This is a genomic window from Streptomyces sp. H39-C1 (assembly GCF_027158125.1).
GTDB lineage: Bacteria > Actinomycetota > Actinomycetes > Streptomycetales > Streptomycetaceae > Actinacidiphila > Actinacidiphila fildesensis.
Map to the genome: position 1 here is coordinate 1 of NZ_JAPVLS010000025.1, position 56,144 is coordinate 56,144.

The 56,144-nt window shown below is 71.1% G+C and carries 53 protein-coding genes, 1 tRNA gene and 2 pseudogenes (1 of these 56 running past the window's edge); 25 read left to right on the forward strand and 31 right to left on the reverse strand.

What is annotated here, in order from left to right:
- Positions 1-55: 55 nt before the first annotated feature.
- The 4 genes from O3W51_RS18245 to O3W51_RS18260 form a co-directional block, all read right to left on the reverse strand.
- Positions 56-817, reverse strand: a complete 762-nt coding sequence (locus O3W51_RS18245; RefSeq protein ID WP_138359651.1) for a bestrophin-like domain — start codon at positions 815-817, stop codon at positions 56-58.
- A gap of 62 nt (positions 818-879) precedes the next feature.
- Positions 880-1,587, reverse strand: coding sequence for a hypothetical protein (locus O3W51_RS18250; RefSeq protein WP_269286861.1), 708 nt, complete (start codon positions 1,585-1,587; stop codon positions 880-882).
- Positions 1,588-1,733: 146 nt separating this feature from the next.
- The gene (locus tag O3W51_RS18255; RefSeq protein ID WP_138356792.1) at positions 1,734-2,855 is read right to left on the reverse strand and encodes an aminopeptidase P family protein; all 1,122 of its coding nucleotides are present in this window, start codon (positions 2,853-2,855) and stop codon (positions 1,734-1,736) included.
- A 167-nt stretch (positions 2,856-3,022) separates the two neighbouring features.
- Positions 3,023-3,094: transfer RNA gene (locus tag O3W51_RS18260), tRNA-Val, on the reverse strand.
- 189 nt (positions 3,095-3,283) lie between these two features.
- Here O3W51_RS18260 and O3W51_RS18265 point away from each other — a divergent pair.
- The 3 genes from O3W51_RS18265 to tmpA all read left to right on the forward strand — a co-directional run bounded on the left by O3W51_RS18265 (position 3,284) and on the right by tmpA (position 6,527).
- Positions 3,284-4,525: a hypothetical protein gene (locus O3W51_RS18265; RefSeq protein ID WP_138356791.1), complete on the forward strand. Its 1,242-nt coding sequence runs from the start codon at positions 3,284-3,286 to the stop codon at positions 4,523-4,525.
- Positions 4,526-4,567: 42 nt separating this feature from the next.
- On the forward strand, positions 4,568-4,786 hold the full coding sequence (locus O3W51_RS18270; protein ID WP_164294057.1) for an FmdB family zinc ribbon protein: 219 nt from the start codon (positions 4,568-4,570) through the stop codon (positions 4,784-4,786).
- A gap of 112 nt (positions 4,787-4,898) precedes the next feature.
- A complete protein-coding gene (gene tmpA, locus O3W51_RS18275) occupies positions 4,899-6,527 on the forward strand; it encodes a 2-trimethylaminoethylphosphonate dioxygenase (protein ID WP_443048300.1) in 1,629 nt (542 codons plus the stop codon).
- 63 nt (positions 6,528-6,590) lie between these two features.
- Here the strand turns inward: tmpA and O3W51_RS18280 are convergent, their stop codons facing one another.
- Together O3W51_RS18280 and O3W51_RS18285 are read right to left on the reverse strand one after the other, a co-directional pair.
- Positions 6,591-8,534 carry a phosphocholine-specific phospholipase C gene (locus O3W51_RS18280; protein ID WP_269286868.1) on the reverse strand — a complete coding sequence of 648 codons (1,944 nt, stop codon included), beginning with the start codon at positions 8,532-8,534 and terminating at the stop codon, positions 6,591-6,593.
- A gap of 103 nt (positions 8,535-8,637) precedes the next feature.
- The gene (locus O3W51_RS18285) at positions 8,638-9,366 is read right to left on the reverse strand and encodes a GntR family transcriptional regulator (protein ID WP_138356798.1); all 729 of its coding nucleotides are present in this window, start codon (positions 9,364-9,366) and stop codon (positions 8,638-8,640) included.
- A gap of 277 nt (positions 9,367-9,643) precedes the next feature.
- On the opposite strand from O3W51_RS18285, the gene O3W51_RS18290 reads away from it, so the two are divergent.
- From O3W51_RS18290 to O3W51_RS18315, 6 genes are read left to right on the forward strand one after another with little or no spacing between them, the layout of a single operon-like run.
- Positions 9,644-10,807 (forward strand): ABC transporter substrate-binding protein, encoded by a 1,164-nt coding sequence (locus O3W51_RS18290; RefSeq protein ID WP_138356788.1) that lies wholly within the window; start codon positions 9,644-9,646, stop codon positions 10,805-10,807.
- The gene (locus O3W51_RS18295; RefSeq protein WP_138356787.1) at positions 10,807-11,661 is read left to right on the forward strand and encodes an ABC transporter permease; all 855 of its coding nucleotides are present in this window, start codon (positions 10,807-10,809) and stop codon (positions 11,659-11,661) included. Before O3W51_RS18290 ends, O3W51_RS18295 begins: the two co-directional genes overlap by 1 nt.
- Positions 11,649-12,533, forward strand: a complete 885-nt coding sequence (locus tag O3W51_RS18300) for an ABC transporter permease (RefSeq protein WP_138356786.1) — start codon at positions 11,649-11,651, stop codon at positions 12,531-12,533. Before O3W51_RS18295 ends, O3W51_RS18300 begins: the two co-directional genes overlap by 13 nt.
- Entirely contained in the window at positions 12,530-13,633 is a 1,104-nt protein-coding gene (locus tag O3W51_RS18305; protein WP_138356785.1) for an ABC transporter ATP-binding protein, read from the forward strand. The genes O3W51_RS18300 and O3W51_RS18305 overlap by 4 nt, the downstream gene beginning before the upstream one ends.
- Complete coding sequence (locus O3W51_RS18310; RefSeq protein WP_307811581.1) at positions 13,630-14,331, forward strand: HAD family hydrolase; 702 nt, start codon at positions 13,630-13,632, stop codon at positions 14,329-14,331. Before O3W51_RS18305 ends, O3W51_RS18310 begins: the two co-directional genes overlap by 4 nt.
- A 54-nt stretch (positions 14,332-14,385) precedes the next feature.
- A complete protein-coding gene (locus O3W51_RS18315; protein WP_138356784.1) occupies positions 14,386-14,928 on the forward strand; it encodes a DUF4383 domain-containing protein in 543 nt (180 codons plus the stop codon).
- Positions 14,929-15,121: 193 nt separating this feature from the next.
- Here the strand turns inward: O3W51_RS18315 and O3W51_RS18320 are convergent, their stop codons facing one another.
- A complete protein-coding gene (locus tag O3W51_RS18320) occupies positions 15,122-15,781 on the reverse strand; it encodes an O-methyltransferase (RefSeq protein WP_138356783.1) in 660 nt (219 codons plus the stop codon).
- Positions 15,782-15,816: 35 nt separating this feature from the next.
- Here O3W51_RS18320 and O3W51_RS18325 point away from each other — a divergent pair, with 35 nt between their 5' ends.
- On the forward strand, positions 15,817-16,443 hold the full coding sequence (locus O3W51_RS18325; RefSeq protein WP_198359016.1) for a nucleoside/nucleotide kinase family protein: 627 nt from the start codon (positions 15,817-15,819) through the stop codon (positions 16,441-16,443).
- Between the two features lie 25 nt (positions 16,444-16,468).
- On the opposite strand, the gene O3W51_RS18330 is transcribed toward O3W51_RS18325, so the two are convergent.
- From O3W51_RS18330 to O3W51_RS18340, 3 genes are read right to left on the reverse strand one after another with little or no spacing between them, the layout of a single operon-like run.
- Complete coding sequence (locus O3W51_RS18330; protein WP_138356781.1) at positions 16,469-17,314, reverse strand: HAD family hydrolase; 846 nt, start codon at positions 17,312-17,314, stop codon at positions 16,469-16,471.
- Positions 17,311-19,731, reverse strand: a complete 2,421-nt coding sequence (locus O3W51_RS18335) for a phosphoribosyltransferase (protein WP_269286876.1) — start codon at positions 19,729-19,731, stop codon at positions 17,311-17,313. Before O3W51_RS18335 ends, O3W51_RS18330 begins: the two co-directional genes overlap by 4 nt.
- A 44-nt stretch (positions 19,732-19,775) precedes the next feature.
- Positions 19,776-20,942: an HpcH/HpaI aldolase/citrate lyase family protein gene (locus tag O3W51_RS18340; protein WP_138356779.1), complete on the reverse strand. Its 1,167-nt coding sequence runs from the start codon at positions 20,940-20,942 to the stop codon at positions 19,776-19,778.
- 177 nt (positions 20,943-21,119) lie between these two features.
- Here O3W51_RS18340 and O3W51_RS18345 point away from each other — a divergent pair, with 177 nt between their 5' ends.
- Positions 21,120-21,962 carry a TerD family protein gene (locus O3W51_RS18345; protein ID WP_138356778.1) on the forward strand — a complete coding sequence of 281 codons (843 nt, stop codon included), beginning with the start codon at positions 21,120-21,122 and terminating at the stop codon, positions 21,960-21,962.
- Between the two features lie 67 nt (positions 21,963-22,029).
- Here the strand turns inward: O3W51_RS18345 and O3W51_RS18350 are convergent, their stop codons facing one another.
- From O3W51_RS18350 to O3W51_RS18370, 5 genes are all read right to left on the reverse strand, one after another.
- The gene (locus O3W51_RS18350) at positions 22,030-22,764 is read right to left on the reverse strand and encodes a TerD family protein (RefSeq protein ID WP_138356777.1); all 735 of its coding nucleotides are present in this window, start codon (positions 22,762-22,764) and stop codon (positions 22,030-22,032) included.
- 88 nt (positions 22,765-22,852) lie between these two features.
- A complete protein-coding gene (locus tag O3W51_RS18355; protein WP_138356776.1) occupies positions 22,853-23,995 on the reverse strand; it encodes a DUF475 domain-containing protein in 1,143 nt (380 codons plus the stop codon).
- A 49-nt stretch (positions 23,996-24,044) separates the two neighbouring features.
- Positions 24,045-24,623, reverse strand: coding sequence for a TerD family protein (locus O3W51_RS18360; RefSeq protein ID WP_269286880.1), 579 nt, complete (start codon positions 24,621-24,623; stop codon positions 24,045-24,047).
- A gap of 98 nt (positions 24,624-24,721) precedes the next feature.
- Entirely contained in the window at positions 24,722-25,180 is a 459-nt protein-coding gene (locus O3W51_RS18365) for a peroxiredoxin (protein ID WP_138356773.1), read from the reverse strand.
- A 124-nt stretch (positions 25,181-25,304) separates the two neighbouring features.
- Entirely contained in the window at positions 25,305-25,745 is a 441-nt protein-coding gene (locus tag O3W51_RS18370) for a DUF3052 domain-containing protein (protein WP_138356772.1), read from the reverse strand.
- Positions 25,746-26,126: 381 nt separating this feature from the next.
- Between O3W51_RS18370 and aceE the strand changes: the two genes are divergently transcribed.
- Complete coding sequence (aceE, locus tag O3W51_RS18375) at positions 26,127-28,859, forward strand: pyruvate dehydrogenase (acetyl-transferring), homodimeric type (protein WP_138356771.1); 2,733 nt, start codon at positions 26,127-26,129, stop codon at positions 28,857-28,859.
- Between the two features lie 96 nt (positions 28,860-28,955).
- Here the strand turns inward: aceE and O3W51_RS18380 are convergent, their stop codons facing one another.
- Complete coding sequence (locus O3W51_RS18380; RefSeq protein ID WP_138356770.1) at positions 28,956-29,213, reverse strand: small hydrophobic protein; 258 nt, start codon at positions 29,211-29,213, stop codon at positions 28,956-28,958.
- A 64-nt stretch (positions 29,214-29,277) separates the two neighbouring features.
- Positions 29,278-29,637 carry a peptidase inhibitor family I36 protein gene (locus O3W51_RS18385; RefSeq protein ID WP_138356769.1) on the reverse strand — a complete coding sequence of 120 codons (360 nt, stop codon included), beginning with the start codon at positions 29,635-29,637 and terminating at the stop codon, positions 29,278-29,280.
- Between the two features lie 295 nt (positions 29,638-29,932).
- On the opposite strand from O3W51_RS18385, the gene O3W51_RS18390 reads away from it, so the two are divergent.
- Together O3W51_RS18390 and O3W51_RS18395 are read left to right on the forward strand one after the other, a co-directional pair.
- The gene (locus O3W51_RS18390; RefSeq protein ID WP_244809164.1) at positions 29,933-31,138 is read left to right on the forward strand and encodes an alpha/beta hydrolase; all 1,206 of its coding nucleotides are present in this window, start codon (positions 29,933-29,935) and stop codon (positions 31,136-31,138) included.
- 107 nt (positions 31,139-31,245) lie between these two features.
- Positions 31,246-31,971, forward strand: a complete 726-nt coding sequence (locus O3W51_RS18395; protein WP_138356768.1) for a DUF4429 domain-containing protein — start codon at positions 31,246-31,248, stop codon at positions 31,969-31,971.
- On the opposite strand, the gene O3W51_RS18400 is transcribed toward O3W51_RS18395, so the two are convergent.
- Entirely contained in the window at positions 31,949-33,001 is a 1,053-nt protein-coding gene (locus O3W51_RS18400) for an aldo/keto reductase (protein WP_443048298.1), read from the reverse strand. The genes O3W51_RS18395 and O3W51_RS18400 overlap by 23 nt on opposite strands.
- 5 nt (positions 33,002-33,006) lie before the next feature.
- A complete protein-coding gene (locus O3W51_RS18405) occupies positions 33,007-33,483 on the reverse strand; it encodes a MerR family transcriptional regulator (RefSeq protein WP_138356766.1) in 477 nt (158 codons plus the stop codon).
- A gap of 78 nt (positions 33,484-33,561) precedes the next feature.
- Here O3W51_RS18405 and O3W51_RS18410 point away from each other — a divergent pair, with 78 nt between their 5' ends.
- Complete coding sequence (locus O3W51_RS18410) at positions 33,562-34,377, forward strand: serine hydrolase domain-containing protein (RefSeq protein ID WP_138356765.1); 816 nt, start codon at positions 33,562-33,564, stop codon at positions 34,375-34,377.
- Between the two features lie 47 nt (positions 34,378-34,424).
- Here O3W51_RS18410 and O3W51_RS18415 read toward each other — a convergent pair whose 3' ends face one another.
- Entirely contained in the window at positions 34,425-35,084 is a 660-nt protein-coding gene (locus O3W51_RS18415; protein WP_138356764.1) for a pirin family protein, read from the reverse strand.
- A gap of 53 nt (positions 35,085-35,137) precedes the next feature.
- On the opposite strand from O3W51_RS18415, the gene O3W51_RS18420 reads away from it, so the two are divergent.
- The 5 genes from O3W51_RS18420 to O3W51_RS18440 all read left to right on the forward strand — a co-directional run bounded on the left by O3W51_RS18420 (position 35,138) and on the right by O3W51_RS18440 (position 40,086).
- Positions 35,138-36,352 carry a PucR family transcriptional regulator gene (locus tag O3W51_RS18420; protein WP_381588799.1) on the forward strand — a complete coding sequence of 405 codons (1,215 nt, stop codon included), beginning with the start codon at positions 35,138-35,140 and terminating at the stop codon, positions 36,350-36,352.
- Between the two features lie 89 nt (positions 36,353-36,441).
- A complete protein-coding gene (locus O3W51_RS18425; protein WP_138356762.1) occupies positions 36,442-37,437 on the forward strand; it encodes an ACP S-malonyltransferase in 996 nt (331 codons plus the stop codon).
- Entirely contained in the window at positions 37,434-38,447 is a 1,014-nt protein-coding gene (locus O3W51_RS18430) for a ketoacyl-ACP synthase III (protein ID WP_164294046.1), read from the forward strand. The genes O3W51_RS18425 and O3W51_RS18430 overlap by 4 nt, the downstream gene beginning before the upstream one ends.
- 68 nt (positions 38,448-38,515) lie before the next feature.
- Positions 38,516-38,764, forward strand: coding sequence for an acyl carrier protein (locus tag O3W51_RS18435; RefSeq protein ID WP_138356760.1), 249 nt, complete (start codon positions 38,516-38,518; stop codon positions 38,762-38,764).
- Positions 38,765-38,823: 59 nt separating this feature from the next.
- A complete protein-coding gene (locus O3W51_RS18440; RefSeq protein ID WP_138356759.1) occupies positions 38,824-40,086 on the forward strand; it encodes a beta-ketoacyl-[acyl-carrier-protein] synthase family protein in 1,263 nt (420 codons plus the stop codon).
- Positions 40,087-40,180: 94 nt separating this feature from the next.
- Here O3W51_RS18440 and O3W51_RS18445 read toward each other — a convergent pair.
- From O3W51_RS18445 to O3W51_RS18455, 3 genes and pseudogenes are all read right to left on the reverse strand, one after another.
- Positions 40,181-40,582, reverse strand: a pseudogene (locus tag O3W51_RS18445) (3-oxoacyl-[acyl-carrier-protein] synthase III C-terminal domain-containing protein); the annotation flags it as partial.
- Between the two features lie 68 nt (positions 40,583-40,650).
- Positions 40,651-41,526, reverse strand: a complete 876-nt coding sequence (locus O3W51_RS18450) for an NAD(P)-dependent oxidoreductase (protein WP_269286891.1) — start codon at positions 41,524-41,526, stop codon at positions 40,651-40,653.
- 63 nt (positions 41,527-41,589) lie between these two features.
- Complete coding sequence (locus O3W51_RS18455; RefSeq protein ID WP_164294043.1) at positions 41,590-42,084, reverse strand: DUF3145 domain-containing protein; 495 nt, start codon at positions 42,082-42,084, stop codon at positions 41,590-41,592.
- 259 nt (positions 42,085-42,343) lie between these two features.
- Between O3W51_RS18455 and O3W51_RS18460 the strand changes: the two genes are divergently transcribed.
- Both O3W51_RS18460 and O3W51_RS18465 read left to right on the forward strand, forming a co-directional pair.
- Complete coding sequence (locus tag O3W51_RS18460; protein ID WP_164294042.1) at positions 42,344-43,225, forward strand: SGNH/GDSL hydrolase family protein; 882 nt, start codon at positions 42,344-42,346, stop codon at positions 43,223-43,225.
- Positions 43,226-43,304: 79 nt separating this feature from the next.
- Entirely contained in the window at positions 43,305-44,789 is a 1,485-nt protein-coding gene (locus tag O3W51_RS18465; protein WP_269286893.1) for an MFS transporter, read from the forward strand.
- A 34-nt stretch (positions 44,790-44,823) separates the two neighbouring features.
- Here the strand turns inward: O3W51_RS18465 and O3W51_RS18470 are convergent, their stop codons facing one another.
- From O3W51_RS18470 to O3W51_RS18480, 3 genes are all read right to left on the reverse strand, one after another.
- Positions 44,824-45,579, reverse strand: a complete 756-nt coding sequence (locus tag O3W51_RS18470; protein WP_269286895.1) for a class I SAM-dependent methyltransferase — start codon at positions 45,577-45,579, stop codon at positions 44,824-44,826.
- A gap of 84 nt (positions 45,580-45,663) precedes the next feature.
- Positions 45,664-46,494: an EI24 domain-containing protein gene (locus O3W51_RS18475; RefSeq protein ID WP_269286896.1), complete on the reverse strand. Its 831-nt coding sequence runs from the start codon at positions 46,492-46,494 to the stop codon at positions 45,664-45,666.
- 299 nt (positions 46,495-46,793) lie between these two features.
- Complete coding sequence (locus tag O3W51_RS18480; protein ID WP_269286899.1) at positions 46,794-49,280, reverse strand: glycoside hydrolase family 3 protein; 2,487 nt, start codon at positions 49,278-49,280, stop codon at positions 46,794-46,796.
- A gap of 146 nt (positions 49,281-49,426) precedes the next feature.
- Here O3W51_RS18480 and O3W51_RS18485 point away from each other — a divergent pair, with 146 nt between their 5' ends.
- Positions 49,427-49,999 (forward strand): TetR/AcrR family transcriptional regulator, encoded by a 573-nt coding sequence (locus tag O3W51_RS18485; protein ID WP_138356751.1) that lies wholly within the window; start codon positions 49,427-49,429, stop codon positions 49,997-49,999.
- Between the two features lie 52 nt (positions 50,000-50,051).
- Here the strand turns inward: O3W51_RS18485 and O3W51_RS18490 are convergent, their stop codons facing one another.
- Positions 50,052-50,480 carry an organic hydroperoxide resistance protein gene (locus O3W51_RS18490; protein ID WP_138356750.1) on the reverse strand — a complete coding sequence of 143 codons (429 nt, stop codon included), beginning with the start codon at positions 50,478-50,480 and terminating at the stop codon, positions 50,052-50,054.
- Between the two features lie 80 nt (positions 50,481-50,560).
- Positions 50,561-51,568 carry an NADP-dependent oxidoreductase gene (locus O3W51_RS18495; RefSeq protein WP_269286902.1) on the reverse strand — a complete coding sequence of 336 codons (1,008 nt, stop codon included), beginning with the start codon at positions 51,566-51,568 and terminating at the stop codon, positions 50,561-50,563.
- Positions 51,569-51,681: 113 nt separating this feature from the next.
- Between O3W51_RS18495 and O3W51_RS18500 the strand changes: the two genes are divergently transcribed.
- On the forward strand, positions 51,682-52,110 hold the full coding sequence (locus O3W51_RS18500) for a MarR family winged helix-turn-helix transcriptional regulator (RefSeq protein WP_138356749.1): 429 nt from the start codon (positions 51,682-51,684) through the stop codon (positions 52,108-52,110).
- Between the two features lie 54 nt (positions 52,111-52,164).
- Positions 52,165-52,668, forward strand: coding sequence for a hypothetical protein (locus O3W51_RS18505; RefSeq protein ID WP_164294036.1), 504 nt, complete (start codon positions 52,165-52,167; stop codon positions 52,666-52,668).
- Positions 52,669-52,688: 20 nt separating this feature from the next.
- Here O3W51_RS18505 and O3W51_RS48870 read toward each other — a convergent pair.
- From O3W51_RS48870 to O3W51_RS18515, 3 genes and pseudogenes are all read right to left on the reverse strand, one after another.
- Positions 52,689-52,742, reverse strand: a pseudogene (locus O3W51_RS48870) (hypothetical protein); the annotation flags it as partial.
- Positions 52,743-52,887: 145 nt separating this feature from the next.
- Positions 52,888-54,807 (reverse strand): ABC transporter ATP-binding protein, encoded by a 1,920-nt coding sequence (locus O3W51_RS18510; RefSeq protein WP_138356794.1) that lies wholly within the window; start codon positions 54,805-54,807, stop codon positions 52,888-52,890.
- Positions 54,808-54,848: 41 nt separating this feature from the next.
- Positions 54,849-56,144, reverse strand: partial view of an ABC transporter ATP-binding protein gene (locus O3W51_RS18515; protein WP_138356747.1) — the 3' portion only. It continues 438 nt past the right edge of the window; 1,296 of the gene's 1,734 nt are visible here — the last part of the coding sequence; its start codon lies off the right edge, out of view; its stop codon occupies positions 54,849-54,851.

The following is a 56,144-nucleotide window of genomic DNA, read 5'->3' on the forward strand; positions in this document are numbered from 1 at the left end:
GGGGTAGCCCCCCCGGGCCCACCGCCCTTCCGTCGTGCGCCCCGCTCCGGCTCCGCTACTTCAGTGCCGGGAACAGGTCCAGGAACACATCGGGGGCGACCGCGATGCCCCGGCCGAAGGGCGCGTCGAGGTCCCAGATCAGGAACAGCAGGAACGCGATGAGCGCGCTGAACAGGCCCGCCAGCAGCAGCTCCCGGCCCGAGCGGCGGATCTGCAGCGTGAAGATCAGCCCCACCGTCACCAGGGCGCCCGCGATGAGGCCGAACCACACCATCCCGGGCATCGTCGCGCCCGCGTTCTGGCCCCGCGCGGTACGCGCCTCGTCGGCCACCGCGACCTGGTCCACCACCGGCTGGTAGGCCTGGGCGTCCAGGTCCCCCTTGGGCGCGTAGTCCGTCACGTCGCGGCGCACCGCCGACAGCAGTTCCGTCCCCTTCGGGGAGAGGGTGCCGTGGTCGGCCATGTACGGCCACTCCTTGTGGACCACGTACGAGACGTACGCGTCGACGTCCGCCCGGATCCGGTCCCGCACCTCGGGCGGATACACCTGCACGCGCGTGCTGATCTCGTGCAGGGCCTGCGCCTCACGCATCACGTCGTCCTGCGCCGCACCCTGGCCCTCCCACACTCCGGCGATCGCCAGGCCCAGGACGATCGCGTAGATCACCCCGATCATCATCGTCATGTACTCGATGACGTCGGGCGTCTCGGTGGGGTCGTCGTCCACCGGGACGCGCCGCTGTCTGAGCACCACGACGGTGATGACGACCACGCAGGCCGCGGCCATCGCGATCACCAGAGCAATCCACTGCGACATGACGAACTCCTAGCTGACGTAACTGACAGCGGGTCTACGGGTCACCGGTCGTCGGAACGACGTCAACGGGCCCTGCGGTACACGTGCGAGCCCGGCCGGAGCACGGCCGCCGCGAGCAGTCCCGGCACCGTCGTGAGCAGCATCGTCATCATCAGCGGCCGCCGTTGGTGCTTGGGGGGCGCCGGGGCCGCGGCAGGGGCCGGCCAGTGGACGGCCGGGCGCGGAGGCGGGGCGTGCCGCGGCGACGGGGTCGGCGCGGGGGTGACGACGGGCTCCGGACTGCTGCTCGGCTCCGGGGCCGGCGAGGGCTCGACGCGCGGCGGCGGGGTAACCCGCGGGGGCGGGACGACCACGCGGTGCGTCGGCCTGGGCGCCGGGGTCGGCCTGGGCGCCGGGGTCGGCCTGGGCACGGGCGTCGGAACGGGCGTGGGGGTGGGACTGGGGGTCGGTGTGGGGGTGGGAGTCGGCGTCGGAGTCGGAGTCGGTTCAGGACACGACGGATGGCCCCCGTGCCAGTGCCAGTAGCAGTGGCAGTGGTGCCAACCCCAGTGCCAGTATCCGTGGCCGTGGCCGTGGCCGTGGCCGTGGCCGTGCCCGTCCTCGACGCCGTCCTCGACGCCGGGCCCGTGTCCATGGCTGTCGGGAGCCTGGACGCAGACGTGCACCGAGCCGTGCTCCACCTGGACCGTGACCGGCCCCGGACAGTCCTCGCCGGCGACCGCGACCGGTACCAGCAACCCCGAACCGCACAGGGTGGTCCCCGCCGCCACCACTGCTCCTCGCAGGGCGGCCCTTCCCCACCGATTACTCACAGGACAGATCTTGAGGCCGCGCGAACCGCGACCAGGCCCCAGTTCGAACCTGTACCCCCGAACGAATCAACGCAAGGTCGTTAAACCTCGCACCAGTTCGAATATCAGCCGACAAGGCGCATCTCGTGGGGGGTGCCGTTGAGCCGCCGACCGCCCTCCTCGGTGCATGTCACGATGTCCTCGATCCGGACCCCGAAGCGCCCCGGCAGATAGATGCCGGGCTCGATCGAGAAGCACATTCCCGGCACGATCGGCCGCTCCTCGCCCTCCACCATGTAGGGCGGCTCGTGCGTCGTCACACCGATGCCGTGGCCGACCCGGTGGATGAAGTATTCGCCGTACCCCGCGTCCGTGATGACCTTGCGGGCCACCCGGTCGATCTCCTGGCAGGCGATACCGGGCCGGACCGCCTCGAAGGCCGTCTGCTGGGCCTCGCGCACGATGTCGTGCACCTTCCGCTCCTCGTCCGAGGGCTCGCCGACGTGCACCGTGCGCGTGGTGTCGGAGCCGTAGCCGTCCTTCAGGCCGCCGAAGTCCAGCACCACCATGTCGCCCTCGGCGATGGTCCGCTCCCCCGCCTCGTGATGCGGGTTGGCGCCGTTCGGCCCGGAGCCCACGACGGTGAAGTCGACCTGGCTGTGCCCGTACGAGATCAGCAGATCCGCGAGGTCGCCCGCCACCTCGGTCTCCCGGCGGCCCGCGAACCGCACCTTCAGGATGTCCCCGTACGCGGCGTCCGCCGCCGCTCCGGCCGCCGCCAGCCGCGCCAGCTCGTGCTCGTCCTTGACCGCCCGCAGCATCGGCAGCACATCGGTCAGCGACGCGTACGCCGTACCGGGCAGCGTCCGCTGGAAGCCCAGCAGGTGCATCGCCCACGCCGAATCGGAGATCCCGTAACGCCCCTCGGGCCGCAGCAGACTGATCGCCGCGTTGTAGGGGTCCTGCCCGTCGATCCAGTCCGTCAGCAGGACCGCCCCCGCGCCCTCCGCCGTCTCGGCGTCCGGCCGCTCCAGGACCGGCACCAGCATCTGCGGCTCCTCGCCGGCGGACAGCACGAGCATCGTCAGCCGCTCGGTGATCGCCGTCGGCTGGTACCCGCACAGATAGACCAGGTCCGGGCCGGGGGTCACGACCACACCGGCCAGCCCCGCCGCGGCCGCCGCCTCCGCGGCCCGTGCCATCCGGGCCGCGTAGTCCTCCCGCGTGAACGGCTGGATACCCGCCATGACTCCTCCTGAAGCCGCCGGCCACCGGCGGACGCCGGACCGTACGGCTTCCAGCCTCAGGGCTCCCGACCTGGTGCGCGACCGGGGGCGGGCCCGCGGCACCGGCCCCGGGAACGCCGGGAGCCCCCGGCCATGGCTGGCCGGGGGCTCCCGGATGGATCGAGCGGTGGGCGTGGACGGGTTCGAACCGCCGACCAGCGCCGTGTAAAGGCGCTGCTCTACCACTGAGCTACACGCCCTCGGAACGTGAAGTGACAGATTACATCGCCGAACCCCGTGCTCCCCAACCGGATACCAAGGGCGGGTAAAGCATGGCCCGGCGTTCGGTCACGTGTCCGTGCAACCGCCCCGGGCCGTGTATTCGTCTTGGTCAGGTGGGAGACTGGAGCCGACAGACACCAGCGGCGGACCTGCGGGAGAGAGTCACTGTGACGACGGCACGCTCGTGGTGGCGGCGCGGCGACAATCTGCGCGCTGATGCCCAGGCCGCGAAGGACGCCGCCTCCCAGGCCTTCTACGAGCTGGACACCGCCCAACGGGACCTGGACCTGTCGATAGAGACCATCAGCGCCGTCGACAACTCGCCGGCCGCGCAGCGCGCGCTGGCCGGGTTCCGGGCGCTCGGCGAGCAGATCGACCAGGTCAGCGGGGCGTACATCGCCACCGTCGACGCCCATGACCTGGACCGTGACGAGCTGGACACGGCGACCGCCACCCGGGCCCGCAACGAGCTGACGAAGGCGAAGGACGACCTCGACCGGGCCAAGGCGGACCTGGAGCGGTTCGCCGCGAGCCTCGCGCCGCTGCTGGGGAAGGCCGAGACGCAGCTGGCCCGGCTGGCGCCGGCGGTGGAGCGGGCGCGGCAGGGGTTGTTGGCGGCGAGCAACGCGCTGGACGCGGTGCGGGCCGCCGGGCTGAAGGGCGACGAGCTGGCCTCGCGGCTGGCGGCGCTCTCGCCGGAGCTCACGAAGCTGAACCAGGGGGCCGGGACGCACGGCGTGCCGGAGACGCTGGCGCGCGCGGAGGACGTGCAGCGCCGTGCGGAGGCGATCCGGGCGGAGGCGTCGCGGCTTCCTGAGCAGGCGAAGGAGATCGACAAGCGGCTGGTCAGCCTGCGCACCCGCGTCGAGGCGCTGGCCACCCGGGCCGGCGGCGTCGAGCCGGTCCTCAGTGAGCTGCGGCGGCGTTTCTCGCTGGCGTGCTGGCAGGACCTGCAGCAGGTGCCGGCGCAGGCGGAGACCGCCGTGGCGCAGGCGAGCGCCAAGCTCGCGGAGGCCGCCAAGGCGCGCGACGAGCAGCGCTGGGCCGACGCGACGTCCCGGCTGAGCACGGTCCGGGCGCTGCTGGACGACGTGGACGGGTCGGTGTCCGCGGCCGGTGACCGGCTGCGCCGGCTGAACGAGGTCAGCAAGGATCCGAAGGCCGAGGTCGAGAGGACCCGGTTCGCCATCCGGGACGCGCAGCGGCTGGCGATGCAGGGCCGGACGACGCCCGAGCCCCGGCATGCCCGGCCGCTGGACGACGCGGTGGCGCGGCTGGACCGGGCGCTCGCCGCGCTGGAAGGGCGGCATCCGGACTACTGGGCCTTCCTGACGGAGACGGCGGCGGTGCGGGAGACCGTGAACCGGGTCGTCGCGAACATCCGTGAGGACCGGGCGCAGGGGCGCTGACGCTCCGCGGGGCGGTCGGCCGGCGGGGCTATTCTTCGTCGCATGCCCCGATACGAGTTTCGCTGCCGGTCCTGCGGTACCACTTTCGAGCTGAACCGGCCGATGGCCGAGTCCTCCGACCCCGCGAGCTGCCCCGAGGGGCATGACGACACGGTGAAGTTGCTGTCCGCCGTCGCCGTGGGCGGCAGCGCCGCCGCTCCCGCGTCGGGTGGCGGCGGTGGCGGTGGCGGTGGGTGCTGCGGAGGCGGCTGCTGCAGCTGACGCTCCGCGCCGTCCCGCGTCGGGACCCGGTGTTCATCCTCGCGACATGTGGCCGTCCGTCGGTCCTCATGACCGCGTGCGAGGTTCCCTTCTAAAGTTGGCTAGACAACTTATGGAGGACCGTATGGACCTGACCCGTCTCCCGGCGGCCTGGCTGCGGGACAACTGCCGCTGCGCCCAGTGCCGCGATCCGCGCAACGGCCAGAAGCTCTTCCAGATCACCGATCTGCCAACGGACTTGGCGGTCGGCGAGGTGCGGGTCGGTGAGCTCGCGTTCGAGGTGGAGTGGCTCCCCGACGGCCACCGGTCCGTCTACGGGACGGAGTGGCTCGCCTCGGCCGACCCCGACCCCGGCGACGGCAGCGGGGACAGCGGCGACGGCCGTACCGAGGCCGGCAAGCAGCTGTGGTGCGCCGCCGATCTGGACGGGCGGCTGCCCGAGGCCGGCTGGGAGGCGTATCTCGCCGACCCGGCCGAGCGGATACGGGTGCTGGAGTCCGTCCAGCGGCTCGGCTTCGCCCTGCTGCGGGACGTGCCCCGCACCGAGCGGCAGGTGCTGGCCGTCGCCGGGACGTTCGGCCATGTCCGCGAGACGAACTACGGCACGCTGTTCGACGTGCGCGTCGAGGCGGACCCGAACAACCTCGCCTTCACCGGCGCGGCGATCACCCCGCACACCGACAACCCGTACCGCGACCCCGTACCGACCCTGCAGCTGCTGCACTGTCTGACGAACGCCGCCGTCGGCGGCGACTCGGGGCTGGTCGACGGCTTCGCCGCCGCCGCGCTGCTGCGCACCGAGGACCCGGCCGCGTTCGAGGTGCTGACCCGCACCCTGGTGCCCTTCCGCTTCGACGACGCCCGCACCGCGCTGCGCGCCGACCGGCCGCTGATCGACGTGGACCCGCTCGGGCGGATCCGTGAGGTCCGCTTCAACAACCGCTCCATCGGGACGCTGCGGCTGTCGCGGGAGGCGCTGGACTCCTTCTACCGCGCCTACCGGGCCTTCGGCGAGCTGCTGGTGCGCGCGGAGCTGCGGCTGGACTTCCGGCTGGCTCCCGGCGACTGTCTCGTCTTCGACAACACCCGTCTGCTGCACGCCCGTACCGCGTTCGCCGAGAGCGGTGAGCGTCATCTGCAGGGCTGCTACGCCGACCTCGACGGGCTCGCGAGCACGCTCGCCGTGCTGCGCCGGGAGCGGCCGCTCGACGAGCTGGCCGCCCTCTTCGACGGCGCGGGCGCCGAGCAGTACCTGGGCGAGGACGTCACCCAGGCCCAGCACATGCTGCAGGCCGCTTCCCTCGCGGAGGCCGCGGGCGCCGCGCCCGCTCTCGTCGCCGCGGCGCTGCTGCACGACGTGGGTCACTTCCACGGGGCGGTGACCGGCGCGGACCTGATGGCCGGGACCGACAACCGTCACAGCCACACGGGCGCGGAGTGGCTGGCGCGGTGGTTCGGACCTGAGGTGACGGAGCCGGTGCGGCTGCACGTCGCCGCCAAGCGGTATCTGTGCGCGGTGGAGCCGGAGTACTTCGGGCGGCTGTCCGAGGCCTCGGTCCACACGCTGCGGGTCCAGGGCGGGCCGATGTCGCAGAGCGAGGTACGTGACTTCGAGGCGGAGGCCTTCGGCGCCGAGGCGGTGCGGCTGCGCCGGTGGGACGAGGGCGCCAAGGACGTACGGGTGGCGGCGGCCGCGGACTTCGCCCACTACCGGCCGCTGCTGGCAAGCCTGTTGCGGTAGGACCGCACGACCGGAGGGGGTCCGCCGAAGACTCGGGCGGACCCCCTCGGCATCAGCCGTGACCTACGGCTGCAGCCGTCCCGCGAAGCGGCGCTCGAAGCCGTCGCCGGTGTCCGCCGTCACCGTGAAGTCGTAGCGGCGTGCGGTGGCGGACGGGACGACCGCGGTCGCCGAGGCACCGGGCGCGACCGTCACCTGGTGGCCCGGGAAGGTGAACACCGCGGGCTTTCCACCCGCGTTGGTGAGCTTGAGGTGGACGCCGTCCGGCGCCTCGACCGCCGAGACCTCCGGGTGCGCCTTCGCCGGGTTGGTCCAGGTGCGGACGTCGCCCTTGTAGCCGCGCAGGAATCCGTCCGGGCCATGGGTGTCGATGTCGTACGGGCCGCCGCTGACGGCCTGGGCGCTGAAGTAGTCCGTGATGCTGCCGCCCACGGGCAGCGTGTAGCGCCAGGCGCCGAACTTGCGGTGGTTGACGGTGTACATCGACAGGCCGGCGCCGAGGGAGCCGAGGTTGTCCACGGTGATCCAGATCAGGCCCTTGGCGGTGTCGGTCCGCGAGGACGAGCCGAAGCGGTAGCCGGTGGGCAGCGCCGGGCGGTCGCCCGGCTCCACCTCGGGGAAGTGCTGGACCACCGGCGGGAAGAGCGGCGGGAGCACCTTCTTGTGCTGCTCGGCCAGGTCCGCCAGGAGCTTCTTGGTGTCGGGCAGGGCGGGGAACGTCGTGGTGGACGTCCGGAAGTCGAACGCCGACATCAGGTCGCCGCAGACGGTGCGGCGCCAGGCGGAGATGTTGGGCTCGCGCACCCCCGTCCAGTTCTCCAGGAACCGCAGGACCGACGTGTGGTCGAAGACCTCGGAGTTGATGCGGCCGCCGCGGCTCCAGGGCGATATGACGATCATCGGGACGCGCGGGCCGAGCCCGATGGGCGCGCCGTTGATGAACTCGTCCGGGGTGCCGGCGGGGGCGGCCGGCGGGATGACGTGGTCGAAGAAGCCGTCGTTCTCGTCGTAGTTGAGCAGGACGACGGTCTTGGCCCAGACCTCGGGGTGGGCGGCGAGCGCCTCCAGCACGTAGGAGGAGGTGAAGTCGGCGCCCTGGGCCGGCGGGTGGTTGGGGTGCTCCGACTGGTCGGTGGGGGCCACCACCCAGCTGACGGCGGGCAGTTTTCCGTTGGCCACGTCCTGGGCGAAGTCGTCCGCACCGCGCTTGACCATGCCGTTCACGTAGAGCGGGGAGTCCTTGGAGGCGTTCTGGTACTGCCTGAACCAGGCCAGGGCGTTGTCGTCGTAGTTGTCCTCCTGCTGGTAGACCTTCCAGGAGATGCCCGCTGCCTGCAGCCGCTCCGGATAGGTCGTCCAGGTGTAGCCCTTCTCGCTGTTGTCGACGACCGGGCCGCCGGCGGTGCCGCGCGGGTCGACCGTCCCGGACCACAGGTAGAGGCGGTTGGGGTTGGTGGACGCCATGGTGGAACAGAAGTACTGGTCACAGAGGGTGAAGGCATCGGCGAGCGCGTACTGGAAGGGGATGTCCTGGCGCCGGTAGTAGCCCATCGTGTACCAGGACTTGGCGGGGATCCAGTTGTTGTACTGGCCGTTGGCCCAGGCGCTGTGGGTGCCGTCCCAGGAGTGGTCCAGGTCGAAGATCCGCTGGGCGTCGGAGGTGGTGGTGTCCAGGTGCCAGGGCAGCAGGCTGGTGCCGCCGACGGAGCCGAGCAGCCGCTGGTGCAGCACGTCGGAGCCGTTCGGGAAGCGGAGCAGCGAGCTGTCGCCGTAGCCGCGGGCGCCGCTCAGGGTGCCGAAGTAGTGGTCGAAGGAGCGGTTCTCCTGCATCAGGACCACGACGTGTTCGACATCGTCCAGCGTGCCCTGTCGTGCGGGCTCGGCCAGCGCCTGCTGCAGGCCGGCGGGCAGGACGCCGGTGCCGATGGCCGCGCCGGTGGCGACGGCCGAACCGAGCAGCGTGCGGCGGGACATGCCGGTTCCGGGCAGGCGGGAGAGGGCGGACACGGTGCCTCCTGGTCAGAGAGGTGCGGGGGTTACTCGCGGTTACTGGCGAGTAGGATGATGACAGTCGCACATGAACAGGGGAAGACCGGAGACAGACGTTTCGTCAGATTCCCGTGCGACGGGACAGTGAGGTGACCGCCGTCGAGTTGTGGACGGTGAAGGCCACCGTTCCCGGCAAGTAGCGGTCCTGCGACCACTCCACCGGGGAACCCGCCGGATCGGTGGTGCGGCGCCGCTCACGCAGCAGCGGATCGCCCACCAGGCAGCCGAGCAGCCGGGCGTCGTCGGCGTCGGCGAGGGCCAGGTCGATGGTGTGGTGGGCGTCGGTGAACAGCACGCCCTGCTCCTGGAGCGGCACGGTGTGCGAGACCGCGTGCGGGTCCAGCGCCTCGACGAGGGCGCCTATGTGCTCGGGGTAGACGGTGCGCTCCACCATCACCGGGACGCCGGACAGGGTGCGGACCCGCAGCACGCGGTAGACCTCGGCGTCCGGTTCCAGCCGGAGTTGTTCACGTTCGACCTCGTCGGCGGGACTGCGGATGATCTCCACCACCCGGCCGCCGGGCTCCTCGCCGATGGAGCGGGCCCAGCGGGTGAAGCTGAGCAGCTCGCCGAAGCTCTGCACCCGGGCGGTGCCCAGCACGACGCGGCGGGTGCCGCGCCTGGAGGTGACCAGCCCGTCGGCCCGCAGTACGGCCAGGGCCTGGCGCACGGTGCCGCGCGAGACGCCGTAGCGGGTGGCGAGTTCGCCCTCGGCCGGCAGTCGGCCGCCGGACCCGTAGGCGCCGTCGGCGATGGCCTGCCGGAGGTCGGCGGCCACCTTCCGGTACATCGTCTGCCGGCCGTCCGCCACGCTGCTCCCCCACGTCGATCACTGCTCCGGCGACCGAGCCTAGATCCTGTCCGCCGGATCACCCACGGACGGCCCACCGACGGACCGCACTCCGACCCTAACCGCCGAATCAACCGCCGATTCCGGGGCAACCGCGTCATTCCCGCGGCCGACACCGGAACGCAGTGGCGCGTTCATCCGCCGGACACTGGACTGCGGCGTACTGAGGTCGTCATTGTTCGAGTTGTACAGCCAACCCTGGCTATCTCCCGTCCCCATGGAGAGTCTCGTGATTCTGCCCCGCCCCCGGGCCGCCGGCCTCGCAGGTGTCCTCGCCATAGCTGCGCTCGGCCTCAGTGCCTGCGGCGCCGCACCCACCGAGAGCACGGCGGCCGACGGCAAGAAGAGTGCCGCCACCGCCACCTCCGCCGCCGAGTTCGGCGGGATGGACGCCCTGGTCGCCGCCGCGAAGAAGGAGGGCAAGCTCAACGCGATCGCCCTGCCGCGCGACTGGGCCAACTACGGCGCGCTCATCGACGGCTTCAGCAAGAAGTACGGCATCAAGGTCGAGGTCGAGAACCCCGACGCCTCCAGCCAGATCGAGATCTCCGCGATCAGCACCCGCAAGGGCCAGGACCGCGCCCCCGACGTCGTCGACCTCGGCAGCGCCTTCGCGCTGAGCGGCGCCTCGCAGGGCCTGTTCGCCTCGTACAAGGTCGCGGACTACGAGAAGATCCCGGCGGCGCAGAAGGACGCACAGGCGCGCTGGTACTACGACTACGGCGGCTACGTCTCGATCGGCTGCGACGCCAAGCGCGTCAAGGAGTGCCCCTCGACCTTCGCGGACCTCCTCAAGCCGCAGTACAAGGGCCAGGTGGCGCTGAACGGCAACCCGACGAAGTCCGGTTCGGCCTTCGGCGGCGTCTACGCGGCGGCCATCGCCAACAAGGGCTCGTTCGACAACATCCAGCCCGGTCTGGACTTCTTCGGGCAGCTGAAGAAGTCGGGCAACTACAACCCGGTGGAGTCCACCCCGGCGACCGTCCAGAAGGGCGAGACGCCGATCAGCATCGACTGGGACTACCTCAACGCGGGTTACACCGACGAGTTCAAGACGAAGAACGTGGACTGGAAGGTCTCCATCCCCAGCGACGGCGTCTACGCCCAGTACTACGCGCAGGCCGTGAACAAGGACGCGCCGCACCCGGCCGCCGCCCGCCTGTGGGAGGAGTACCTGTACAGCGCCGAGGGCCAGAACCTGTGGCTCAAGGGCTACGCCCGTCCCGTGCTGATGGACGCCCTCAAGCAGGCCGGCACGCTCGACGCCGCTGCCGCCGCCAAGCTGCCGGCCGTCGCCGGCACCCCGGCCTTCCCGACGCCCGCGCAGGTGGACGCGGCCAAGAAGACCGTCACCCAGGGCTGGGCCAAGGCCGTCGCCTGATGACCCTGAGGACCAAGGCGCCGGCCGGCATGCTGGCGGCGCTGCCACTCGTGCTGTTCATGCTGGTGGCGTTCGGCCTGCCCGCCGTCGCCATGCTGACCGGTGCCTTCAGTACCTCGAGTGACGCGCCCGGCGGCGCGCAGTGGACGACGGCGAACCTCACGGACTCCGTGCAGGGCGCCTACCTCACCGGGCTGGTCAGCAGCGTCAAGCTGTCGGCGCTGTCCGCACTGCTCGCCGCCGTGCTCGGACTCCCCCTCGCGCAGGCCGTGGTGACCTCGCGTCACCGCGCCCTGCGCGAGGGTGTCCTCGCGGCGTCCGGCGTGCTCGCCAACTTCGGCGGGGTACCGCTCGCCTTCGCCTTCATCGCCACCCTCGGCAACGCGGGCGTCCTCACCGAGCACCTGGGCCTGACCGGTGCCGGCTGGAGCCTGTACACGTTCTGGGGCCTGGTCATCGTCTACCTCTACTTCCTGCTGCCGCTGATGGTCCTGGCCATCACCCCGGCGCTGGAGGGCCTGCGCACGCAGTGGCGCGAGGCCGCGCAGAACAACGGCGCCACCGGCTTCCAGTACTGGCGGTACGTCGCGCTGCCGGTGCTGGCCCCGTCCCTGCTCGGCGGCTACGTGCTGCTCTTCGGCAGCGCCTTCGCCGCCTACGCCACGGCCGCCGCGCTGGGCAGCGGCTCGGTGCCGCTGATCACCGTGCAGATCGCCGACGCGCTGTCCGGCAACGTCCTGGTCGGCCAGGGCAACATCGCGCTCGCGCTCAGCCTGGACATGGTCGTGGTCGCCGGGCTCGTCATGGCGGTCTACGTCCCCCTCCAGCGAAGGAGCGCACGATGGCTCGACTGACCCGCAAGCCGCTGTGGCGCGGCGCCGTCGGCCTGCTGGCCGGCCTGTACTTCCTGGTCCCGGTGGCCGCCTCGGTGATCTTCACCGTGGACGTCCCGGGCCAGGGCTTCACCCTGGACGCGTACAGCGGCATCGTCAGCGCGGACGGCTTCACCGACAGCCTGCTGCTCACCCTGGAGCTGGCCGCCGCGACCATCGTCCTGGTGATGGTGCTGCTGGTCCCGGCGCTCGTCGCGGTGCGCCTCGGCGCTCCCCGGCTGCGGCCGGTCCTGGAGATCATCTGCTCGCTGCCGCTGGTGGTCCCGTCGGTGGCGCTGGTCTCCGGCTACAGCAGCGTGCTGCGCTGGGGCCCGGAACACCTGTCGCGCACCCCGCTGTTCCAGACGTTCACCGCCGTGCAGGACAAGCGGTTCCCGTTCGTCCTGGTCCTCGCCTACACGGTGATGGCGCTGCCGCTCGCCTACCGGGCGCTGGACTCCGGGCTGCGCGCGGTCGACGTCCGCGTCCTGGTGGAGGCCGCGCGCAGCTGCGGCGCGAGCGCTCCGCGGGCCGTCCTGCAGGTGGTGCTGCCCAACCTGCGCGGCGCGCTGCTGAACGCGTCCTTCCTCACCCTCGCGCTGGTTCTCGGCGAGTACACCGTCGGCGCCCTGCTCGGGTACCAGCCGTTCGCGGTGTGGATCGTCAACACCGGAGGCAACCAGGCGCAGTTGTCGGTGGCCGTCTCGGTGCTGAGCCTGGTGGTCACCTGGATGCTGCTGCTGGTGTTCGCCGCCCTGGGCCGGCCCCGCGACCGGTCCCGTTCCCTGTCCCGCTCCCGCCGGGCCGGCCGCGACGCGGCCGCTCCCGCACCCATCGCACAGGAGGTGGCATGACCGCCGCCACGGCTTCCACCAAGGCCACCACGTCCGCCCCGGACCCCGCGGACTCCTCGACGGCCACCACCGTCGAGTTCCGCGCGCTCAGCAAGTCGTTCGGCGCCACCGTGGCGCTCGACGGCCTGGACCTGACCGCCCGTCCCGGTGAGCTGCTCGCGCTGCTCGGCCCGTCCGGCTGCGGCAAGACCACCGCGCTGCGGATGCTGGCCGGCTTCGAACGTCCCGACTCCGGCCAGGTCCTGGTCGACGGCCAGGACATCAGCGGGGTGCCCGCGCACCGCCGCGACGCCGGGATGGTCTTCCAGTCGTACAGCCTCTTCCCGCACCTGACGGCCGCCGACAACGTCGCGTTCGGCCTGAAGATGCGGCGGACCGGCGCCGCCGAGCGCCGGAAGCGCGCCCATGAACTGCTGGAGCTGGTCGGGCTGCCGCAGCACGCCGACCGCTTCCCGCACCAGCTCTCCGGCGGCCAGCAGCAGCGCGTGGCGCTCGCCCGCGCGCTGGCGCTGCGGCCCAAGGTGCTGCTGCTGGACGAACCGCTGTCCGCGCTGGACGCCAAGGTCCGGGTGACGCTGCGCGAGGAGATCAGGCGGCTGCAGCAGGAGCTGCGGATCACCACCGTCTTCGTCACGCACGACCAGGAGGAGGCGCTGTCGACGGCCGACCGGGTCGCGGTGATGCGCGACGGCCGGCTGGAGCAGGTCGCGGCCCCCGCCGAGCTGTACGACACGCCCGCGACGGCGTTCGTCGCCGAGTTCGTCGGCACCATGAACCGGCTGCCGGGCGTCATGGCGGACGGTGACGTGGAGGTGCTCGGACAGCGGCTGCCGGTGCGCGGCGCCGCCCCGGCGCAGGGCCCGGTGGACGTCCTGGTCCGGCCGGAGGCCCTGGAGGCCACCGCCGACGGCGAGGGCCGCTCCCGGGTGCTCACCGCCGCCTTCCACGGCTCGGTCACCCGTCTCACCCTGTCGCTGCCGGACGGCGCGACGGTCAAAGCGGACGTGCCCAGCCACCGCGCGGCCACCCTGCCGGCCGGCGCGACCGTCACCGTGACCCTCCCGCAGCGCCCCGTGCTCGTCGACGGACCCACCGCGTGACGCTTCAGGCGGTGCTCTTCGACATGGACGGCACGCTGGTCGACACCGAGGGGGTGTGGTGGGACACGGTCGCCGAGACCGCGTCGGCGCTCGGCTACACGCTGACCGACGCGGACGTCCCCGACGTGCTGGGCCGGTCCGTCGACCACACCACCGGCCATCTGCTCACGGCCACCGGGACCGCCCGCACCCGTGAGCACCTGGCGGCGGAGCTGGACGCCCGCTTCGCCGAGCTGGTGGCCCGCGAGGTACGGCCGCGCCCCGGTGCGACCGTGCTGCTGGCCCGGCTGCGCGCGGAGGGGGTGACGACGGCGCTGGTGTCCGCCTCGCCGCGGCGCGTCGTGGAGCTGGTGCTCGACGTGCTCGGCCGGGAGAACTTCGCGGTCTCCGTCACCGCCGACGACACCCCCCGCACCAAGCCCGCTCCGGACCCGTATCTGGCCGCCGCCCGGCTGCTCGGCGCCGATCCGGCCCGCTGCGTCGCCGTGGAGGACACCCCCACCGGGGTGGCCTCCGCCGAGGCCGCGGGGTGCCAGGTGCTGGCCGTGCCGTCCGTCGTGCCGATCCTGCCCGCACCGGGCCGGACGGTGCTGCGCAGCCTGGAGCAGGCGGGGCCCGCGCTGCTGCGCTCCCTCGTCGCGGACCGGGCGGCAGCCGGCGGAACAGTTGATGAAGAGGCCCGCCGGGAGGATGCTTGAGTTAAGTGGGGCATGTGGTTCCGCTTGCCCCCGCTTCCGCCAAGGAGGCCGCTCATGGTCATACGACTCGACGAGCATCTGCCCGCTGATCACCGGCTGAGCCAGGTCTACCGCGTCGGCGCGGGCCTCACGGGGCTGGTGCTGCTGGTCTTCGGCATCCTGGGGCTACTGAACCAGGTCCCGTTCCTGGACACCCACGGTGACACGGTGGCTGGACTCAACACCAACGGCACGCTGAGTGTCCTGTCGATCGCCGTCGGACTGCTGCTCTTCGCGGGCATGGTCATCGGCGGGAACATCGCCTCGAACCTGAACATGGTCCTCGGGACCCTGTTCATCCTCAGCGGCTTCGTGAATCTCGCCCTGCTGGACAGCAGCCACAACTTCCTGGCGTTCGAGATGCCCAACGTGATCTTCAGCTTCGTCGTCGGCATCATGCTCCTCATGTTCGGCATGTACGGCCGCGTCACCGGCGGCCTCCCGCACGACAACCCGTACTGGCGACAGCGCCACCCCGAAGCGGCGGCGCGCGAGGCGGCGGCACGAGCGGCTGCGGCCGCCCGCCGGACCCCGCCTCGCGGGCTGCCTCAGCATTAGGGCCTGTCCGGCGGATCAGGGGCGGTCCAGGCGTCGTCTGGTGCGGTAGATCGCAAGGCGCCGGAATGCCCGCATACGCTTTTGTATGTGGGTGTTTCGGCAACGCCGCGAGCTGCCGTGCCAGGCGGCGAAGGGGCCGCCCCTGATCCGCCGGACAGGCCCTGGCACCGGTCGCCGGAACGCCCGGGAGGAGCTACCGCCTGCGGGCGATGGTGAGGCCGTCCGCGACGGTGAGCAGTACGTCGTCCATCCGGTCGTCCGAGCGCACCCGGTCGTTGAAGGCGCGGATGGCCGCCGCGGGGCCCTCGACGGCCGGATCGGCGACCGCACCGTGGAAGAGCGTGTTGTCGGCGACGATCAGGCCGCCGGGGTTCATCCGCGGCACCAGCTCCTCCCAGTACGCGACGTAACTGACCTTGTCCGCGTCGAGGAAGACGAAGTCGATCCACGGCCCCTCGGGCAGCGCGCGCAGCGTGTCCAGTGCCGGAGCGATCCGCAGGTCGATCCGGTCCGCCACGCCCGCCTTCGCCCAGGCCTCGCGGCCGACGGCCGTCCACTCCTCGGAGACGTCACAGGCGATGAGCTGTCCGTCCGCCGGCATCGCCTGGGCCATCGACAGAGTGGAGAACCCGGTGAACGTGCCGACCTCGACGATGCGGCGGGCCCCGACCAGCCGCACCAGGAAGGCGAGCAGCGGGCCCTGCTCCTCCGCGGTCTGCAGTCCTGAGACATCCGCGAGCCGGGTGTGGGTGAGCTCGACGAGTTCCCGCTGCACCGGGTCCAGCGGCGGGTTGTGCGCGAGTACATATGCGTACAGCTCGGGGGTGAGCTGCGGATTCTTCGTCTCGTACAAGGCTTCTCCTCGGATGGACGCTTAAGGTGACGGGCATGCTCGTCGATGACGCCATCGCCCTTGTGCCCAGCATTCCAGGCCGCAGGGCCCTGCTGGGGATGGCGGGCGCGCCCGCCGCGGGCAAGTCCACCCTCGCCCGCCGGCTGGTCGGCGGGGTCAACGCGCGGCTCGGCGCGGACATGGCGGCGTACGTCCCGATGGACGGTTTCCATCTGTCCAACGCCCAGTTGGCACGGCTGGGCCGGGCCGGCCGCAAGGGCGCGCCCGACACCTTCGACGTCGACGGCTACGTCCAGCTGCTGCGCCGGCTGCGCTCCAGCCATGAACGCCCCGTCTACGTCCCCGAGTTCGACCGCCGGCTGGAGGAGCCGATCGCCGCGGGCCTGGTCGTCCTCCCGCAGGTGCGGCTGATCGTCACGGAGGGGAACTACCTGGCCGACGACGGGCCGGGCTGGGAGGCGGTACGCGATCTGCTCGACGAACTGTGGTTCGTCGACGCCCCGCAGGCGGTACGCGAGCGCCGGCTGCTGCGCCGCCACATCCGCGGCGGGCGCAGCGAACCCGAGGCGCACGCCTTCATAGCGTCCAGCGAGCGCCCCAACGCGGACCGGGTCGAGGCCGCCCGCGCCAACTGCAACCGGGTGGTCACCACCAGGGAGTGACCAACGGCCTACGCCGAGAGCGGTGTCAGGCGGCCGCGGCACCGTCCTCCGCGCCGGCCGCGACCTGCGCGAGCATCCGCCGCAGGATCTCCTCGCCCGCAGCGACACCCACCGTGGCGAGCGGCGTCACATGCGGCGCCCGCCAGCCGCTGTCCGCCAGTTCGCCGTGCCCCGGCTGCCAGCCGGCGTCGGCGGCCATCAGCAGATCGGCGTCCAGAAGGGAGTCGCCCGCGGCCAGCACCTGGTCGGCACCGGTCCGCCGGACGACCTCCTCGAGCGCCGCGCTCTTGCGCAGCGGCTTGGGGACCGTGTAGATCTTCCGGCCCTGCAGCGACACCGTCCAGCCGCGGCTGTCGGCCCACTCGGTGAGGTCCTTCACGAAGTTCTCGGGCAGCAGCGACCGCTCCACCACGAGATACGCGAACAGGTCCTCGGCCACCCGCTCCTTGCGCAGCCACGCCGGGTCCGTCACCCGCGCCAGATGCGCGCGCACCTCGGCCAGCGGCACCGAACCGTCCGCGAGGCGGCGGCGCATCTCGGCGTTCCAGTCCTGGTCGGTGCGGCCGTCGACCAGCAGATGGCCGCCGTTCGCGCAGATCGCGAATCGCGGTACCGGGCCCGGCAGACTGATCCGCCGGTACTGCTTGCGCGTCCGGGTGGTGGCCGGCACGAACTCCGCCTCGGCGGCCAGCCGCTGCACCAGCGCGGCGGCCGTCTCCGTCAGGAACGACAGCGGCTTCGCCTCGTGCACCTCGACGCAGAGCAGCCGCGGCGCCTGCTCGTCGGGCATGCCGAGCGCGAGCGCGGCCGAGGAGTAGATCAGCGTCCGGTCCAGGTCGCTGGCGGCGAGGGTACGGAATCCGGCGCTCATCGGGCGACCGCCTTGCCGTCGGTACCGGTGGCGCCTCTGGTGAACCGCGGGTGGATCAGGCCGACACACGAGTACGGCAGCCCGTCCACCTCCTCCACCGGCACCCCGCGCTGCTCGGCGAGCAGCCGGACGTGGTCCAGGTCCGCGCCGGCGCCGCGCTGCGCCAGGATCTTCCACGGGACGCGGCGCAGCAGCACCCGCGTCGTCTCGCCGACACCGGGCTTGACGAGGTTCACGTCCCCGATGCCGTACTCCTCGCTGATCCGCTCGACGGCGGCCCAGCCCTCCCAGGTGGGGCTGCGGTCCTGCGACCGCAGTGCCTTCACGTCCTCGGCGACCGCGTCGGCGACGTCGTCGAAGCGGGCCGTCACCGTGTCCAGGAAGAGCCCGGAGACATCCGCGCCGGCCAGCTCCTGGTAGAACTTCCCGCCGTGGAACTCGTCGGGCCCGATCAGGTCCGCGCGCAGCACGGTGCGCGAGATGAGCCCGGAGACGGTGGAGTTGAGGCAGGCGGAGGGGATGAGGAAGTCGTCACGGGTGCCGTAGGTGCCCACGCAGCCGCCCGGGTCCGCGAGCACCGCGATGTCCGGGTCGAAGTTCCCGAACGGCTTGACGGCCTCGGCCAGTTCCCGGGTGATCGCGCCCTTGCCGGTCCAGCCGTCGACGAAGACGACCTGCTCCGGGTCGTGGTGCTCGGCCAGCCAGCGCAGCGCGGTGGTGTCGATGCCCCGGCCGCGCACGATCGACACGGCGTAGTGCGGCAGGTCCAGGCCGTGCGCGTGCCGCGCCCAGCGGCGCATCAGCACCCCGACCGGGGTGCCGGCGCGCGCCAGCGAGACGAGTACGGCGTCCGGGCCGCGCTCGGCGAGCACCAGCTCGGTGACGGCGCCCACCGCCCGCGCGATCCGGTCGGCCGAGGTGTCCAGCGCGGCGCGGAACAGCGCCTGGTACGCCTCGCTCGGCTGGTACTCCACCGGCAGCGACTCCGCGTAGTGCGCCCCACCGCTCTGGATCGCCTCCTCGCGCTCCTCGGTCGGCGCCTCCAGCTCGACGTCCGACAGGTCCTTCAGCAACCACCCGACCTCGTCCGCCGCGTACGACGAGAACGCCGGACCGCGCAGGGGGGAGGGAAGCGTGGGGGTCTGGGCCATCTGCTGAACCTGTCCGTTCGGTTGGTACGCGGGCACGACCGCGAGCAGTACCTGCCCGGTGTGAGCCGCGAGATGCGCGAGCAGCCCGTCGGGCGCGTGCAGCGCCGGGGTGTCCCCCGCCGAGTCCACGACGGCGACGATCACGTCGAAGCCGCCGCCCGCGACGTTGTAGGCGTAGCGCGGGCCGGGCCCGTCGGAGGGGTCGTCGTGCGCGGGGAAGACGATCCGGCTGCGGATCGCATAGCCGGGGTCGTCCACGGCCAGCACGGGCGAGCGGGTAGTGGTGGAGAACCGGACCTCGGCACCGGTCCCGTCCTGGATCTCCTGGGCGAGCCGCAGCGGCGCGTACATCAGCTCCTCGTTGCCGAGGACGAGGATGCGGCGCGGGTCCTGCGCCGGGAGCGCCAGGCGGACCGCCTCGGCCATCGACGGCAGCGCCGCCTCCAGCCGCTCCCGGTCCGCGGGCGTGAAGCCGTGCCGTCCACCGTCCGGCAGCCCTTGGGGCCAGCCGAGGTCCACCCGGACCGCCTCGTACGCCGTCGCGGGCGCGGGCGGCGGGGTGACGCTCGCCCTGACGAGCGCCTGGCCGCGTTCCCGCACGCCCTCCGGCAGCCGGACCGTGCCGGACGCCAGCGACAGCAGGTCGATGCGCGCGCCGAGCCCGGCCGCGAACTCCGTCAGCCGCTCCCGGTCCGCGTCCGACCGCATGTCGACGAGCGCGACGACCACGTAGTGGGCGCGCGGGTGGCGGGCGTGCAGGTCCCTGATCGTGTTGAGGACGGTCTGACCGGTCGAGAACTCGTCGTCGACCAGCACCAGCGGCCCGTCCCCGGTCAGCAGCCCTGGATCCGCCGGCAGCAGCAGATGACCGGTCGCGTGGCTGTGCTCCTCCTCGAAGCCGCCGGCCGCCGCGACCCCGGCGACCACGCGCCGCGTCGAGTGCAGATACGGCGCGAGGGCGACCCCGTCGGCCACCGCGTGCCCCAGGCCCGTCGCGGTCTCCGCGTAGCCGAGCACGACGGACCGCGCGGCCTCCTCGTCACCGAGCAGCTCCCGCACCCGGCGGCCGAGGCCGTACCCGGCGGTGTGGACGTCGAAGGGGTGCTGGGGAACGTGCTTGCCCAGCACGTTCGACACCAGCAGGTGCGCGCGCTTCGGGTTGTCCCGCAGCGCGAGCCCGAGCAGCTCGCTCAGCCCCTCCCCTTCGAGGGCGATGTCCAGCCGGTCGGCGACCCACTGGCCGGACCATGTCGGTGTTGCTGCCATGCGGTGGTTCTCACTTCTGTGCGGCAAAACAAACGCGGCGTTGATCAGGACGGCAGACAGGCCGCGAGCAGTTCCACGAAGCCGATGTCGGCGCGGGCCACCCCGAAGATCTCGGCGCGGCGCATGGTGCGCTCGGCCCAGGCCCGGTGCGGCTTCACCTCGTTCATCTTGTTCGTGTACGAGGAGCGCAGGACCCCGCCGCCGGTGCGGTCCTCGTGGAGGATGTCGGCGGCGTCGCTGTACTCCTCGTGCGTGACCACGTTCAGCGCGTGCACGGGGAACACATGGGTGGGGTGGATGCAGGTCTTGCCCTGCAGGCCGTTGGCCCGGTCCAGCTCGATCTCGCGGAGCAGCCCGTCCATGTCGTGCTCGATGAGCGCGGTGCGCAGGTCCTCCGCCTCCGGGGTGAAGGGGCTGCGGCGCAGCTGCGGCTTGAACATCCGCTCGTGGTGCCGGAAGTACTCCCACACCGGCCCGGTCACGGTGAACCCGGTCCCGTCGGCCCGGCCGAAGACATTGACGACGTCGGCGATCACCGAGGCGACGATCTGGACGTCGTACGCCGTCATCGCGGGCGCCCTGCGCAGCGCGTACGAGGAGCAGAAGTCCGTCACGCCCAGCCGCAGCGCCAGCACGCGGTCCCGGTACTTGTCGACCGTGCGGTAGATCCCGGAGAGCGTCTCGACGCGGCTCTCCAGGTGCATCAGCTGCGGGGACTCCAGGACCGGCATGGCGAAGAGCCGGTGGCCGCAGGCGGACTCCGCGACGGCCAGCGCCTCCATGAAGGGGACGCCGCTCTCCTCGGTGAACTTCGGCAGTACGAATCCGGACAGCAGTCGCACGGTGTCACCGAGCCGTTGCACCAGGTCGACGATCTGCGCCGGGGTCCGGACCCGGATGAACAGCAGCGGAGGGTCGCCGGCGCCCTGCCGCCGGTCGAGCTCGGCGAACTGCCGGACCAGATTGGCCTCGGCGTCGACGACCTCGCGGTCGTCTATCGAGTCCTCCAGGCACAGCACCATGGACACGACACCGTGCGCGGCCTGCTTCAGTACGTCGTCGGCCAGGTGCGGCCGGGTCGCCGGGCTGTAGAGGGTCGCGCCCAGGGCGACGGAGAGCGTGTTGGCGGAAGAGTCCGCGGTGAATTCCTGCGGCTCGCGGTGGAACAGGTCGTTCCGTACGTCCGTCGCAAGGTGTCCGAAGTGGCGCATATGCCCCCTTTTATGCATGGCTGACCGAATAGCATCTGGCGGATTATCGTACGTGCGGTCACACGACTGACGTTCCCCCCGTGCGTGAAAATCAGGTAACCCCCGCACGTCCGTCGTATGACCGCTCACGGCGCGTCCAGTCCCCTGCGTTGTGGCCCGCGCACCCGGGAAGGCAGGATGACCGCCATGACGCACGCGATGGTGAAGGGCTCGAACATCCCCCTGGACGTCCTGGGGATCAGGGCGGTGCTGCGCTGGAGCCCCGGCGCCGGTGTCCCCGACGTCGACGCCTCGGCCCTGCTGCTGGGCGCGGACGGCCGGGTCCGCTCCGATGCGGACTTCGTGTTCTACAACGAGCCGAGGCATCCGTCGGGGCTCGCCCGGCACCTGCCCAAGAAGCGGGTCGCCGAGGGTCTCACCGACACCGTCGAGGTGGATCTGACGTCGCTGGACGCCTCCGTGGCCCGCGTCGTCATCGCCGCGTCCGCCGACGGCGGCTCCTTCGGGCAGGTCCCCGACCTGCACGTTCTGCTCTTCGACACCGGTGCGGCCGCCGGCTCCGCCCCGCTGGCCACCTTCGACGTCACCCCCGACACCGGCGACGAGACCGCGCTGATCTGCGGCGAGCTGTACCGCCGCGACACCACGTGGAAGTTCCGCGCGCTCGGCCAGGGCTACGCGACCGGCCTCGTCGGCCTCGCCACCGAATTCGGCATCGCCGTCGATGACGAGGCGGAATCCGGCGCGGACCCCGGCTCCGGCCCCGCCGCGGGCTCCCGCGGGCCCGTGCACGCGCCGCCCGCCGTCCCGGAGCCCGAGGCCACCTCCGCGTACGGCTACCCGCTCCCGGAGCCCGCTCCCGGCCACGTACCGGCCCAGCCCGCCTACGGGTACCCCCAGCCGCCGCAGCAGCGCCCCCAGCCCGCCGCACCGGCCTACGGTTACCCGCAGCCGGTGGCGGCCTCCCCCGGCTTCGTGCTGCCTCCCCAGGGCCCCCAGTTCCAGACCGGCCGCCGCTAGACGCCGCCCGGGGGCCGGGGCCGGCCCTGGCACCGGCCCGGGACGGCGTCCTGCCATCGGCGGGCCGTCACACCTTGGTCTTGTAGCCCCGGCCCCACTGCAGGCCCCAGCCGTACAGCCGGTCTATCTCGGCCTGGAACCCGTAGACGTACTTCACCTCGCGCCGCACCATCAGCTCACCCTTGCGGTTCTCGATCAGCACCACCGCACAGGACCGCGCCTGCGGCTCGCGCTCGCTCAGCGGGATCTCGATCCGCGGACCCGAGCTGGGGAAGAGCGTGACCATGGCGTGGGTGCGGTCGAAGGCGGGTGTGCCGTCGTAGATGTAGACGAACACCAGCAGCCGGACGAACTCGTCCCGCTTGTCGAAGTTGATGTAGATCGTCTCGCCCGAGGTGCCGCCGAACCGGTCGTCGCCGCTGAGCTTGACGTACGGCGGCTCGTTCAGGTCGCCCAGGAAGTTGCCGAGCGGCTGGACGACGCCCTTCGTCCCGTCGGCGAGCTCGTACATGCACGCCAGGTCCAGGTCGACATTGACCATCGCCGGCCCCGCCGCCTGCACGATCTCCGGCTTGAACAGGTTCATCCGGCGGCTGAACAGCCCGCCGCCGCCCTGTTTGTTCCACCCGCCGGTGTCCGAAGTGCGCATTTCCCAGGAAAGGTTGATCCGCAGGTTGCCGACGGCCGCGCCCTGTTTGCTCAGCGACACCATGGGGTGCCGCTTCGTGAGCTCCACGGTGTGCGCGTTGGCGACGTCGAACTGCGTCGCGCCACTGGGCCGCAGGAACTTCCACCAGGCCATGACTACCCCTCCCCTGAACGGACACCGCCCCCCGCCGGATCGGCGGGGGGCGGGACTTCTCGCTCCGGGGTTCAGACTGTCAGAGCTGTCAGACCCCGGATGAGACTTCCGCCGTATCGTTCGACCCCTCTGAGTTTTCCCCGATCCGCCGGTTTCGCACCACCGAGGACCAGTAGGAAGCAGCGATCAACACGACGCCGACGAGGCCGGTGATGACCTCGTTGATCTCGTACTTGATCGTGACGAGGAGGATGACCGCCAGCGCGCCGATCGCGTAGTGCGCGCCGTGCTCCAGGTACACGTAGTCGTCCAGGGTGCCCTTGCGGACCAGGTACACGGTCAGCGACCGGATGTACATGGCGCCGATACCGAGGCCGAGCGCCATCTCGAAGATGTCGTTGGTGATGGCGAACGCGCCGATGACACCGTCGAACGAGAACGACGCGTCGATGACTTCGAGGTACAGGAACATGAAGAACGCGGCCTTGCCGGCCAGCCCGACGACGGCCGCGGTGCTGCCCTTCTTGGCACCCGCCTCGGCCTCCTCGTCCGCGTCGTCCTCGGCCTCCTCCAGCTGGTCCTCGAAGTAGCCGGAGATCCCGCCGACGACCAGATACGTGATGAGCCCGGCGATCCCGGACAGCAGCACCGTCGCGGCCTTGTCGATCGTCCCGTCCCCGCCGTGCACCGGAACACTGGTGGCGACCGTGGTCGCGGCGACGAGCAGCACGACCATGGCGATCACGACGGAGAGCATGTCCAGCTTGCCGAGCTTGCCCAGCGGCTTCTCCAGCCAGCCGAGCCACCGGATGTCCCGCTCCTCGAAAATGAAGTCGAGGAAGATCATGAGCAGGAACATCCCGCCGAACGCCGCGATCGACGGGTGCGCGCCGGTGACCAGCGCCTCGTAGCGGTCGGGGTCGTTGATCGCGACGTCGACCGCCTCGACCGGGCTGAGCTTGGCGGTGATGGAGACGATGACGACCGGGAACACCAGCCGCATACCGAAGACGGCGATCAGGATGCCGACGGTGAGGAACATCTTCTGCCAGAAGGCGTTCATCTTCCGGAGGATCCCGGCGTTGATCACCGCGTTGTCGAATGACAGGGAGATCTCCAGGACCGAGAGGATCGCGACCACCGCGAGCCCCTCCCACCCCCAGAGGTACCCAGCCAAGGCCAGGCCGGCGGCAGTGATGCCGAACGACCAGCCAAATGTCTTGAGGAGCACGGGCTACCCAGTCCTTCTCTACGAGAGATCCCCCGCGCAGGGCGCGGCTTTACGAAACGTTGACCCCGAAGTCTAGGGCGATGCCTCGCAGTCCTGACGCGTACCCCTGGCCTACTGCACGGAATTTCCACTCGCCGTTGTAGCGGTACAGCTCGCCGAAGATCATTGCGGTCTCGCTGGACGCGTCCTCGGAGAGGTCGTAGCGGGCCAACTCGGCCTGGTCGAACTGGTTGACGACGCGGATGTAGGCGTTGCTGACCTGGCCGAAGCTCTGCTGACGGCTCTCGGCCTCGTAGATCGAGACCGGGAAGACGATCTTGGCGACATCGGCCGGGACTCCGGCCAGGTTCACCTTGATGACCTCGTCGTCGCCGTCGCCCGAGCCGGTGAGGTTGTCACCGAGGTGCTCGACCGAGCCGTCCGGGCTCTTGAGGTTGTTGAAGAAGACAAAGTGCGCGTCGGAGATGACCTTGCCCTCGGGGCTGGCCAGCAGTGCGCTGGCGTCCAGGTCGAAATCGGCGCCGGTGGTGGTCCTGGCGTCCCATCCCAGAGCGACGATGACCGCCGTGAGATTCGGGGCCTCCTTCGTCAGTGAGACGTTGCCACCCTTGCTGAGGCTGACTCCCACGAGTCCTCCATACGGTCATGGGGTATCAGGCAGTACCCTCGCCCCCGTCGTGCGGTACACAGATCAACGCGTTGAGCTTAGTGAGCGGTTCCCGTCGGCTACAGGTCTTCGAGAGCCTTTGCGTAGTCATTGAGGTCCCGGGCGTCCGGAAGGCCGTTGACGACGGTCCAGCGGACGAGGCCGTCCTTGTCGATGACGAAGGTGCCGCGGACCGCGCAGCCCTTTTCCTCGTCGAAGACGCCGTAGGCGCGCGAGGCGTCCCCGTGCGGCCAGAAGTCGGAGAGCAGCGGGTATCCCAGGCCCTCCTGCTCGGCGAAGACGCGCAGCGAGAACGGGGCGTCGCAGGAGACGGCGAGGAGCTGGACGTCGTCGTTCTGGAACGTCGGCAGTTCGTCGCGCAGGGCGCAGAGCTCACCGGTGCAGACGCCGGTGAAGGCGTACGGGTAGAAGAGCAGCACGACGTTCTTCTCGCCGCGGAAGTCGGAGAGCCGCACGGTCTGGCCGTGCTGGTTCTTCAGCTCGAAGTCCGGGGCCTTGCTGCCGACCTCGATCGCCATGCGGGCACATCCTCGTCTCGGTACCGGAAAGGTCACGGACAGTCTGTCACTGCCGTCCGGAGCCGAACGCACCGCGCCCCCGGCGACCGAGGTCGACGGGGGCGCGGAGCAGGGTCCGGTAGAGCTACCGCTTTGCGGCCCGGGCCGTCTTTGGAGTGACCAGGCGGCTGCCCGACCAGTCCTTGGCGGCGTTGACTGTGCTGGTTTGGGCCAGACCTGCGGTCTGGGCTGCTTCGCCGATCTCGCTTGGCTCGACGTGGCCCTCACGGCCGGTCTTCGGGGTCATCAGCCAGATCGGGGCGCCGTCGTCGATCGTCGACGTGGCGTCGACCAAGGTGTCGGTGAGGTCGCCGTCGTCCTCCCTGAACCACAGCAGGACGGCGTCGGGCACGTCGTCGTAGTCCTCATCGGCGAGCTCTTCGCCCGTGAGCTCCTCGATACCTTCTCGGAGCTCCTGGTCGCAGTCGTCGTCGTACCCGAGTTCCTGGACCACCTGTCCGGGTTCGAATCCAAGCCGGCTAGCCGGGTTGGTCCGGTCCTCCGCGTGGTCCGCGGTCGCGCTCACGCTTTGCCTCCTGTCATGGGGGGAAACTCCCCGCGCCTGTGCGGGGTTATTGGCGGTAGTCCACACGGACGCGGCGGATCGCGCAAGTACCCGGCCGCCGAGACCGCCTAAACGGTGACGTGTCACCGCAACCCGCACGTCCAATCGTGACGCAGATCACGCCGGTTTGCCGGGGTTGTGCACGAATGAAGTCTGGGGTCGGTCGTACGTCCGAGTGGGCGTAGAGTTCTGATTTGGCCTCTCGTAGGCCTGCTTCGCTGCGCACCTCTCCGTCTCACGGAGTGGCAGTTACCGCTCAGTAGAGATGACGTTTCTGGCGACGCGGTACACGATGGAGGCGGCGCGACCCAGCAGAGCAAGACCTAGTAGCGAAGGAACAGCGTGGCTTCCGGATCCGATCGCAACCCGATCATCATTGGCGGCCTTCCCAGCCAGGTCCCGGACTTTGATCCCGAGGAAACGGCGGAATGGCTCGACTCGCTCGACGCGGCTATCGACGAACGCGGCCGTGAGCGTGCCCGCTACCTCATGCTCCGCCTCATCGAGCGCGCCCGCGAGAAGCGTGTCGCGGTGCCCGAGATGCGCAGCACGGACTACATCAACACCATCGCGACCAAGGACGAGCCGTTCTTCCCCGGCAACGAGGAGATCGAGCGGAAGGTCCTGAACGCGACCCGCTGGAATGCGGCGGTCATGGTGTCGCGCGCACAGCGCCCGGGTATCGGCGTCGGCGGCCACATCGCCACCTTCGCCTCCTCCGCCTCCCTCTACGACGTGGGCTTCAACCACTTCTTCCGGGGCAAGGACGAGGGCGACGGCGGCGACCAGATCTTCTTCCAGGGCCACGCCTCCCCGGGTATCTACGCCCGCGCCTTCCTTCTGGACCGGCTCTCCGAGCAGCAGCTCGACGCGTTCCGCCAGGAGAAGTCGAAGGCCCCGTACGGCCTGTCCAGCTACCCGCACCCCCGGCTCATGCCGGACTTCTGGGAGTTCCCGACCGTCTCGATGGGCCTCGGCCCGCTCGGCGCGATCTACCAGGCGCGGATGAACCGCTACATGGAGGCGCGCGGCATCGCCGACACCTCCAAGTCGCACGTATGGGCGTACCTCGGCGACGGGGAGATGGACGAGCCGGAGTCGCTCGGCCAGCTGTCGATCGCCGCCCGTGAGGGTCTGGACAACCTGACCTTCGTCGTGAACTGCAACCTGCAGCGCCTCGACGGGCCGGTGCGCGGCAACGGCAAGATCATCCAGGAGCTGGAGTCGCAGTTCCGCGGCGCCGGCTGGAACGTCATCAAGCTGGTCTGGGACCGCAGCTGGGACCCGCTGCTCGCCCAGGACCGCGACGGCATCCTGGTCAACAAGATGAACACCACGCCGGACGGACAGTTCCAGACGTACGCCACCGAGACCGGCGGCTACATCCGTGAGCACTTCTTCGGTGACGACCAGCGGCTGCGCAAGATGGTCGAAGGCATGACCGACGAGCAGATCCTGCACCTCGGCCGTGGTGGTCACGACCACAAGAAGGTCTACGCGGCGTACGCGGCGGCCAAGGCCCACAAGGGCCAGCCGACGGTGATCCTCGCCCAGACCATCAAGGGCTGGACGCTCGGTCCGAACTTCGAGGGCCGCAACGCGACCCACCAGATGAAGAAGCTCACGACCGAGGACCTCAAGCGCTTCCGCGACCGGTTGCACATCCCGATCACGGACAAGCAGCTCGACGAGGGCTACCCGCCGTACTACCACCCGGGTCGCGACTCCGAAGAGATCCAGTACATGCACGACCACCGCAAGGCGTGCGGTGGCTATGTGCCGACCCGTGTGGTGCGCGCGAAGCCGCTGCCGCTGCCGGACGAGAAGGCGTACGCGCCGGCCAAGAAGGGCTCCGGTCAGCAGTCGATCGCCACCACCATGGCGTTCGTCCGCATCCTCAAGGAGCTCATGCGGGACAAGGAGATCGGCAAGCGTTTCGTGCTGATCGCCCCGGACGAGTACCGCACCTTCGGTATGGACGCGTTCTTCCCGTCGGCGAAGATCTACAACCCGCTGGGCCAGCAGTACGAGGCGGTCGACCGCGATCTGCTTCTCGCGTACAAGGAGTCGCCGACCGGCCAGATGCTGCACGACGGCATCTCCGAGGCGGGCTGTACGGCCTCGCTGATCGCGGCGGGCTCGGCCTACGCCACGCACGGCGAGCCGCTGATCCCGGTCTACGTCTTCTACTCGATGTTCGGGTTCCAGCGCACCGGTGACCAGTTCTGGCAGATGGCGGACCAGCTGGCGCGTGGTTTCGTGCTCGGCGCGACCGCGGGCCGGACCACCCTTACGGGTGAAGGCCTGCAGCACGCGGACGGCCATTCGCAGCTGCTCGCCTCGACCAACCCGGCCGTCGTCGCGTACGACCCGGCGTTCGGCTTCGAGATCGCGCACATCGTGCAGGACGGTCTGAAGAGGATGTACGGCGAGAACGCCGAGGACGTCTTCTACTACCTGACCGTCTACAACGAGCCGATCCAGCACCCGGCCGAGCCGGCCGATGTGGACGCCGAAGGCATCCTCAAGGGCCTGTACCGGTACGCGGAGGGCACCGAGGGCACCGTTCCGGCGCAGATCCTGGCGTCGGGTGTGGCGGTTCCGTGGGCCGTCGAGGCGCAGCGGATCCTCGCGGCGGACTGGGGCGTCAAGGCGGACGTCTGGTCGGCCACCTCGTGGAACGAGCTGCGTCGTGACGCCATCGCGGTGGAGGAGCACAATCTGCTCCACCCCGAGGAGGAGCAGCGCGTCCCGTACATCACGAGCAAGCTCGCCGGTGTGCAGGGCCCGTTCGTGGCGGTCTCGGACTGGATGCGCGCGGTGCCGGACCAGATCTCGCGCTGGGTGCCGGGCACGTACCAGTCGCTGGGTGCCGACGGGTTCGGTTTCGCCGACACCCGTGGCGCGGCCCGTCGCTTCTTCCACATCGACGCCCAGTCGATCGTCCTGGCGGTGCTCACCGAGCTCGCCCGTGACGGCAAGGTCGACCGTTCGGTGCTGAAGCAGGCCGTGGACCGCTACCAGCTGCTCGACGTCTCGGCGGCCGACCCCGGCGCCGCGGGCGGCGACGCCTGAGATAGCCCCGAGGCGGTACGTCTCACGTTTCGAACGCCGGGCCCGCACCACTTTCCGTGGTGCGGGCCCGGCGTTTTCGTTCGGCTTCCGGACCGGCTACTGCGCCAGCCAGAGGACGGCGACGACGGTGTCGAAGGCGCCGAGGACGACGGCGACGACCGCGGGGATCGACTTCGCGCCACGCCAGCTGCGGCCCATGGCGAGCCAGCCGAAGATGATCGCGAGGGGTCCGAGGACGATCCCCAGGACGAAGAAGCCGACGACGGCGCAGACGGCGCCGACGACGGCGATCGTTCCGATGTCGGACCGGCTGCGGGAACGCATACGGGTACGGGTGCGGGTTCGGGTGGCCATCGTCCCTCCGTAAGGTTTCGGGGCTCGCCGTTCGTGTTCCCCGCCCCCGGCCGCCCATGCGGTGTCAGTTCTCCCAGACCTTGAACGCCCGGACGGTGTAACGGGATTCGGGCACCCAGGTACCCGTCGGATAGGTGTCGAACTCGGCCTCGGTGGCGCACTCCGCGCTCTGGTAGGTGGTGACCGGCCGGCCGATCCGGTTGACGAAGGAGCGGGCGGGGGTGCCCGCGGGGAGCGGCACGCAGTTGTCGATGCCGGTGTCGGCGAGTTCATGGGCCTGCCGGGCGCTGCTGTAGCCGGCCTTGCCCCACAGGCACAGCTGGCCCGGATCGCAGGCCCCGGAGGACGCGGCGGAGGCCGGGGCGAGGGCGGTGACGGGCAGCAGCGCGGCGGCCAGGGCGGCGGCGGTGAGGATCGTGTTCATGCGGCTCAGGCTGGTGCGGCCGGCGCGGCGCCCACAAGAGCGGCCGGACACGTTCCCCCTGATAGGGGGATTGCGCACGGCCCGCCCCACCGGTAACGGCCGCCCCAGTCGCTTGGCCCGTACAGTCACTTTCGAAACGTGACTTGAGTCACCCTTGGCTCAGGCATGGCCCTGCGTCTTCTACGCTGGCGGAGATACCGCAAACCTCCGAGGGGCCACCACACCCCCCGCGCACCTTCTGCCGACGGACCGGGCCGGCGTGCGCGTCCGGGACGATTTCGCGAGGCAATACTGAGTGACCCCATTCGATGAGCGCTTCAATGCAACGTCCATCCGGGCCCTGCTGGCCCTGGCCGTCATCTTCGTCATGCTCGCGACCACCGGCTGGACCGCCATCCGGCCGCACAAGGGCGCCGAGGATCCGCGGGCGGCGGCACTGGTGTCGTGGCTGCACGGCTCGGTGGCCGGGCACAAGCTGCCCAGCGCCTCGGCCGGTGCCGACTCGATAGCGCACTTCTTCGCGACGCTGACCGCGGGCCAGACCCGGCAGCTCGCCAACCGCTACCCGCTCGTCGTCGGCAACCTGGACGGCGCGCCGGTGAGCGTGCGCTATCTCGCCAACCGGGTGGCGCTCGCCCAGACGCGCGTCACGGAGATCGCCCGCTCGCACAGCTCGCTGCTCACACCGGCAGGCCGCAAGGACGCGGACAAGCGCGCCCACCGCTACGCCTCGCTGCTGAGCGACGGCCGGCAGATCCTCGCCTTCGACCCGACCGGAGCCGGCCGGGCCGCCGAGGTCTTCGGTGATCTCGGTACCGCCGACCGGGTGGCCGTGGTCGTGCCGGGTGTGGACACCGACATCAGCACGTTCGAACGCACCGCGAAGTCGTACGCGGCCCCGGTCGGCATGGCGCGCGCCCTGTACTCGGCCGAACGCGCCCAGGACCCGTCCGCGCACACCGCGGTGATCGCCTGGGCGAACTACACGACGCCGTCGGGTGTCGGTCTCGACGCCTCCACCGGCGAGCTGGCGGAGAACGGCGCGGTCCGGCTGAACTCGCTGGTCGAGGCGCTGCCGTCCACCGCGCGCATCTCGCTGTTCTGCCACTCGTACGGCTCGGTGCTCTGCGGTGTGGCCGCTCCTGGCCTGCCGTCGGAGAAGATCTCCGACATCACCGTCTTCGGCAGCCCCGGGATGCGGGTGAGCCGCGCCGCGCAGCTGCACACTTCCGCCAATGTGTGGGCCGCCCGCGATCCGAGCGACTGGATCGGCGAGGTGCCGCACCTGGAGATCGCCGGCCTCGGGCATGGCGCCGACCCGGTCTCGGCGTCCTTCGGGGCCCGTGTGGTCGGTACCGAGGGCGCACTGGGGCACCCCGGCTACTTCGCTCCCGACACCGAGAGCCTGGCGAACTTCACCGACATCGCCCTCGGCCAGTACGGCGCGGTGCAGTGTGCGCCGAACCGCGAGGACTGCGCGTCGGGCCTCGGCCAGGGCTGAGCCGGAGTCGCAGGGGTGGTTCCGGGCCTGGCGCCCGGAACCACCCCACGCGCGTTTTTGCGGCCGGTTCGGCAGTTGATCCCACATTCGGCCCTACGATGAGCCACATGGGTGACGTTTTGGCCGGATCCAACGCCGTGTGGGAGTTCGACACGGATGCCGTGGTCATCCGGTACGAGCGCGGGGTGCGCAATTCGAAGCTGCTCCAGACGCTCGGCGAGCGCCGGATACCGTACGCCGCGCTGACCGGCGTCGAGCTCGTTCCCGGCAAGCGCGGCACGGTCGTGCTGCGCGCCCTGCCCCGGCCTGGCGCCGATCCCCTGATGGAAGCGGCGGGCGGGCAGCTGAAGGACTCCGCGGACCCCTACCGGCTGGTGCTGCCGGCCGACCGCGAGACCCTCGCCGAGTACTACACGGACGAGCTACGGGTCGCGGTCTCCGACAACGACACCGGCGAACCGGCCGACCGCTTCCTGGTCGCCGCGCCCACCGGGCCGCAGTCGTTCAAGGCGTACGACGCCAGGGCCGCCTTCGACGGCCGCGCGGTGTCCTTCCGCTGGTTCTGGACGGGCGCCTCGACCGCCAAGTGGAAGGCCGGCGACCAGCACTTCCCGGTCGCCGGCCTGAGCGGGGTCGACTGGCGCTCCCCCGAGCTGCTGCACGGCTATCTGCGGCTGCGGCCGAACGACGACACCGAACACCCCGGCGACCCCGACCAGAACCCGGCCGCGGTGGTCTTCGGGCTCGGCTACGGGCAGGTCCATGAATCGCTGCCGTTCGCCGCGTCCGTGCTGGCCGCCGTGCAGACGGCTACTCGCGCGCGGCGGAAGTAGAGCTCATGTCCGGGTAGCGGTCGCCCGCGACGTGCTCGGCGATCGGTTCCAGCCACTCCAGCTCGATCCGGTCGAGAGTGATCCGGGTCGCCCCGGTGTTCTCCAGCACGCGGCTGACCTTGCGGGTGCCCGGGATCGGCACCACCGTCAGCTGGTGCACCTGGGCCCGCTGCTGCACCCAGGCGAGCGCGATCTGGCCGAGCGTCGCCCCGTGCGCCTTGGCGGCCTTGCGGACCGGGTCCAGCAGATCCGCGTTCCGCTTGGCGTTCTCACCGGTGAACCGGGGCTGGTGCTGCCGGTAGTCGCCACCGCTCAGATCCGTCGTGGCGTCCAGGAACGAGCCGGTCAGGAAGCCCCGGCCCAGCGGTGAGTACGGCACGAAGGCCACGCCCAGCTCGGCGGCGGCCGGTACCGCGCTGCGTTCCACATCCCGGCTGAACAGCGACCACTCGGACTGCAGCGCGGCGATCGGGTGCACGGCGTGCGCCTCGCGCAGCTCCGCGCCCGTCACCTCGGACAGACCCAGGTACCGGACCTTGCCCTCCGCGACCAGCTCGGCCATCGCGCCGACGGACTCCGCGAACGGGACGCCCGGGTCACGGCGGTGCATGTAGTAGAGGTCGATGACGTCCGTGCCCAGCCGGCGCAGGCTGCCCTCGACGGCCTGCCGGATGTACGCCCGGTCGTTGCGGACGCCGCGGTACGTCGCGTCGTCCACCCTGCGCTCTATGGCGAACTTGGTCGCCAGCGTGATCCCGTCCCGGTGCGCCTTCACGAACGGGGCGAGGAACTCCTCGTTCGCCCCCGAGCCGTAGGCGTCGGCGGTGTCGAAGAGCGTGACGCCCGCCTCGAGGGCCGCTTCCAGCGTCGCCCGCGCCGCGTCCACGTCGGTCTCGCCGTAGAACTCGCTCATGCCCATGCAGCCCAGGCCCTGGACGCCGACCAGCGGTCCGTCCGTGCCCAGCCGTACGGTGTCGATCATTTCCGTGCCGGCTTCCGTGCCGTTCTCGGTGCTCGCGTTGTCGCTCATCAGGGTCAGACCCTCTCCGGCGCCCGCTGGGCGCCCCCATACATGTCGATCTTGTAGTCCAGTACCGCGAGGGTGTCCTGCAGCTCGGCGATCCGCCGGTGCACGTCCTCACGGTGCGCCACGAGCAGCTCCTGCCGCGCGGCGAAGGTCTGCTCGCCCTCGCGCACCATCTCCGCGTACCTGACCATGTCCGCGACCGGCATCCCGGTCAGCCGGAGCTTGCCGACGAAGGCCAGCCAATGCAGATCGCGGTTGGTGTAGCGGCGCTGCCCGGTGTGGGAGCGGTCGACGTGCGGCATCAGTCCGATCCGCTCGTACCAGCGCAGGGTGTGCGCGCTCAGCCCGGTCACCGTGACCACTTCGCTGATCGTGTACTGGTCCTGCCCGTCGGGCCGCAGAATCGAGGCCTGGTCGTCACAGCTGGCGATCCGGCCGGCCCTGGTCCTCGCCACCTTCGTCACAGCCACCTGCGTTACGGTCATGCCCCTACGCTACGGACTTGGAGTGCACTCGAAGCAAGCGCCTCAGGAGATCTTTTCCGGCCGCGTTACGCTCGCCCCATGGAGAGCTTGCGTGAGATCCGGAACTGGCCCGTCCCCACGGCGGCCGCGGCCGTCGTCCGCCGGGACGGCACGGTGGCCGGGACCCACGGCCCGGTCGGTGAGCCGTTCCGGCTCGCGTCCGTCACCAAGCCGCTGACGGCCTACGCGGCGCTGGTCGCCTGCGAGGAGGGTGTCTTCGAGCTCGACGACCCGGCGGGCCCCGAGGGCTCGACGGTGCGCCATCTGCTCTCCCACACCTCGGGGCTGGCCTTCGACCAGCACCGCGTCATGGCGCCGCCCGGTGACCGCCGGCTCTACTCCAACGCCGGGTTCGAGGTGCTCGCCGACCACATCGCCAAGGCCACCGGCATCCCGTTCCCCGAGTACCTGCGCCAAGCCGTCCTGGAGCCGCTGGGGATGACCGCCACCACGCTGCCCGGCTCGGCCGCCGCCGACGGTGTCTCCACCGTCGAGGACCTCGTCCGCTTCGCCGCCGAACTGCAGGCGCCGCGCATCCTGCACCCGTCGACCCTCGACGAGGCGACGTCCGTCGTCTTCCCCGGCCTCAAGGGCGTGCTGCCCGGCTACGGCCACCAGAACCCCAACGACTGGGGGCTCGGCTTCGAGATCCGGGACTCCAAGACCCCGCACTGGACCGGCTCCGCCTCCAGCCCGCGCACCTTCGGGCACTTCGGCCAGACCGGGACCTTCCTGTGGGTCGACCCGGACGCGGGCGCCGCGTGCGTCTGCCTCACCGACCGCGCCTGGGGCGAATGGGCGGTCCCGCTGTGGCCGGCGCTGACGGACGCGGTCCTCGCGGAGCTGCGGGCCTAGGGCGTGTCGCGAAAGTCCCGCCTGGCCCACGACGCCTGGCACGCGCCCTAGTCCGCCGGGTCGCGCGGCACCGGACGCATCTCCCAGACGAGGTACTCCACCGGGCCCGCCGCCGCCTGCACCAGAAGCCCCTCCTCATCGGTGATGCGCGCCGCGTCGCCCGCTTCGAGGGTCTCGTCGGCCAGCCGGACGCTGCCGCGCACCACGTGCACGTAGACGAAGGGCGCGGCCGGCAGTTCGCCCGGGCCGCGGCCGACGGACAGTGCCGCGTGCGGCTGCCGGAGCGGGACGAAGGGCGTGCCGTGTTCGACGCCGTAGCGCGGGCCGCCGCCGAACACCGCGGGCTCCAGCCACATCTGAAGGAACCTCAGCGGGCTCTCCCCGGCGTTGCGTTCGACGTGGCGGACGCCGTCGCCGGCGCTGAGCAGCTGTGCCTCGCCGGCCCGCACCACGGTCTCGTGGCCCGCGGAGTCCCGGTGCCCCAGCTCGCCCTCGATCACCCACGTCACGATCTCGACTCCCCCGTGCGGGTGCTCCGCGAAGCCGGCGCCGGGCGCCAGCCGCTCCTCGTTGCACGCCATCAGCGGCCCGAAGCGCAGGTTGCCGGGGTCGTAGTGGGAGCCGAACGAGAACGCGTGGAGGGTCTCGATCCCCGCGGCGGGATCACCCCCGGCGTACCGCTGCGCACCGCGCCGAACGTCGATCATTCCGCCACCGTACAAGCGACCGGCGCGCACCCCGGCGCCGTGCGCCCCCGGGGATAAGGCAGTCTTGTCCCGTGCCCGACACTCCGCAGCCCCCGAAAAAGCCCGTCCGCGCTGAGCACGCCGCGACGCTGCGCCGACTGGAGAAGTCGTCCGGCCGGCTCGCGGCGAACGCCATCGCCCGGATGGATGAGCAGCTGCCGTGGTACCGGGCGATGCCACCGGAGAACCGGTCCTGGATCGGGCTGGTGGCGCAGGCGGGCATCGCGGCGTTCACCGAGTGGTTCCGGCATCCCGAGGCGCCGCAGGCGATCAGCACGGATGTGTTCGGGACCGCGCCCAGGGAGCTGACCCGGGCGATCTCGCTGCGGCAGACCGTGGAGATGGTGCGCACCACCATCGAGGTGATGGAAGCGGCCATCGACGAGGTGGCGGCGCCCGGTGACGAGTCCGTGCTGCGCGAGGCGCTGCTGGTCTACGCCCGGGAGATCGCGTTCGCCACCGCCCAGGTGTACGCGCAGGCGGCCGAGGCCCGGGGCGCGTGGGACGCGCGCCTGGAGTCGCTGGTCGTCAACGCGGTGCTGTCCGGTGAGGCGGACGAGGGGGTGCTGTCGCGCGCGGCGGCGCTGGGCTGGAGTTCGCCCGACAAGATCGTGGTGGTGCTCGGGACCGCGCCGAACGGCGACAGCGAGCTGACGGTGGAGGCCATCAGGCGGGCCGCTCGGCACGCGAAGCTGCAGGTGCTCACCGGGGTGCTCGGTGAGCGGCTGGTGGTGATCGCGGGCGGTGAGGGCGAGCCGCTCAAGGTCGCGAAATCACTGATCGCCCCGTTCGCGGCGGGCCCCGTGGTGGCCGGACCGGTCGTCGGGGACCTGCTGTCCGCCACCCGTTCCGCACAGGCCGCCGCCGCCGGTCTCAAGGCGTGCGCCGCCTGGCCGGACGCGCCCCGGCCGGTCGTCTCGGACGACCTGCTGCCCGAGCGTGCGATGGCCGGCGACCGTTACGCGCGTGAACAGCTGGTGGAGGAGATCTACAGACCGCTGGAGGAAGCGGGCTCCGCGCTCCTCGAAACGCTGAGTGTCTACCTCGAACAGGCCTCGTCGCTCGAAGGGGCCGCGCGGATGTTGTTCGTTCACCCAAACACCGTCCGCTACCGGCTGCGACGTGTGACGGATGTCACCGGATGGTCGCCCTCCGACGTACGTTCGGCGTTCACGCTGCGCATCGCCCTCATCCTGGGACGACTGTCCGCCGCCGATCAATCACCCTGAGTTTTTGTTGGACACCAACAAATCGTCCAGCAGTTCTTCGTCCCTGTCCCCACGGGCGGTGAGACCCGCCCGCGAGAGAGAGTGTGTACGTGCTCGTACTCGTCGCTCCCGGCCAGGGTGCCCAGACGCCCGGCTTCCTGACTCCTTGGCTCGACCTTCCCGGCGTCGCCGACCGCCTTCACTGGTGGTCCGCGGTGGCGGGGCTCGACCTTGTCCACTACGGCACGAAGGCCGACGCGGACGAGATCCGCGACACCGCCGTGGCCCAGCCGCTGCTGGTGGCCGCAGGACTGGTCTCGGCCCTGTCGCTGTTCCCGCACCCGGCCGACGGCCGGCGCGCGGTCGGCGCGGTCGCCGGACACAGCGTCGGTGAGATCACCGCCGCCGCCGGTGCCGGGGTGATCACCGCGGAATCGGCGATGGCCCTGGTGCGACAGCGCGGACTGGCCATGGCCAAGGCCGCGGCCGTCACCACCACCGGCATGTCCGCGGTGCTCGGCGGCGACCCCGAAGAGGTCCTCGCCCACCTGGAGAAGCTCGGCCTGACCCCGGCGAACATCAACGGCGGCGGACAGATCGTCGCCGCCGGTACCGCGGAGCAGCTGGCCGCGCTCGCCGAGGACAAGCCCGAGAAGGCCCGCGTCATCGCCCTGAAGGTGGCCGGCGCGTTCCACACCCACCACATGGCTCCCGCGGTGTCCGCGCTGGAGGCCCTCGTGCCCGGTGTGACCGTGCACGATCCGGGTATCCGCTATGTGTCGAACGCCGACGGCCAGGTCGTCGGCAGTGGCGACGAGATCGTCCGCCGGCTGGTCCAGCAGGTCTCCAACCCGGTCCGCTGGGACCTGTGCATGGAGACGTTCAAGGAGCTCGGCGTCACCGCCATCATCGAGATGGCGCCGGCCGGCACGCTGGTCGGCCTGGCCAAGCGCGCGCTGCCGGGCGTCAAGACGCTGGCCCTGAAGACCCCGGACGACATCGACGCGGCTCGCGCGATCGTCGCCGAGCACGGCGACCCGGACGCCGGCGGCGCGTCCCTGCCGCTCATCCATCCCGCGGCCGAAGAGGAGTCACCCCAGACATGACGGCGAAGATCCAGCCCAGCCAGGGTGCCCCGTACGCGCGGATTCGCGGGGTCGGCGGCTACCGGCCGACCCGGGTGGTCCCCAACGAGGTGATCCTGGAGACGATCGACTCCAGCGACGAGTGGATCCGCTCCCGCTCCGGCATCTCCACGCGCCACTGGGCGAACGAGTCGGAGACCGTCGCCGAGATGTCGATCGAGGCCTCGGGCAAGGCGCTCGCGGACGCGGGTCTGTCGGCCGAGGACATCGGCGCGGTGATCGTCGCGACCGTCTCGCACTTCAAGCAGACCCCGGCCATCGCGACCGAGATCGCGTTCCGGCTCGGCGCGGGCAAGGCCGCCGCGTTCGACATCTCCGCGGCCTGCGCCGGCTTCGCCTACGGGCTGACGCTCGCCAAGGGCATGGTCACCGACGGCAGCGCCAAGAACGTGCTGGTGATCGGGGTCGAGCGGCTGAGCGACCTGACCGACCTGACCGACCGGGCGACCGCCTTCCTCTTCGGCGACGGCGCCGGCGCGGTCGTGGTCGGCCCGTCCGACGTGCCCGCCATCGGCCCCTCGATCTGGGGCTCGGAGGGCGACAAGTCCGATGTGATCGCCCAGACCGACTCGTGGGAGGTCTTCCGCGCCGGCGGCCAGCCGGAGACGGGGAAGTTCCCGGCGCTGCGCCAGGAGGGCCAGACGGTCTTCCGCTGGGCGGTCTTCGAGATGGCCAAGGTGGCCCAGCAGGCGCTGGACGCCGCCGGGATCACCGCGGAACAGCTCGATGTGTTCATCCCGCACCAGGCGAACATGCGCATCATCGACTCGATGATCAAGGCACTGAAGCTGCCGGAGCATGTCGCGATCGCCCGCGACATCGAGACCACCGGCAACACCTCGTCGGCCTCCATCCCGCTGGCGATGGAGCGGCTGCTGGCCACCGGCCAGGCCAAGAGCGGCGACACCGCCCTGCTCATCGGCTTCGGGGCGGGTCTCGTGTACGCCGCAACTGTGGTTACTCTCCCCTAGTCACAACCCCTTCGCGGCGCCGCAGTCCCGCACGCCGCACTCCCCCGCAACACATAAGGAGCGCCGTAATGGCCGCCACCCAGGCAGAGATCCTCGAAGGCCTCGCCGAGATCGTCAACGAGATCGCCGGCATCCCGGTCGAGGACGTCCAGACGGAGAAGTCCTTCACCGACGACCTGGACGTCGACTCCCTGTCCATGGTCGAGGTCGTCGTGGCCGCTGAAGAGCGTTTCGAGACCAAGATCCCGGACGACGCCGTCAAGGACCTGAAGACCGTCGGCGACGCCGTCGACTACATCCTCAAGAACCAGGCCTGACATACCCCCTGGGACGACGTGTCTGTCGCCCGCCCTTCTATACGTGGAGAGACATTCCTGTGAACTCGACCAATCGCACCGTGGTCGTCACCGGTATCGGCGCAACCACACCGCTGGGTGGCGACAGCGCGTCGACCTGGGAAGGCCTGGTCGCCGGACGTTCCGGTATCAGCGCCCTGGAGCAGGACTGGGCAGCTGAGCTGCCGGTCCGCATCGCCGGTCAGATCGCCGTCGAACCGTCGGAGATCCTGCCGCGCCCGCTGCTGCGCAAGCTGGACCGCTCGGCGCAGTTCGCGGTGATCGCGGCCCGTGAGGCGTGGGCCGACGCGGGCTTCACCGCCAAGGCCGGCGAGGACTCCTCGATCGACCCGGACCGGCTCGGCACCGTCGTCGCCTCCGGCATCGGTGGCGTCACGACGCTGCTGGGCCAGTACGACGTGCTCAAGGAGCAGGGCGTCCGCAAGGTCTCCCCGCACACCGTTCCCATGCTCATGCCGAACAGCCCGTCCGCCAACGTCGGCCTCGAGGTCAACGCGCGGGCCGGCGTTCACTCGTTGGTGAGCGCGTGCGCCTCCGGCGCGGAAGCGGTCGGCTACGCCATCGAGATGATCCGCACCGGCCGCGCCGATGTGGTCGTCGCGGGCGGCACCGAGGCGGCCATCCACCCGCTGCCGATCGTCGCCTTCGCCAACATGATGGCGATGTCGAAGAACAACGACGACCCGCACGGCGCTTCGCGCCCGTACGACAAGGGCCGTGACGGCTTCGTCCTCGGTGAGGGCGCGGGCGTCATCGTCCTGGAGTCGGCCGAGCACGCCGCGCAGCGCGGCGCCAAGGTCTACTGCGAGGCGCTGGGCCAGGGCCTGTCCGCGGACAGCCACCACATCGCCCAGCCCGAGCCGACCGGCCGCGGCATCTCCGCCGCGCTGGAGCACCTGATCGCCTCCACCGGTCTGAACACCTCCGAGATCATGCACCTGAACGCGCACGCCACCTCGACCCCGCAGGGTGACGTCGCCGAGGTCAAGGCGCTCGCCAAGGTGCTGGGCCACGAGCTGGACCACATCGCGATCTCCGCCACGAAGTCGATGACCGGGCACCTGCTCGGCGGCGCGGGCGGCATCGAGTCCGTCGCCACCGTGCTCGCGCTCCACAACCGCCTCGCCCCGCCGACGATCAACATTGTCGAGCTGGACGACGAGGTCGACGCGAAGCTGGTCTCCACCGAGGCGAAGCCGCTGCCGGAGGGACCGGTCATCGCCCTCAACAACTCGTTCGGCTTCGGCGGTCACAACGTCGTCCTGGCGTTCCGCACCGTCTGACAGCCACAGCGCCGAAACGGCCTGTTCCCCGGTCCGCCGACCGGGGAACAGGCCGTTCTCGCGTCAGGCGCCCGTTCACGGGCAGGCGACGTCCTTACGGGCAGGCCACGACCTGAGCGGCCCAGGAGAGACCGCCGCCGAAGCCCAGCAGCAGCACCGGGGCGCCCCGCGGGATCGTGCGGTCCTCGACGAGCTTGGAGAGCGCCAGCGGGATCGAGGCGGCGGACGTGTTGCCCGAGACCGTGACATCGCGGGCCACGACGGCCTGCGGGGCATCCAGTTGGCGCACCAGCGAGTCGATGATCCGCAGGTTCGCCTGGTGGGTGACGATACCGCCCAGGTCCGCGGGGGTGAGGCCGGCGCGGCGGCAGGCCTCGACGGCGACGGGTGCCAACTCGGTGGTGGCCCAGCGGAAGACGGTCTGGCCGTTCTGCCGGAAGCGCGGCTGCCAGTCGTCCTGGAGGCGGACGGCGTCCCCGCGGGCGGGGTCGGAGCCGCCGCGCCCGCCGCGCGGTGGCGCGGCTGCTGGACGGACCCGCCGCGAACTGAGCGAGGTACCGGCCGCTACGTGTCGAAGCTCGCGAAGTACGAGGCCGCCAGGTCCTCGCCGCCGTGCCCCTGGCCGGCCGCGCGGCTGAAGCGCTCCGCGCCCGCCGCGGCCACGTCCAGCTGGACGCCGTGCGCCTCGCCGGCGGCGACGATGAGCCGGGCGTCCTTCAGCGCGCCGTCGACCGTGAAGTTCGGTGCGAAGTCACCACTGAGCATCGCCTCGGCCTTCAGACGCAGATACGGCAGGTCGAGCGGGCCGCCGTCGAGCGCCTCGAAGAAGTGCCGGGGGTCCACGTCCAGGCCCTTGGCCAGGGCCATCGCCTCGGCCGCGCCGTTGGTGACCGCCAGCACCCAGCTGTTGAGAACCAGCTTGAGGCTGCTGGCCGCTCCCTTCCCGCCGTCGTCGCCCAGCCACAGGACCTTGCGCCCGACGGCGTCGAAGACCCGGCCCGCCACCGGCCGGGCGGCTTCCGGGCCGGCCGCCAGCACCGTCAGTTGACCCGCTTCCGCGGCCGACCGGGTGCCGAGCACGGGCGCGTCGACGAAGTGCGCGCCACGCTCGCGGGCCAGGGCCGCCAGCGGTGCCAGCGCGTCGGGCCCCACGGTGCACATCTGGGCCCACACCACACCCTCGCGCAGCCCGGGGGACGCCTCCCGCATCGTCCGGAGCACGGACGGGCCGTCGAGCAGCATGGTGACGACGGCGTCCGCGCCGCGGACCGCCTCGACCGGGTCGCCGGTGATGTGCACTCCGGCGGCGGCCAGCGGCTCGGCGCGGGCGAGGGTGCGGTTCCAGGCGCGCACTTCGAGCCCGGCGGCGGCGAGGTTGCGCGCCATGCCCGCGCCCATGAGGCCGGTGCCGAGCACCGCTACGGAAAGTGTGTCGTCCATACCGGCACGTTAGACCCCGCGACGGGACCTACGGCAAGGGCGCGGGCGGAACGTGAGGGGGCGTCACACGACCTGGTGCAGCCAGCGCACCGGTGCGCCCTCGCCCGCGTACCGGAACGGTTCGAGCTCGTCGTCCCACGGTTTGCCGAGCAGCCTGGCGACCTCGGTCTCCAGATCCGCCTCACCGGTGCGGGCCCGCTGGAGCGCGGCGCGGAGCCGGTCCTCGGGGATGAGGATGTCGCCGTGCATGCCCGTGACGGCGTGGAAGATGCCGAGTTCGGGGGTGCAGCTGTACCTCTCCCCTTCGGCGGCCGGGCAGGGTTCGGCCGTGACTTCGAAGCGCAGCAGGTGCCAGCCGCGCAGGGCGGACGCCAGCTTCGAGGCCGTACCGGGCTCCCCCTGCCAGGAGAACTCGGCCCGCCAGGTGCCCGGTGAGACGGGCTGGCGGATCCAGTCGAGGCTTACGCGCACGCCGAGGACGCCCGCGACGGCCCATTCGACGTGCGGGCACAGCGCGCGCGGTGCGGAGTGAACGTACAGAACTCCACGTGTCGTCACCGGTACCTCCAGTGTGGGACGAGGTTCGCCTTCCCCAGCGGCCTCACGCCCGAACCGGCTGCTTCCGGGGCAACATTAGATATTCTGCACCATTGATAACAAACAGGACAAGAGTGAACTCCTGCCAACTGGGCTTCGGTAAACCTCCCGCCGGTTCTCCTGGGCTGTCAGGGAAAAGCTACCGTGCGGCGTCTCCAGAGGAGTGACGTACCGTCGGGCTCGGACCAGATGTCACCCACTCGTCGGAGGGGATCACCGGATGCGACCGTTCCTGCGAGGCTGCGTGGCCGCTGCCGCCGCCTCCCTGTTGCTGGCCGGATGCTCCGGAGGGGGAACCGCACCGCACGAGAAACCGGCCGCCCCGGTCAGCCGCAAACCTGTTCCCCGGCCCACCCCCACGTGGAACGCGCACCCCGCGTCGATCGCCGCGCTGGGCGATTCCATCACCCGTGGCTTCGACGCCTGTTCCCTGCTGGCGGACTGCCCCGAGGTCTCCTGGGTCACCGGCACCCGCAGCCAAGTGGACAGCATCGCCGGGCGGGTACTGACCGCCACCGGCATCGCCGCCAACAGCTGGAACCTCGCCAAGAGCGGCGCCCGGATGTCGGATCTGCCCGACCAGGCGGTGGCGGCCGCCGCGAAGAAACCGTCACTGGTGACGGTCCTGATGGGCTCCAACGACGCCTGCCGGGACTCCGTCGACGACATGACACCGGTGGCCGACTTCCGCGCCGACTTCACCCGGGCGATGACCGGGCTGCACAGCGCCCTGCCGAAGTCCCAGGTGTTCGTGGCGAGCATCCCCGACCTCAAGCGGCTGTGGGAGGTGGGCAAGGAGAACCCGCTCGGCAAGCAGATCTGGAAGCTCGGCATCTGCCCCTCGATGCTGCGCGACGCGGACTCGGTGAGCGAGAGCGCGCAGAGCCGGCGGGACGCGGTCCGGGCGCGCGTGGTGGCGTACAACCGGGTCCTCAAGGAGGTCTGCGCGAAGTACCAGCACTGCCGTTACGACGGCGGCGCGGTCTTCGACTACCGCTTCACGTCGGACGAGTTGAGCAGCTGGGACTGGTTCCACCCCAACGCCCAGGGCCAGGCGCAGCTCGCCCGGATCCTCTACACGGCGGCGTTCGCGAAGCCGTGAAACAGCTCCTTCCGACCCCTTCAACTCCCCTGTTCCTTGCGGACAGAAGCTGACCGCAAGGGTCCGTAACGTACTGCTCATGGACACGAAGAACGCACTTCACCGGTACCGCTGGCTCGGGTACACCGCCGTCATCGCGGCGAGCGTCATGGACCTGCTGGACTCGACCGTCGCCAATGTCGCGGCGCCCGCGATCCGCACCGGACTTGGCGGCTCGTACGCCGACCTCCAGTGGATCGCGGCGGGCTACACCCTCGCCATGGCGGTCGCGCTCCTCACCGGCGGACGGCTGGGCGACATGTACGGCCGCAAGCGGGTCCTGCTGGCCGGGATCGCCGGGTTCACCGTCACCTCGATGATGTGCGCGGCGGCGCAGTCCCCGGAGATGCTGATCGTGGCGCGGATCGCGCAGGGAGTGTGCGGCGCGGTGATGCTGCCGCAGGGCTTCGGGCTGACCCGGGACCTGTTCCCCGCCTCCGAGATGAAGAAGGCGTGGGGGATCTTCGGTCCGCTGATGGGGCTGTCCGCGGTGATGGGCCCGATCATCGCCGGCGTGCTGATCCACGCCGACCTGTTCGGTACCGGCTGGCGCATGATCTTCGGCATCAACCTGCCGATCGGCGCGTTCGCGTTCGTGATGGGCTGGAAGTACCTGCCGGACGTGGCCCCGACCGCCCGCGGCGCGCGGCTGGACCTCCCCGGGGTGCTGCTCGCCGGAACCGGCGCCTTCCTGCTGGTCTTCCCGCTGGTGCAGGGCCGTGAACTGGGCTGGCCCACCTGGGTGCTGGTGATGCTCGTCGCCTCGCTGCCGGTCCTGGCCGTCTTCGCCCGCTACCAGGTGCTGCGCAAGCGCTCGGGCCGTACGCCGCTGGTGGAGCCCAGCGTCTTCACCAAGCGGGCCTACGTCTCCGGGGTCGCGTTCGCCATCGCCTTCACCGCGTCCATGGGCGGCATGATCCTCACCCTCGGCATCTTCCTGCAGCTCGGCCTCGGTTACACGGCCCTGCACTCCAGCCTGACCACGGCGCCCTGGGCGCTGGGCGCGCTCTTCGGCTCCGCCTTCGGCGGCATCATGATGGCCCGCCTCGGCCGCCGGATCCTGCACCTCGGCCTGCTCCTGATGGGCGGCGGACTGCTCGCCCTCCACGGCGTCTTCCAGTGGGCCGGCGCGGACATCACGGACTGGGACTTCGCCGCCCCGCTGCTGGTCGGCGGCGCCGGGATGGGCATGATCTTCGTGCCGCTCTTCGACATCATCCTCAACGGCGTCGACGGCCACGAGATCGGCTCCGCCTCGGGCACCCTGCAGGCGCTCCAGCAGCTCGGCATGACGCTCGGCTTCGCCGTCCTGGGCACCGTCTTCTTCAACATCCTCAGCGACGCCCGGCCCGGTCCCGCCGGCCATATCGACGCCGCGCTGGAGGCCGCGGGGACGACGGCGCTGTGCACGGTGGGACTGATCGCGCTGGCCTTCGTGCTCGGATTCTTCCTCCCGAAGACGGTCCGCTCCGCGGAGGAAGCGGAAGCGGACGTCACGGCCGACCGGGAACTCGCCCTCGTCTGAGAAGCGCCCTCGAACGCCGGACAGGCTGGTGTCCTCAAGCTGCCTTGCGCGCCAGGAAGAACATGCTCGGCCCGAACGACACCTTCGCCAGGGGCGACTGGAGGGCGCCCTCGGCGCGGACCAGGGCCTGGTGGGGCACGAACTTCTTGAGCTTACTGCTGCGCAGGTTGGAGACGGACAGCGTCCGCTCCACCGTCAGACCCGCCGCCGCGAGCTGCTCGGCGACCTTGCGCGGGTGGTGGTTGACGAAGGGGATCGAGTCCCGTTCGCGGTTCTCGGCGGAGCGGATGTCGACCGGCTCGGTGGGGATGCGTTGCCGGCGGGCGGCGTAGCGGACCCGGTTGGCGGCGTGCGCGAGGTTGGCGCTCTCGATGACGGCGATGCCGCCCGGCCGCAGCAGCCGGGCGATCTCGGACAGGGCGGGCACCGGGTCGGGCAGATGGTGCATGACGCGGATCATCGTGACGAGATCCACGCTGGCCTCGTCCATGCCGAGCCGGCCCGCGCTCATCAGCCGCATCGCGACGTTGGTCTCACCGGCGAGGAACTCCTCGGCGTCCGAAAGCTGCTTCCTGCTCGAGTCGACGAGCGTGACGTGATCGGCGAACTCCCGCAGTACGGGGACGAGACGGCCGTAGCCGCCGCCGACGTCGGCCGCGTGGCCGAACCGCCGGCCGTCCAGGAGCGAGCGGAGCGCTGCGACCTCGGCATCGTGCTCGTAGCTCCGGTCCTGCCAGTACGTGCGGTAGCTGTGTTCGTTCTCGTCGTACTGGTTCGTGCGCTCCGGCATGAACGTCCCCTCCCATGTCACTGCGGACTTCCGCATGGACCGGGTTCCCCCCCCATGTCGATGCGGTCTCTCGCATGGACATGCCTAGGAGGCCGGAACGGTTCCCGTCGCGTCGTCATGATGTTCGTCAATTTCCTCGTCGGGCACCGGATCCGGGTCGGCCGCCGGATCGGGGTCGGGTGCCGGGACGAGTTCGCGCACCAGCAGTGCGGCGCCCGCGACGGCGCCCGGCATCGCGAAGACGGCGATGACCGGCACCAGGAACAGGAGGACCAGCGGCACGCCGAAGCCGAGCGCCAGCGGGAGCCGGCCGCGCAGCAGTCGCAGCCGGGTCCGCAGCGGGACGGAGCGGCGCCGCATGGCGACCGAGGTGAGCTCGGTGGTCAGGAAGAAGCCGGAGACGCAGATGCCCACGACGGGGACGACGGTCTGGCCGACCACCGGGATGAAGCCGCAGGCGAAGAGCAGCAGTCCGAAGGCCGCCACCCGCGCCAGCACGGACAGGCTGTCCCGTACCGAGGTGAGGATCTCGCGCCAGAGCGGGATGTCGGGCTTGGGCGGTGCGCCGCCCTCCATCTCCTCGACGCGTTCCGAGAGCGACTCGTAGAACGGGTCGCCGATCAGCAGCGCCACGGCGGTGAAGGTCACCATCGCCAGCAGCAGGCCGCCGCTGAAGACGATGACGGTCAGCGTCCAGCGCAGCAGCGACCGGAAGGGGGTGTCCCAGCCGTCCGCGAACGGCGTCGCCCAGGACGACAGGTCGTCCGCCCAGAAGCCGAGGGCGACGAGCGCCGCGATGTAGAGGACCAGGGCGATCAGGCCGGGCAGCAGCCCGAATCCCCACCACCTCCGGTGCCGCGCCACCCAGCGCTGGCCTTCCAGGAAGTACTTCAGACCGGTCGTGAGATCACGCATGGGCGTCACCCTAACGACCAGGGCCCGTCCGGCGGATCAGGGGCGGTCCAGGCGTCGTCCGGTGCGGTGGATCGCAAGGCGCCGGAATGCCCGCATACGCTTTCGTATGTGCGCGTTTTGGCAACGCCGCGAGCTGCCGTGCCAGGCGGCGAAGGGGCCGTTCATGATCCGCCGGCCAGGCCCTGGGTCGGACGGCCCGGCCGGGGAGGGCCGGAAAGGGGCGGGGCGCGTCAGGGCGCCCCGCCCCGGTCATGGGGTTCCCGTCCGGTCCGGCCGGTCCGGCACGGGCTTCGCGGGTGTTACGGAAGGTCGAGCGGGGCGCTCACCCGGAGGTCGGCGAGCGAGCGGCCGGCCTCGACCTCGTAGTGCCCGGGGACCAGCAGCCAGCCGCCGTCCGCCTCGTCCCACACCTCGGCGGCCCGGCGCGGCAGTTCGACGACGACCTCGGCGCTCTCCCCCGGTCCTGCCTGAACGGAGGCGAAGCCGGCCAGCCAGCGGGCCGGCCGCTCGACCGCGTCGGCGGCGGGGGCCAGATAGACCTGGACGACTTCCCGTCCGGGGCGCGAACCGGTGTTGCGGACGCGGACGGTGAGCGTGCCCAGCGCCTCGCCCTCGCCCTCGCCGCGCTCGAACTCCGCCGACTCGTAGGCCCAGTCGGTGTATCCGAGGCCGTGGCCGAAGGCGTACGCGGGGGTGGCGCCGGCCTTCTCCCAGGCGCGGTAGCCGATGAAGACGCCCTCGTCGTAGGAGAGCGTGCCGTCCTGCGGGGTGACCTGGGTGACGGGTACGTCCGCCAGGGCGACCGGCCAGGTCGTGGGCAGCCGGCCGCCCGGCTCCTCGGCGCCGAGCAGGACGTCGGCGAGCGCGGCGCCCGCCTCCTGGCCGGGGAACCAGCCGAGCAGCACCGCGGCGACGTCCTCGCGCCACGGCATCTCCACCGGGGAGCCGGAGTTGACGATGACGACGGTGCGCGGGTTCACCGCGGCGACGCGGGCGACGAGCTCGTCCTGGCGGCCGGGCAGCCGCAGATCGGTGCGGTCGAAGCCCTCGCTCTCGACGCGCTCGGTGGTCGCGACGACAACGATCGCGGTATCGGCGGCGGCGGCCGCCGCGACGGCGTCCTCGATCAGCTGGTCGGGGTCGCGCTCCGGCTCTCCGTGCACGAAGGAGAAGCCGATCGCCTGGATCGGGGCGTCGGCGAACTTCGCGACGGTGTAGGTGAGGCTGACGTCGACGGCCTCGCCCTCGGTCAGTTCCACCGTGCCGCGCGGCACCGGGGATCCGAAGAACGCCTCGAACGGGTCGGCGTGGTCGGCGGACTGCTCGCCGTCGAAGAGCACGGTCCCGGCGACGACGAGCCGGAAGCCGCCGAGGCCGCGGGTGCCGAAGGCGTGCGCACCGCTCTCGCGGGGGGTGAAGGTGCCGGTGGCCTCGACGGTGGTGACCTCGTCGTAGCTGACGCCCTCCGGCATGTCGCCGAGCCACTGCACCATGCCGTTGGGCATCCGCTCGGAGCCGAGCTCCCGGCCCTCGGCGTCGCGGGCGACGGCGCGCAGCGTGAAGCCCCTGTCGGCGACGGAGAGTTCGTCGCTGGGGTCGGCGCCGACCGCGTAGCTCAGCGCGAAGCCCTCGGGCAGCGCGGCGCGCAGGCCGTCGAGCGGGGAGACGATGTGGTCGGGGAAGACCTGCGCGGAGCCGCCGCCGAGCACCCGGGCGTCGCGGGCCGCGGCGCCGATCAGGGCGATGCCGCGGACGGCCGAGGCGTCGACGGGCAGCGCGCGGCCGCCGCCGGCCACGGTCTCGTTGCGCACCAGGACGAAGGCGCGGCGGGCGATCTCGCGGGCCAGCGCCTCGCCGTCGATCCCGGCCGGCCGGTCCGCCTCGGCGACGGCGGCCGGGACACCGTCCAGGATGCCGACGCGGGCGGCGAGCCGCAGCACGTTGCGGACGGCCGCGTCGACCACCGGCTCCTCGACGCTCCCGCCCCGGACGGCGGCGGCCAGCGCCCCGCCGTAGACGGTGCGCGGGCCGGGCATGGCCACGTCCAGGCCGCCGTTGACGGCGCCGACGGTGTCGCGGGCGGCCATCCAGTCCGAGACGATGTAGCCGTCGAAGCCCCATTCGCCGCGCAGCACCACGTTCTGCAGGTAGTGGTGCTCGCTCATCGTGGTGCCGTTGACGCCGTTGTAGGCGCACATGATGCCCCACGGGTGGGCGTTCTTGACGATGGCCTCGAACGGCGCCAGGTACAGCTCGCGCAGCGCGCGGGTACCGACCACGTTGTCGACGGTGAAGCGCTCGGTCTCGGCGTCGTTGGCCACGAAGTGCTTGACGGTGGTGCCGACGCCGCCCGCCTGGACGCCCGCCACGTAGCCGGTGCCGATCTCCCCGGTGAGGTACGGGTCCTCGGAGTACGCCTCGAAGTGCCGTCCGCCGAGCGGGGAGCGGTGCAGGTTCACCGTCGGCGCCAGCAGGACGTGCACGCCCTTGCGGCGGGCCTCCTGGGCGAGGAGGTTGCCGGCCCTGCGGGCCAGCTCCGGGTCCCAGGTCGCGGCGAGCGCGGTCGGGCTGGGGAGCGCGATCGACGGGTCGTCGGCGGTCCAGCGCACCCCGCGCACCCCGATCGGGCCGTCGGACATCACCAGCGAACCGAGGCCGATCTCCGGCAGCGCGGGCAGCGTCCACATGTCCTGGCCGGACAGCAGCCGTGCCTTCGCGTCCAGGTCCAGCTTGCCCAGCGCGGCCTCGATCGCGTCCTCGATGGCCGTGCGGCCGGTGTCCGTCATCGTCTGCTCCCTCTGTCCCTCGGTGTCGTCCCCCGCCCATCCTCACCTCACCTACCTGTAGATCGGTAGGGTAAGTTACAGATACGTTACTTAAATCTTTCACCGATCAGGTTCGATTAGGCTCACGGCCGAACGAAGGGGGCACGGTGTCCAGAACGACCGGAGACCGGCGGGCGGAGATCATCCAGGCCGCGGTGGAAGTGATCGCCGAACGCGGCTACCGGGGGGCCTCCCTCGGCGCGGTGGCCGAGCGGGTGGGACTGACCCAGCAGGGGCTGCTGCACTACTTCCCGACGAAGGAGGCGCTCCTGGTCGCGGTGCTGGCGGCGCGCGACCAGTGGGACGTGGCCTCCACGGCGCTGCACGGCACGACATGGCCGCTGGAGATGCTGACGTCCCTGGTCGAGTACAACGCGACCCGGCCCGGCATCGTGCAGACCTTCACGGTCCTCGCGGGCGACAGCGTCACCGAGGACCATCCGGCCCGCCCCTACTTCGAGGAGCGCTACCGCTGGGTGCGCGAGGGCGCGGCCGACATGCTGCGCGCGGAGTTCGGCGACCGGCTGCCGGGCGGCCTCACCCCGGGGCGGGCGGCTCCGCTGCTCGTCGCCGTCATGGACGGCCTGCAGGTGCAGTGGCTGCTGGATCCGGAGGCGGTGGACATGGCGGCGGCGTTCCGCGACTTCGTCGCCCTGCTGGGCGGTACCGGAAACACGTAAGGGCCGCACCCCTGGGGGTGCGGCCCTCACCCGGCCGATGGCCGAGCGGTGATCAGACGACGGTCAGCACCACGTCGACGTTGCCGCGCGTCGCGTTGGAGTACGGGCACACCTGGTGCGCCTTCTCCACGAGCGACTGGGCGGTGGCCGCGTCCACGTTCGGGATCGACACCGCGAGCTCGACCTTGAGGCCGAAGCCGCCGGCCGGGGTCTTGCCGAGGCCGACCTTGGCGGTTACCCGGGAGCCGGATATGTCCGCCTTCTCCTGGCGGGCCACCACACCGAGGGCACCCTGGAAGCAGGCGCTGTAACCGGCGGCGAAGAGCTGCTCCGGGTTGGTGCCGGCACCGTTGCCGCCCAGTTCCTTCGGCGGGTTGACGACGACGTCGAGCTTGCCGTCGTCGGTGGCGACCCGGCCGTCACGGCCGTTCTCGGCCGTGGCGACGGCGGTGTACAGGACGTCTACGGACTGGATGGTCATGAAAAGAACCCCTCCTGGTTGGTGCACTCACGTGCATCGCCGCGACTCGCGCCCACGATCGCAACAATTTGTTGAAGAGCTTACTCCGGCAGGGTGACGATCATCTTGCCGGTGTTGTCGCCCCGCAGTACGCCGAGGAAAGCTTCGAAGTTGTTCTCGATGCCCTCGACGACCGTCTCGCGGTAGTGCAGCTTGCCGTCCCGGATCCAGCCGCCGACCTCCTGCACGAACTGCCCCTGCAGCGCCGCGTGGTCGCCCACGAGCATGCCCTGCAGCCGCAGCCGCTTGCCGATGATCTGCGCCAGGTTGCGCGGCCCGCCCGAGGCCTCGGTGTCGTTGTACTGGGCGATGGCGCCGCACAGCACGGCACGGCCGCGCAGGTTGAACGAGCCGATCGCGGCTTCCAGGTGCTCGCCGCCGACGTTGTCGAAGTAGACGTCGATCCCGTCGGGGGCGGCCTTCTTCAACTGCTCGGCCACCGGGCCGTTCTTGTAGTTGAAAGCGGCGTCGAAGCCGTACTCCTCGACGAGGAGCTTGACCTTCTCGTCCGAGCCGGCGCTGCCGATCACCCGGGAGGCGCCCTTGAGCTTCGCGATCTGGCCCACCTGGCTGCCGACCGCACCGGCCGCGCCCGAGACGAAGACCACGTCGCCCTCGGTGAACGAGGCGACCTCCAGCAGTCCCGCGTACGCGGTCAAACCCGGCATGCCGAGCGCGCCGAGGTAGGCGCTGAGCGGCGCCGCTGCCGGGTCGACCTTCACAGCGTGCGCCGCGTCGAGGACCGCGTACTCGCGCCAGCCGAGCCAGTGCAGCACGTGGTCGCCGACCGCGAACCCGTCGGCGTTGGAAGCGGCGACACGGCCGACCGCGCCGCCCGCCATCGGCTCGTTCAGGGCGTACGGCGGCGAGTACGACTTCACGTCGTTCATCCGGCCGCGCATGTACGGGTCCACCGACAGGTGCAGGTTGCGGACGACGATCTGGCCGGGGCCCGGCTCCGCCGTCTCGACCTCCCGCAGGGCGACGTCATCAGTGGTCGGCCACCCGTGGGGGCGGGCTACCAGGTGCCATTCACGGCTCTTCGGCATGAGGGGGATGCCTCCGTCCGCCATAGCTTGACTATGGCAAAGATTGATTTCCTCAAATAACGATGGACCTTGATGTTTGAGGTTGTCAAGTAACCGGGGGTACGCTGTGGCACATGTCCCCCACGCCTCAACGTACCGACCCCCTGACCCTCGAAGTGGTCGACCTGATCGCCACGGTCGTGGCGCGCTACCACGAGGAGTACGAGGAGGCCGCCGCGAACCACCAGCTCACCGGTGCGCAGGCCCGCGTCCTGGCGCTCCTGTCCCGTGAGCCGCTGCCCATGCGGCACATCGCCCAGCAGCTGAAGTGCGAGCCGTCCAACATCACCGGGATCGTCGACCGGCTGGAGGCGCGCGGGCTCGCCGAGCGCCGGCCCGACCCGGCCGACCGCCGCATCAAGCTGGCCGCCGCCACCGACGAGGGCCATGAGACGGCGGCCCGGCTGCGCGGCGCGCTGCACTTCGCCCGGGCGCCGCTCGCCGGGCTGTCCGAGGCGGAGCGCACCTCACTGCGCGATCTGCTCAAGCGCATGCTGACCTGACCTGACGGCCGGCCCGCGGGACCGAACCGCTACTCGCACCACCACAGGACGGGCTTGCAGGTCGGGCTGTGCGTGGGGTGCGGGGTCCGGGTCGGCGAGGGCGAGCCCGAGGCCGTAGGCGACGTCGGCGGCCGGCTGGTCGGCGATGCCGGCCGGGTCGGCGTCCTGGAGCCCGACGGGGTCGCGGACGGCGAGCCCGACGGGGTGCCGGAGGTGCTCGCGGTGGTGGCCGGCTTCGAGTGCGTCGGCCGGGCCGTGGTGTGCCGCGGGGCCGGGCTGGACGCGCCGGCCTGCGGGACGGAGTCCCCGGCGGGCGCCTGCGACGGGCCGGTGTCCGCTTCCGGGCCGCTCGCGAAGGTCCCCGACGACAGTGCCGCGGCCGTGCAGACGACGACCACGAGGCCGACGCCGACTCCCGTCAGCAGCCGCCTCCTGCCGCGCCGCCGCGCCCGGCTCGGTGCCCGGCGCCGGGCGGCCCGGCCGCCCGAATGGTCCGGTTCCGGCGGGGCGGCCGGTGTCCCCGACACCGGCACGGGGTCCACGGGGATGACGAGCTGATCCACGGGCGTGCCGCACCCGGGGCACGACAGGGCGCCGTTGAGGTGCCGACGGCACGAGTAGCAGTAGTCCATTGTGGTTGGGACGCTATGCGGCCCGTAGGTCACGGGTGAACGCGAACGTGTGAAACTTCTGGGAAGATCGCGGCCCCGCACGGGCGTTGCCGGACAATCCGGTCCCCTCCGGCGCCGGTCGTGCGGCGCCGGAAGGGATCCCGGATCAGTCGACCTCCGCCACCGCCTGCGCGAACTGCGCCGCGTACAGCCGTGCGTAGGCACCCTCGGCGGCCAGCAGTTCACTGTGCGTGCCCTGCTCGACGATCGCGCCGGACTCCATCACCAGGATCACGTCCGCGTCGCGGATCGTGGACAGCCGGTGGGCGATGACGAAGCTGGTCCTGCCGTGCGCCAGGGTCGCCATGGCGCGCTGGATCAGCACCTCGGTACGGGTGTCGACGGAGCTGGTCGCCTCGTCGAGGACGAGGATCACCGGATCGGACAGGAACGCCCGCGCGATGGTGATGAGCTGCTTCTCGCCCGCGCTGACCCCCGAGCCCTCGTCGTCGATCACCGTGTCGTAGCCGTCCGGGAGGGTGCGGATGAAGCGGTCGGCGTGCGCCGCGCGCGCCGCCTCCTCGATCTGCTCCTGGGTACGGCCCTCGGAGCCGTAGGCGATGTTCTCCGCGATGGTGCCGCCGAACAGCCAGGTGTCCTGCAGCACCATGCCGATGCCGGAGCGCAGGTCCTCGCGGGACATCTCGGCGATGTCCACGCCGTCCAGGGTGATCCGGCCCGCGGTCACCTCGTAGAACCGCATCAGCAGGTTGACCAGCGTGGTCTTGCCCGCGCCGGTCGGACCGACGATCGCGACGGTGTGGCCGGGCTCGACGCTCAGCGACAGGTCCTCGATCAGCGGCTTGTCCGGCTCGTACCGGAACGCCACCCCTTCCAGGGCGACGCGGCCGAGCAGTTCCCTGGGCCGGGCGGCGTTCGCCGGGTCCGCGTCCTGCTCGGGGGCGTCCAGCAGCTCGAAGACCCGCTCGGCCGAAGCGACCCCGGACTGCACCAGGTTGGACATGCTCGCCACCTGGGTGAGCGGCTGGCTGAACTGCCGGGAGTACTGGATGAACGCCTGGACGTCGCCGATGGACAGCGCGCCGGTCGCGACCCGCAGCCCGCCGACGACCGCCACCAGCACGTAGTTGATGTTCCCGATGAACATCATCGCGGGCTGGATGATCCCGCTGATGAACTGCGCCTTGAAGCCCGTCCGGTAGAGCATCTCGTTCTGCACCCTGAAGGCCTCGGCGGACTCGTCCTGCCGCCCGAAGACCTTCACCAGCGAGTGGCCGGTGTACATCTCCTCGATGTGCGCGTTGAGCTTGCCGGTGGTCTTCCACTGCTGGACGAACTGCGGCTGCGCGCGCTTGCCGACCGCGGTGGCCACGACCACCGACACCGGCACCGTCACCAGCGCGACCAGGGCCAGCAGCGGCGAGATCCAGAACATCATCACCAGCACGCCGACGATCGTGAGCAGCGAGTTCACGATCTGGCCCATGGTCTGCTGCAGGGTCTGCGCGATGTTGTCGATGTCGTTGGTGGCCCGGCTGAGCACCTCACCGCGCGGCTGCTGGTCGAAGTACGACAGCGGCAGCCGCGACAGCTTCGCCTCGATGTCCTCGCGCAGCCGGTAGACGGTGCGCTGGATGATGCCGGTGGCGGTCCGCATCTGTACGAGGCTGAACAGCCCGGCGGCCAGGTAGATCCCCAGGACGGTCAGCAGCACGCTGCCCACCGCCTCGAAGTCGATGCCCTGGCCGGGGGTGAAGTCCACCGCGGAGAGCAGATCGGCGACCTGGCCCTCGCCGTGCTGCCGCATGGCCTCGATCGCCTGCGCCTTGGTGGTGCCGGCCTTGAACTGACCGCCGATCACGCCCGCGAAGATCAGGTCGGTGGCGTGGCCCAGGATCTTGGGGCCCAGCACGGAGAGCGTCACGCTCGCGGTGCCCAGCGCCAGCACCAGGTAGAGGAAGAGCCGGTCCGGACGCATCAGACGGATCAGCCGCCGGAACGAGCCCTTGAAGTCCATCGACCGCTCGACCGGCCCGCCGCCCATGAAGCGCGCGGGCCCGGCCATCGGCGCGGGGCCGCGGCGGGGCGCCGCTTTCGCCGGGGTGGTCATGCTGCCTCCTGCTCGGTGAGCTGGGAGAGCACGATCTCCCGGTAGGTCGGGTTCTCCGACATGAGTTCGCTGTGCGTTCCGGTGCCCACCACCTGGCCCTCGTCGAGGACGATGATGCGGTCGGCGTCCCGGATGGTGCTCACCCGCTGCGCGACGATCACCACGGTGGCCTCGGCGGTCTCCCGGCCGAGCGCCGAGCGCAGGGCCGCGTCCGTCGCGTAGTCGAGCGCGGAGAAGGAGTCGTCGAAGAGGTAGATCTCGGGCCGGCGCACCAGCACCCGCGCGATGGCGAGCCGCTGCCGCTGACCGCCGGAGACGTTCGTGCCGCCCTGCGCGATCGGGGCGTCCAGGCCGCCTTCGAGTTCCTCCACGAAGCCGCGGGCCTGCGCGACCTCCAGCGCGTGCCACAGCTCCTCGTCGGTCGCGTCGGGCTTGCCGTAGCGCAGGTTGGTCGCGACGGTCCCGGAGAACAGGTACGGCTTCTGCGGTACGAGGCCGACGGTCTCGGCGAGCAGCGCGGGGGCCAGGTCCCGGACGGAGGCCCCGTCGACGAGCACGTCGCCGCCGGTCGCGTCGTAGAGCCGTGGGACGAGCCCCAGCAGGGTGCTCTTGCCGCTGCCCGTCGACCCGATCACCGCGGTGGTCTCCCCCGGTCTGGCGACCAGGTCGACCCCGCGCAACACCGCCGCCTCGGCACCCGGATAGCTGAAGTCCGCGCCGCGCAGCTCCAGATGGCCGTGCCGGAGCAGCTTCGTGATGGGTGCGACCGGCGGAACGACGCTCGACTCGGTCGCCAGGACCTCCTCGATGCGCTCCGCGCAGACCTCGGCGCGCGGCACCATCATGAACATGAAGGTGGCCATCATCACGGACATCAGGATCTGCATCAGATAGCTGAGGAACGCGGTCAGCGCGCCGATCTGCATGCCGCCGCTCGCGATCCGGTGTGCGCCGAACCACATCACCGCGACGCTGGAGACGTTCACGACCGTCATGACGACGGGGAACATCAGTGCCATCAGCCGGCCGGTCTGCAGCGACACGTCCGTCAGCTCGTCGTTCGCGCCGGCGAAGCGCTTCTTCTCGTAGTCGTCCTTCACGAACGCCCGGATCACCCGGATGCCGGTGATCTGCTCACGCAGTACACGGTTCACCGTGTCGACGCGCACCTGCATGGTGCGGAACAGCGGCCGCATCCGGCGGACGATCAGCCCGATGAGGATGCCGAGCACCGGCACCACGGCCAGCAGCAGCGAGGACAGCGGTACGTCCTGGCCGAGCGCCATGATGAT

Bases quoted from the DNA above. Each gene is read 5' to 3' on its own strand.
- O3W51_RS18245 (WP_138359651.1), bottom strand. From the start codon at position 817: ATGTCGCAGTGGATTGCTCTGGTGATCGCGATGGCCGCGGCCTGCGTG.
- O3W51_RS18255 (WP_138356792.1), bottom strand. From the start codon at position 2,855: ATGGCGGGTATCCAGCCGTTCACGCGGGAGGACTACGCGGCCCGGATG.
- O3W51_RS18270 (WP_164294057.1), top strand. From the start codon at position 4,568: ATGCCCCGATACGAGTTTCGCTGCCGGTCCTGCGGTACCACTTTCGAG.
- tmpA (WP_443048300.1), top strand. From the start codon at position 4,899: ATGGAGGACCGTATGGACCTGACCCGTCTCCCGGCGGCCTGGCTGCGG.
- O3W51_RS18285 (WP_138356798.1), bottom strand. From the start codon at position 9,366: ATGTACCGGAAGGTGGCCGCCGACCTCCGGCAGGCCATCGCCGACGGC.
- O3W51_RS18290 (WP_138356788.1), top strand. From the start codon at position 9,644: ATGGAGAGTCTCGTGATTCTGCCCCGCCCCCGGGCCGCCGGCCTCGCA.
- O3W51_RS18295 (WP_138356787.1), top strand. From the start codon at position 10,807: ATGACCCTGAGGACCAAGGCGCCGGCCGGCATGCTGGCGGCGCTGCCA.
- O3W51_RS18300 (WP_138356786.1), top strand. From the start codon at position 11,649: ATGGCTCGACTGACCCGCAAGCCGCTGTGGCGCGGCGCCGTCGGCCTG.
- O3W51_RS18305 (WP_138356785.1), top strand. From the start codon at position 12,530: ATGACCGCCGCCACGGCTTCCACCAAGGCCACCACGTCCGCCCCGGAC.
- O3W51_RS18315 (WP_138356784.1), top strand. From the start codon at position 14,386: ATGGTCATACGACTCGACGAGCATCTGCCCGCTGATCACCGGCTGAGC.
- O3W51_RS18325 (WP_198359016.1), top strand. From the start codon at position 15,817: ATGCTCGTCGATGACGCCATCGCCCTTGTGCCCAGCATTCCAGGCCGC.
- O3W51_RS18330 (WP_138356781.1), bottom strand. From the start codon at position 17,314: ATGAGCGCCGGATTCCGTACCCTCGCCGCCAGCGACCTGGACCGGACG.
- O3W51_RS18335 (WP_269286876.1), bottom strand. From the start codon at position 19,731: ATGGCAGCAACACCGACATGGTCCGGCCAGTGGGTCGCCGACCGGCTG.
- O3W51_RS18340 (WP_138356779.1), bottom strand. From the start codon at position 20,942: ATGCGCCACTTCGGACACCTTGCGACGGACGTACGGAACGACCTGTTC.
- O3W51_RS18345 (WP_138356778.1), top strand. From the start codon at position 21,120: ATGACCGCCATGACGCACGCGATGGTGAAGGGCTCGAACATCCCCCTG.
- O3W51_RS18350 (WP_138356777.1), bottom strand. From the start codon at position 22,764: ATGGCCTGGTGGAAGTTCCTGCGGCCCAGTGGCGCGACGCAGTTCGAC.
- O3W51_RS18365 (WP_138356773.1), bottom strand. From the start codon at position 25,180: ATGGCGATCGAGGTCGGCAGCAAGGCCCCGGACTTCGAGCTGAAGAAC.
- O3W51_RS18380 (WP_138356770.1), bottom strand. From the start codon at position 29,213: ATGGCCACCCGAACCCGCACCCGTACCCGTATGCGTTCCCGCAGCCGG.
- O3W51_RS18385 (WP_138356769.1), bottom strand. From the start codon at position 29,637: ATGAACACGATCCTCACCGCCGCCGCCCTGGCCGCCGCGCTGCTGCCC.
- O3W51_RS18395 (WP_138356768.1), top strand. From the start codon at position 31,246: ATGGGTGACGTTTTGGCCGGATCCAACGCCGTGTGGGAGTTCGACACG.
- O3W51_RS18400 (WP_443048298.1), bottom strand. From the start codon at position 33,001: ATGAGCGACAACGCGAGCACCGAGAACGGCACGGAAGCCGGCACGGAA.
- O3W51_RS18405 (WP_138356766.1), bottom strand. From the start codon at position 33,483: ATGACCGTAACGCAGGTGGCTGTGACGAAGGTGGCGAGGACCAGGGCC.
- O3W51_RS18410 (WP_138356765.1), top strand. From the start codon at position 33,562: ATGGAGAGCTTGCGTGAGATCCGGAACTGGCCCGTCCCCACGGCGGCC.
- O3W51_RS18415 (WP_138356764.1), bottom strand. From the start codon at position 35,084: ATGATCGACGTTCGGCGCGGTGCGCAGCGGTACGCCGGGGGTGATCCC.
- O3W51_RS18430 (WP_164294046.1), top strand. From the start codon at position 37,434: ATGACGGCGAAGATCCAGCCCAGCCAGGGTGCCCCGTACGCGCGGATT.
- O3W51_RS18435 (WP_138356760.1), top strand. From the start codon at position 38,516: ATGGCCGCCACCCAGGCAGAGATCCTCGAAGGCCTCGCCGAGATCGTC.
- O3W51_RS18450 (WP_269286891.1), bottom strand. From the start codon at position 41,526: ATGGACGACACACTTTCCGTAGCGGTGCTCGGCACCGGCCTCATGGGC.
- O3W51_RS18460 (WP_164294042.1), top strand. From the start codon at position 42,344: ATGCGACCGTTCCTGCGAGGCTGCGTGGCCGCTGCCGCCGCCTCCCTG.
- O3W51_RS18465 (WP_269286893.1), top strand. From the start codon at position 43,305: ATGGACACGAAGAACGCACTTCACCGGTACCGCTGGCTCGGGTACACC.
- O3W51_RS18470 (WP_269286895.1), bottom strand. From the start codon at position 45,579: ATGCCGGAGCGCACGAACCAGTACGACGAGAACGAACACAGCTACCGC.
- O3W51_RS18475 (WP_269286896.1), bottom strand. From the start codon at position 46,494: ATGCGTGATCTCACGACCGGTCTGAAGTACTTCCTGGAAGGCCAGCGC.
- O3W51_RS18480 (WP_269286899.1), bottom strand. From the start codon at position 49,280: ATGACGGACACCGGCCGCACGGCCATCGAGGACGCGATCGAGGCCGCG.
- O3W51_RS18490 (WP_138356750.1), bottom strand. From the start codon at position 50,480: ATGACCATCCAGTCCGTAGACGTCCTGTACACCGCCGTCGCCACGGCC.
- O3W51_RS18495 (WP_269286902.1), bottom strand. From the start codon at position 51,568: ATGCCGAAGAGCCGTGAATGGCACCTGGTAGCCCGCCCCCACGGGTGG.
- O3W51_RS18500 (WP_138356749.1), top strand. From the start codon at position 51,682: ATGTCCCCCACGCCTCAACGTACCGACCCCCTGACCCTCGAAGTGGTC.
- O3W51_RS18510 (WP_138356794.1), bottom strand. From the start codon at position 54,807: ATGGCCGGGCCCGCGCGCTTCATGGGCGGCGGGCCGGTCGAGCGGTCG.